Annotated in this window: 39 protein-coding genes and 1 pseudogene; 27 read left to right on the top strand and 13 right to left on the bottom strand. The window is 59.5% G+C overall.

What is annotated here, in order from left to right; genetic code table 11:
* The coding region (locus tag H145_RS24280) for a helix-turn-helix domain-containing protein (protein ID WP_240471711.1) at window positions 1–253 on the bottom strand (253 nt) is incomplete at its 3' end.
* Window positions 254–752: 499 nt separating this feature from the next.
* Here H145_RS24280 and H145_RS0116375 point away from each other — a divergent pair.
* A complete protein-coding gene (locus H145_RS0116375; RefSeq protein ID WP_019949241.1) occupies window positions 753–1580 on the top strand; it encodes an alpha/beta hydrolase in 828 nt (275 codons plus the stop codon).
* Between the two features lie 76 nt (window positions 1581–1656).
* Here the strand turns inward: H145_RS0116375 and H145_RS0116370 are convergent, their stop codons facing one another.
* Window positions 1657–2229 carry a recombinase family protein gene (locus H145_RS0116370; RefSeq protein ID WP_019949240.1) on the bottom strand — a complete coding sequence of 191 codons (573 nt, stop codon included), beginning with the start codon at window positions 2227–2229 and terminating at the stop codon, window positions 1657–1659.
* 250 nt (window positions 2230–2479) lie between these two features.
* Between H145_RS0116370 and H145_RS0116365 the strand changes: the two genes are divergently transcribed.
* The 8 genes from H145_RS0116365 to H145_RS0116330 all read left to right on the top strand — a co-directional run bounded on the left by H145_RS0116365 (window position 2480) and on the right by H145_RS0116330 (window position 16613).
* Entirely contained in the window at window positions 2480–4084 is a 1605-nt protein-coding gene (locus H145_RS0116365; RefSeq protein WP_019949239.1) for a hypothetical protein, read from the top strand.
* Between the two features lie 12 nt (window positions 4085–4096).
* Window positions 4097–6790 (top strand): phospholipase D-like domain-containing protein, encoded by a 2694-nt coding sequence (locus H145_RS23010; protein WP_019949238.1) that lies wholly within the window; start codon window positions 4097–4099, stop codon window positions 6788–6790.
* A gap of 121 nt (window positions 6791–6911) precedes the next feature.
* Window positions 6912–8531: a type I restriction-modification system subunit M gene (locus tag H145_RS0116355; RefSeq protein ID WP_157541706.1), complete on the top strand. Its 1620-nt coding sequence runs from the start codon at window positions 6912–6914 to the stop codon at window positions 8529–8531.
* 14 nt (window positions 8532–8545) lie between these two features.
* On the top strand, window positions 8546–9781 hold the full coding sequence (locus H145_RS23005) for a restriction endonuclease subunit S (protein ID WP_169513206.1): 1236 nt from the start codon (window positions 8546–8548) through the stop codon (window positions 9779–9781).
* A 32-nt stretch (window positions 9782–9813) separates the two neighbouring features.
* Window positions 9814–11694, top strand: a complete 1881-nt coding sequence (locus H145_RS0116345; RefSeq protein WP_019949235.1) for a DUF262 domain-containing protein — start codon at window positions 9814–9816, stop codon at window positions 11692–11694.
* Between the two features lie 22 nt (window positions 11695–11716).
* A complete protein-coding gene (locus tag H145_RS0116340) occupies window positions 11717–14965 on the top strand; it encodes a type I restriction endonuclease subunit R (RefSeq protein ID WP_019949234.1) in 3249 nt (1082 codons plus the stop codon).
* A complete protein-coding gene (locus H145_RS0116335; protein WP_019949233.1) occupies window positions 14958–15653 on the top strand; it encodes a M48 family metallopeptidase in 696 nt (231 codons plus the stop codon). The genes H145_RS0116340 and H145_RS0116335 overlap by 8 nt, the downstream gene beginning before the upstream one ends.
* Before the next feature lie 165 nt (window positions 15654–15818).
* Complete coding sequence (locus H145_RS0116330) at window positions 15819–16613, top strand: DUF2971 domain-containing protein (protein WP_083937818.1); 795 nt, start codon at window positions 15819–15821, stop codon at window positions 16611–16613.
* Between the two features lie 242 nt (window positions 16614–16855).
* On the opposite strand, the gene H145_RS0116325 is transcribed toward H145_RS0116330, so the two are convergent.
* The 3 genes from H145_RS0116325 to H145_RS0116315 all read right to left on the bottom strand — a co-directional run bounded on the left by H145_RS0116325 (window position 16856) and on the right by H145_RS0116315 (window position 23251).
* Window positions 16856–20653 (bottom strand): hypothetical protein, encoded by a 3798-nt coding sequence (locus H145_RS0116325; RefSeq protein ID WP_033426366.1) that lies wholly within the window; start codon window positions 20651–20653, stop codon window positions 16856–16858.
* 2 nt (window positions 20654–20655) lie between these two features.
* Complete coding sequence (locus tag H145_RS0116320) at window positions 20656–21840, bottom strand: CBS domain-containing protein (RefSeq protein WP_019949230.1); 1185 nt, start codon at window positions 21838–21840, stop codon at window positions 20656–20658.
* A 346-nt stretch (window positions 21841–22186) separates the two neighbouring features.
* A complete protein-coding gene (locus H145_RS0116315; RefSeq protein ID WP_026351576.1) occupies window positions 22187–23251 on the bottom strand; it encodes a tyrosine-type recombinase/integrase in 1065 nt (354 codons plus the stop codon).
* 229 nt (window positions 23252–23480) lie between these two features.
* Here H145_RS0116315 and H145_RS0116310 point away from each other — a divergent pair, with 229 nt between their 5' ends.
* Both H145_RS0116310 and H145_RS0116305 read left to right on the top strand, forming a co-directional pair.
* Window positions 23481–23801: a helix-turn-helix domain-containing protein gene (locus tag H145_RS0116310; RefSeq protein ID WP_157541697.1), complete on the top strand. Its 321-nt coding sequence runs from the start codon at window positions 23481–23483 to the stop codon at window positions 23799–23801.
* Window positions 23802–23841: 40 nt separating this feature from the next.
* Entirely contained in the window at window positions 23842–24087 is a 246-nt protein-coding gene (locus tag H145_RS0116305) for a hypothetical protein (RefSeq protein ID WP_019949227.1), read from the top strand.
* 191 nt (window positions 24088–24278) lie between these two features.
* Here H145_RS0116305 and H145_RS25075 read toward each other — a convergent pair.
* Window positions 24279–24614: pseudogene (locus H145_RS25075) on the bottom strand (recombinase family protein).
* Window positions 24615–24718: 104 nt separating this feature from the next.
* Here H145_RS25075 and H145_RS0116295 point away from each other — a divergent pair.
* The 13 genes from H145_RS0116295 to H145_RS21750 all read left to right on the top strand — a co-directional run bounded on the left by H145_RS0116295 (window position 24719) and on the right by H145_RS21750 (window position 34025).
* Window positions 24719–25630, top strand: a complete 912-nt coding sequence (locus H145_RS0116295) for a LysR substrate-binding domain-containing protein (RefSeq protein WP_019949225.1) — start codon at window positions 24719–24721, stop codon at window positions 25628–25630.
* 126 nt (window positions 25631–25756) lie between these two features.
* Window positions 25757–26158 (top strand): hypothetical protein, encoded by a 402-nt coding sequence (locus tag H145_RS0116290; RefSeq protein WP_019949224.1) that lies wholly within the window; start codon window positions 25757–25759, stop codon window positions 26156–26158.
* Window positions 26159–26385: 227 nt separating this feature from the next.
* The gene (locus tag H145_RS0116285; protein ID WP_019949223.1) at window positions 26386–27456 is read left to right on the top strand and encodes a YeiH family protein; all 1071 of its coding nucleotides are present in this window, start codon (window positions 26386–26388) and stop codon (window positions 27454–27456) included.
* Between the two features lie 140 nt (window positions 27457–27596).
* Complete coding sequence (locus H145_RS21755; RefSeq protein ID WP_019949222.1) at window positions 27597–28727, top strand: c-type cytochrome; 1131 nt, start codon at window positions 27597–27599, stop codon at window positions 28725–28727.
* Between the two features lie 74 nt (window positions 28728–28801).
* Window positions 28802–29296: a DsrE family protein gene (locus H145_RS0116275; RefSeq protein ID WP_019949221.1), complete on the top strand. Its 495-nt coding sequence runs from the start codon at window positions 28802–28804 to the stop codon at window positions 29294–29296.
* Between the two features lie 53 nt (window positions 29297–29349).
* Window positions 29350–30306 (top strand): molybdate ABC transporter substrate-binding protein, encoded by a 957-nt coding sequence (locus H145_RS0116270; RefSeq protein ID WP_019949220.1) that lies wholly within the window; start codon window positions 29350–29352, stop codon window positions 30304–30306.
* Between the two features lie 61 nt (window positions 30307–30367).
* Window positions 30368–31084 (top strand): substrate-binding domain-containing protein, encoded by a 717-nt coding sequence (locus tag H145_RS0116265; RefSeq protein WP_019949219.1) that lies wholly within the window; start codon window positions 30368–30370, stop codon window positions 31082–31084.
* A 116-nt stretch (window positions 31085–31200) separates the two neighbouring features.
* Window positions 31201–31407, top strand: coding sequence for a hypothetical protein (locus H145_RS0116260; RefSeq protein ID WP_073112413.1), 207 nt, complete (start codon window positions 31201–31203; stop codon window positions 31405–31407).
* A 65-nt stretch (window positions 31408–31472) separates the two neighbouring features.
* Window positions 31473–31760: a hypothetical protein gene (locus tag H145_RS0116255; protein WP_019949217.1), complete on the top strand. Its 288-nt coding sequence runs from the start codon at window positions 31473–31475 to the stop codon at window positions 31758–31760.
* A gap of 3 nt (window positions 31761–31763) precedes the next feature.
* Complete coding sequence (locus H145_RS0116250; RefSeq protein WP_019949216.1) at window positions 31764–32414, top strand: TMEM175 family protein; 651 nt, start codon at window positions 31764–31766, stop codon at window positions 32412–32414.
* An 83-nt stretch (window positions 32415–32497) separates the two neighbouring features.
* Window positions 32498–32983 carry a hypothetical protein gene (locus H145_RS0116245; protein WP_019949215.1) on the top strand — a complete coding sequence of 162 codons (486 nt, stop codon included), beginning with the start codon at window positions 32498–32500 and terminating at the stop codon, window positions 32981–32983.
* Window positions 32984–33071: 88 nt separating this feature from the next.
* Window positions 33072–33734: an MBL fold metallo-hydrolase gene (locus tag H145_RS0116240; protein ID WP_019949214.1), complete on the top strand. Its 663-nt coding sequence runs from the start codon at window positions 33072–33074 to the stop codon at window positions 33732–33734.
* 9 nt (window positions 33735–33743) lie between these two features.
* Window positions 33744–34025, top strand: a complete 282-nt coding sequence (locus tag H145_RS21750; protein WP_019949213.1) for a YidH family protein — start codon at window positions 33744–33746, stop codon at window positions 34023–34025.
* Window positions 34026–34130: 105 nt separating this feature from the next.
* On the opposite strand, the gene H145_RS0116230 is transcribed toward H145_RS21750, so the two are convergent.
* From H145_RS0116230 to H145_RS22995, 6 genes are all read right to left on the bottom strand, one after another.
* Entirely contained in the window at window positions 34131–35603 is a 1473-nt protein-coding gene (locus tag H145_RS0116230; protein ID WP_019949212.1) for a YVTN family beta-propeller repeat protein, read from the bottom strand.
* A gap of 107 nt (window positions 35604–35710) precedes the next feature.
* Complete coding sequence (locus H145_RS0116225) at window positions 35711–36940, bottom strand: hypothetical protein (protein WP_019949211.1); 1230 nt, start codon at window positions 36938–36940, stop codon at window positions 35711–35713.
* Between the two features lie 111 nt (window positions 36941–37051).
* Window positions 37052–38458 carry a YncE family protein gene (locus H145_RS0116220; protein WP_019949210.1) on the bottom strand — a complete coding sequence of 469 codons (1407 nt, stop codon included), beginning with the start codon at window positions 38456–38458 and terminating at the stop codon, window positions 37052–37054.
* A 96-nt stretch (window positions 38459–38554) separates the two neighbouring features.
* Window positions 38555–38989 (bottom strand): DUF305 domain-containing protein, encoded by a 435-nt coding sequence (locus H145_RS23000; protein ID WP_019949209.1) that lies wholly within the window; start codon window positions 38987–38989, stop codon window positions 38555–38557.
* Between the two features lie 129 nt (window positions 38990–39118).
* A complete protein-coding gene (locus H145_RS0116210; RefSeq protein ID WP_019949208.1) occupies window positions 39119–39898 on the bottom strand; it encodes a LytR/AlgR family response regulator transcription factor in 780 nt (259 codons plus the stop codon).
* The gene (locus tag H145_RS22995) at window positions 39895–41007 is read right to left on the bottom strand and encodes a sensor histidine kinase (RefSeq protein ID WP_019949207.1); all 1113 of its coding nucleotides are present in this window, start codon (window positions 41005–41007) and stop codon (window positions 39895–39897) included. The genes H145_RS0116210 and H145_RS22995 overlap by 4 nt, the downstream gene beginning before the upstream one ends.
* A gap of 212 nt (window positions 41008–41219) precedes the next feature.
* On the opposite strand from H145_RS22995, the gene H145_RS21735 reads away from it, so the two are divergent.
* The 3 genes from H145_RS21735 to H145_RS0116190 all read left to right on the top strand — a co-directional run bounded on the left by H145_RS21735 (window position 41220) and on the right by H145_RS0116190 (window position 43174).
* Window positions 41220–41762, top strand: a complete 543-nt coding sequence (locus H145_RS21735) for a hypothetical protein (protein WP_157541695.1) — start codon at window positions 41220–41222, stop codon at window positions 41760–41762.
* Window positions 41763–42126: 364 nt separating this feature from the next.
* On the top strand, window positions 42127–42783 hold the full coding sequence (locus tag H145_RS0116195) for an AAA family ATPase (RefSeq protein ID WP_019949205.1): 657 nt from the start codon (window positions 42127–42129) through the stop codon (window positions 42781–42783).
* Between the two features lie 79 nt (window positions 42784–42862).
* Window positions 42863–43174 (top strand): hypothetical protein, encoded by a 312-nt coding sequence (locus H145_RS0116190; RefSeq protein WP_157541693.1) that lies wholly within the window; start codon window positions 42863–42865, stop codon window positions 43172–43174.
* A gap of 306 nt (window positions 43175–43480) precedes the next feature.
* On the opposite strand, the gene H145_RS21730 is transcribed toward H145_RS0116190, so the two are convergent.
* Window positions 43481–43751, bottom strand: a 271-nt coding sequence (locus tag H145_RS21730; protein WP_019949202.1) for a transposase, incomplete at its 5' end; no start/stop codon positions are given.

The following is a 43751-nucleotide window of genomic DNA, read 5'->3' as shown; positions in this document are numbered from 1 at the left end:
CTTCGCTATCCTGCGGCGCCGGACGAGTTGTGCGTTTCCTGGCTCCAGGTGGGCATGGTGGGGGAGCCGGGGGCAAGCCGTTGGCCTCCGCTTCTGCTTCGACCAGGTCGATCCAGTGCCGAACGGTTTTACGTGTGAGCTCAAATTTGGCGGCGGCCTGGGCAATGTTGAGCTTGCCCAGATGAATTTCAGCCACCATTTGGCGCATGGAAAGCGCGTGCTTTTGCATACGCAAGTCAGACAGTGATGCCATAAGTTAACCAAGTTTTTGGTCAACTTTTTCTAGGACGAGACATAAAGGCCGGGTGAACGGCGGCCTGTTGCTGCCAGAGAAGAGTTGATGTTGGCAAACACGTCGTTGGTTTAATAATCTTCTTGGTCTGTTTCGAAACAGGTAGGTTTGACTACTTAAGCAGGTGAAGGGTAAGCAACGCACGCTCTTCTACGGCTTTCGGATGGCCTTCTTACGGCCACTTCAACAAGCCCTTTATGGTCACCTCTTTTACTGTCCGATGAATTCCACTTATTCAAAAAGGGGCAGTACGTATATATTCGTTTTCTATCGCGGAATCGTTACTTAACGTAATGCACCTTCTCAGAATCACCTCGGAGTAAGTACGGTTTTGGGGCGCTGCGCGGTGTGCGGCCGGCCTGGTGCTTTTCCGGTTCAGGGTCTGCTGCAACCACCTTCAACAACGAGTATCCATCAAAGGCTGGAGCGTATTGCCCTGCTCTTACTTCAACCTCATTCTATGATTCGGTTCTGCTTACTCGCCTTTCTGCTTTTTCAGACCATTACTGCTTGGGCAAGCAAGCCGCTGGCCGCTTGGTGGGCCAAGCCGGACACACTGGGAATGAAATACCAACAACTAACACTCACGACACCCGACCACGTGCACCTCGCCGCGTGGCTGGTTGAGCCTATTGCGGGCGCTCCCGACCAACATACGACGATGGTGCTTGCGGGGTCTGATTACGGCAACATGTCGTATCAGCTCGGCCAGGCCCAAGTAATGGCAGCCGCTGGTTATCAGGTCATGCTGTTTGATTACCGGGGCTTTGGACACAGCGAGGCCTTCGCCATTGATCCAAACCGCTTGTATTACCCAGAGTTCGCTACGGACTTACGCACCGCCTTCGCAGAGGTTCGGCGGCGCCTCCCGCACCAACGAGTCGGCATTTTAGGCTACTCAATGGGTGCGATTCTGGGAGCCAAAGTTGCGGCGACAACTAAGTGTGACTTTTTAATAACAGACAGCTATATAGCAAATCCACAAGGGCTTGTGGTCTATTATGCCACTAAACAAAAGACTGTTACTTTGCCCCTAGATGCCTCCACTTATCAATCGATACCGCCAAAGGTGAAATGCCCTTGGCTGCTAATTACTCCTACGCAAGACCCGCGGTCTTCAGTAGCGGACGCTCTGGCCATTGCCCAAGCGACTCGCCGTCGGCAGCGGCGGGACGTATTAGCCGTTAAGTGCGACCACCTGGGGGCAATGGATGCGCTAACGAGTGATGTTTATACGCAAAAAATAAGCAACTTTTTAGCTGGTAAGTCAATAGCGGAAAAGAGTTGATTTGAAGTGGTCTAGTTTGGCTGGACAGAATTGGGTGGTATCTAGTGTGTGACGCGACACACGGAATTGCCGTGCCTCATTCCGCGGGCGGATTGCGCTGCTCTACCTGACGGCGGTAACGTTTGACGCTGGACTCGCTCACGCCCGAGGCAGCCACGGTCTGGTGCACGGACATTCCCGCCGCCAGGCAGGCCTGCACCTTGGCCAGCTTACTCTCATCCACACCCGGACGGCGGCCCAGGTGCTTGCCCTGCGCTTTGGCCAGGGCAATACCTGCCGTGGCCCGCTCGCGGATGCTCTCGCGGTCGTACTCGGCCAGCGCGGCGAAGATGCCCAGCACCAGCCGGCCGGCGGGCGTGGCCGTGTCGATGCCCAAATCCAGGGCGACGAAGCGCACTTGGCGCTCGTGCAGCTCGGCCACCAGCTGCATGATGTGGGCGCTGTTGCGGCCCAGCCGGTTCAAGCGGGCCACGGTCACCGTATCACTGGCCCGCAAGGTGGCCAGCAGCTCGGTGAGCATAGGCCGTTGGATGGTGGCGCCGCTGATCTTTTCCTGAAACACCCGGTCAACGCCGGCAGCCTGGAGTTGGGCGAGTTGGGTATCGAGGTGCTGGTCTTTGGCCGAGACGCGGGCGTAACCGAAATTCATGGTAAATGGGTCAGGAAAGTGGGGCCATGAAGATACGCAGCTGGCCCCACTTTCTGGCCCCGCCTTTCCGGGATAAGTCGCTACTGATTGGCAGGGGCCAGAAAGGTGTACCTTAATGGACCCAAGCACCGCTGCCTATCAGGGAATTGTACTCAGTTGCATCAACCAATGGATATTGCCCAATGATCTGCTTAACTTCCGGCCCTAGCTTTTAACCAAAGCCATTAATTATCTTCCATCTATATCCTGAATGCCTACTCCTGTCCTTACCAAAAGCAAAGCCCAAGTTCCGTTCCTGGGTGACAAGCTATCCAATGTTCGAGGCCTGGATATGTTAGGACTCCAGGCAACTTCAGAAGTAACGTACGGACTGTTGCTGCCCGGTCTTACGAACGTAACCCACCGCATCCGGTACTATGGATTCTACTGCTGGCTGCTCGACCAATATGCTAGCCAAGTGGGCGAAGTTGACCCCAAGCGTCAGCAAAATTTCATCCGCCGTGCAGATCTGTTAGTCGCTCTATTGATCCGGTTAGGAGGAAAAAGCCCCTTGCACATTCCTGGCAGCGCTTATGCTGAGCTGATGTTGGTAGACAAAGAGGCAAATGGTTACAGGCTGGATGAAGGAGCAGACCTGCCTTCAAAAGGAAATGCAAAAACTTACTGGAAAGCCCGGATGGGTGCGTTCGGTCAGTATTATGCAGGCTCTCTTCGGGCGGTGGGGCTCATGAGTACAAGCGTCCACGACGAACAATTATACGTGCGTACAAATCACCAGACAGGATGGCTGACTGGCCAAGAGCTGGCAGCAGCTTTTGCTGAGCAAATTCCGCTTGAAGTTCAGGAGTGTTTTATTGCTTGTGTCGAAAACGGCCTTCTCCGCCCGAAAAATGCCCAAGCCTTGTTCGACCACTTCGACCTATCCCGGTTTGCTCAAGAAGGTGTTGAGCCGGCAGCTTATTTAAGAATGCTAACATCCTCCGACTATCCCTCCCTGGAATCGGACATGCCTACTTACCATCGGGCAACAACCTTAAGACTACTTCTCACGCATCTGCAACAAGCTGAGCAGCACACATGGGAAAGCTTTTTGATCGATAACTACCTAAAGCAAGGCCGTGGCAACGAAGAACCGACGCGCCGGGGTTGGTATTTCTATCAGCTCAATGAGTACTGGCAGATGGCCAGTGGATCTGTTTTAGCAGCGGTGCTCCGAATGCTGGAAGCAGAGCCTGGCAGCTACGCTTTTATCCCTGCATTTCTCACGGATTTCACGGAACAGATTATCGCCCAGCTGCACCAGCTTGTGCCCAACCTGCCCAACCTGCCCGACCAGCCCACGCTAGCCACTCTCCTGGTGGCCATTGAGGAAGCAAAGCTAGACGAGGAGGATTTCGTCAGGGAATGCCTAATTGAACAATCCAACAAAGAACCGGTGGGCCAGGCGGCAGCTGCTTTTTGCCTGCTTAGTAAAATCTATCAGCGCAACTACTCTCACCTACCCGAATTGCGGGAGTATGCCCAGCCCTTGGGCTTGCTGCGCGAGGGCAACTTTCTGGGTTATGCCGAGCGGCTAACAGAAAAGCTCACTTGGCCCCTTGATCAGTTCGTGCGGCATTTTACCAACCAAGATGTAATCGTGCGCCACCAATACGTTGCCATGCGCAAAATGGGTAGTGGCCAGCAGTCAACGCTCAAATTCGAGGTGGAAGGCGAATGGTTTCGCTGCCTTGAATCCATTCAAGTTAGGTTCTCTGGCCCCCGCTTGAATGTGTTGCTAGAAATGGCCCTTGATCTGAAATTGCTCGACAAAGACAACACGCTAACGGCGCGTGGTAAGGCTCTACTTGTATAACCCTATCCTTCTATGGCTTTCGCTCGGCAAAACTATCTGGAGGCCCTTGGCAAAGGACACTACCACTCCTGTCTGCTTACCTGCTACAGCTTCGACTTTCAGTTTTTTGAGTTGCGCGTGATGCGTCAGCTGCGCGCGGCCGGCATCCAGAATATCCTCGTCCTGACCGACGGCCCGCTATTGGAGTACCTGTCGGCCAGTGCCTCCGGCCGCGAGTTTCAGGAGTCTTCGGGATTTAGCATCTACCCCATCTACAGCCCCCGCGGGGTTTTTCATCCGAAACTCTCCCTGTTCTTTGGGGCCAAGGAAGGCATGCTGGCCATCGGCTCGGGCAACCTGACTGCCTCGGGCCTGGGCGGCAACGATGAGGCCTGGGGCTGTTTCCACATAGCTACCCCCTCCGCTGCTAATGCTGCCCTATTCGCCGATGCGTGGCAGTATGCCCAGCAGCTCACCACTGGCGTCCACGGTATGGCCGCCACCAAACTGGCTTGGATAAAACAGTTCGCCCCGTGGCTGGCGCAGCTCCCCGCTTCTGACCCTGGCGCGCTCCACTCCCTGGACCATGGCCTCTCGGTGGCCTTCCTCACCAATACTCGCTCGTCCATCCTCTCCCAAACGCTCGATCATCTGGCCGGAGCTACCGCAAAACGTATTGTCACGGTATCCCCCTACTACGACCAGAAGGGCCGCGTCTTAACGCATTTGCTCAAGCAATTTCCGAAGGCCAACTTGCAGTGCGTGGTCGAAGACCGCCTGGGCCTACTCCCGACTGACTTCCCGGCCGACCAGACTGACCGCGTCAGTTTCCACCTTTGGAGTGAATGTGGACCATCAAACGACGGCACGCCCAGCCGCCTGCATGCCAAGCTCATCCACTTCGCTACCGACCAGGGCGAGTTCTTGCTCTTGGGTAGCGCCAACGTCACCGCCGCGGGCATGGGCGCCGGCAAGCAGGCGGCTATCAATGAAGAAGCCAGTATCCTGCTGTACCAAGATAAGGCCAACTACCTAACCGGCCTCGGCATCAGGCCCAACGCCAACAACGCCCATAAGCTCCGAACCATCCAGCTCAAACGGCGCCCGGCGGGCCTGACGGAGGAAGGCGGATCCGAGCAGTTTACAACCCTGCCCGTCAGCATCGTGTTGGCCGAAATGGAGCCCCTACTGCTCACCCTCCACCTGGCGCACCTACCCGCGCCAGCTATCGGGGCGGTAACCGTCCACTTATTCAGTCCTCGAGGCCCAGTTCACGAGTCCTCTCCCCGAGTGCTAACCAATCCGCTGGCCGTTGATTTGCCCGAGCAGCTCCCCGTGTCAATAAACCGCGTGGAGCTGGTAGCCGCCGATGGCACGGTGGTCGGCCGCCAGTTCGTGCAGCACCCGGCCAGCCAGCAGCAGTACTGCCCTGACCCTAGCCGACAGAAGCTTCAGGCCGGTTTCGACGCCCTGCTTCAATCCGGCTTCGAAGGCTTTGCCAACCTAGTGCTTGACCTGGTGGACATCGACGACCCCGACGCTGGCGCCACGAGCAAAGGCAATGCCGCCGCACAGAAGCCCAGCCAGTCGGCCACCACCGTCCAGCACCTAACCGCCGAAGAGTTCAACCAGCAAAAGGCCGACGACCACCTCCGCCAGCAAGACCTGCTCAGCTCCGCGGGCGTACAAATCGGCACTTTCCTCAACGAGGTAAGCAAACGGCTATACACTCCTGGCCCGGTAGATAACTACCGTGATAGTGGCGAGGAAAGCTTCGACGATTCTGCCGACGGTGAGGACGCGGGGTTGAACATCGATGTGGAGTTGGAGCTCCAACGAATGAAGACCAAGCAATTTATCCAGGAACGGAAAAGCTTGTATCGGTTTCTGACCCGACTGTGGCATCATCAGCTTGGTTCTCTGGAATCAATCGGCGCCGCCACAATACCCCAGATGATTAGCCTACCGCAGCTTACGGTACGCGACTTGGCTATCTTCAATATTTGCCTACATGCTGCGCTGTATTACATCGGTCGCGGGTATGCTGAGGAAACGGAAGGAAAGAAGGAAATGCAGTGGTTCTTGTATAAGGGCGGCGAAATCGACCAAGGATATTACCACAAGGGCTTTTGCGTCGAATATATTGGCAATTTCCTCCTGCAGTACACCGCTGGCCTGCAGGAGTACGACAATCCCCTGCCTCAGCTCGAAGCTCGGGTAGCGGAGCTCCGGCAAAGCTGCTTTGAAAACGCTATACTCCTGGTTCTGACCGTTCCGTGGCGCAAGAGTGAATCCCTGCTGCGCGACCTGCTGCTGGCCAACCTGATTCACTACCTCCGGCCTAGCGCTTGGCCCCTGGCCGAACTCCCCCAGCGCCTGGAAGGCCACTTCGCGGAACTGTCCGGCAAGGTGCAGTTTCCTACCGCAGCGGCCTTGCCCCTGCTCCGGCAACTCCTGCCTGCCCTTGCCCCGCGCCTTCAAGCCCTACAGAAAAATCTGCGCCGCCCCCCTGCCAAGCGCATTTTCGATTTCCCAGAAGAGGTAAAAATCGGCGGCTGGCTGTTTCTCAGCAAGCTCGGTATCTGTGCCGTTGTCCACCAACATAATACGTCCCAGGGCCTCACTTTCACCCTGCACCGCCCCGGTCTGCCCGAACTCAGCGAGGAGTACGGCTCCTGCTTCCGCTACCAGCAACTCCAACCCCATTCGGCCCTGCTCACTGTGTAGCATCCCATCCGGTGGCTTACCGCCTTTTGGGCCCCAGTCCGACCCGCTGGACTTCCATTCCAGCTGGGTAGGCCCTACATTTGGTAACATGCCCCCGTGGGCGCCCCGCTAGACTACCTGCATGTCCCAATTACCGCTTTTCGGCGGCGCTCCTACACCGCCGCCCACCCAGCCCACTCCCTCCGTGCCCCAACTCGACCTCCAAACCCTCGAATCCTGGCTCTGGGATTCGGCCAACATCCTACGCGGTAGCATCGACAGCTCCGACTTCAAAAACTACATCTTCGGCCTGCTCTTCCTCAAACGCGCCAACGACGTGTTTGAGGAGGAAGTGGAGGCTATCATGGCCCGCGACGGCGTGAGCCGCGACGATGCCGAGGAGGAAACCTACTTCAAGGTGCCCGCTGAAGCCCGCTGGGCCGAGGTGAAGAAGGCCACCGAAAACGTGGGCGTGGTGCTCGACAAGGCCTTCGCCGCCATCGAGCGCGAGAACACCCAGCTCGAGGGCGTAATGACGGCCACCAAGTTCGGCGACAAGGAGAAGCTCTCCGACGACACCCTGCAACGGCTGTTGCGCCACTTCAACCGCTACTCGCTGCGCAACACCGACCTCTACACCCCCGACCTGCTGGGCGACGCCTACGAGTACCTCATCAAGCAATTCGCCGACGATGCCGGCAAAAAGGGCGGCGAATTCTATACCCCGCGCGGAGTGGTGCAGCTGGTGGTGGGCCTCATCAAGCCCGAGGCTCGCAATAAGGTCTACGACCCTACCTGTGGCTCGGGCGGCATGCTCATCGAAAGTGCGCGCTACATTGCACAGCAGCCGAGCGGCAAGGTGGGCAACAACATCAACGTTTCGCTCTACGGGCAGGAGAAGAACCTGGGCACCTGGGCCATTGCCAAGCTCAACATGCTGCTCCACAATTTCGACAGCGCCGACCTGCGCAAGGGCGACACCCTAGTAGAGCCCCAGCACAAGAACGGCGACAACGAGCTCATGCTCTTCGACCGGGTAATTGCCAACCCGCCCTTCTCCCAGGACCGCTGGTGGACGCCGGCCGAGGTAAACCAAGAAAAGAAGCTCGACAAAAAGGGCAAGGAAAAGGACGTAACCCCCAACTACGCCAAGGTGGTGGTCGATAAGTTCGGGCGGCTGCACTACGGTATTCCGCCGCGCGGCTACGCCGACCTGGCCTTCATGCAGCACATGCTGGCCGTGCTCAAGCAGGACGGCCGCATGGGCGTGGTGCTGCCCCACGGCACTCTGTTCCGGGGCGGGGCCGAAGGTAGCATCCGTGAGAAGCTGCTCGAAGCCGACTTGGTGGAAGGCATCGTGGGCCTGCCCTCGGCCCTGTTCTACAACACCGGCATTCCGGCCGCCATCTGGGTGCTGGCCAAAACCAAGCCCGCCGCCCGCCGCGGCAACGTGCTGCTGATCGATGCCAGCCAGGAATTTAACCCCGGCAAAAACCAAAATGAGTTAGCAGAGAATCATGTCGAGCGCATTTTGACGGCCTACGAGGCGGGCCAGGACGAAGATAAGTTCATGCGCGTGGTGCCGCTGGCCGAGCTAAAGGCCAACGACTATAACCTGAACATCTCTCGCTACATCGACCGCAGCGAAGCCGCCGCCGCCATCGACCTGCCCACCGTGCACGCCGCCCTGCGCAAACTGGAAGCCAAGGAAGCCGAGATTGACGACAAACTGGAGCGCTTGCTGGATGAGATTGGGATATGATAAAGTCTAATAAAATGTCCGCCTCAAGTCAGCTCCCCGAAGGATGGGCTTCCGTCACGTTGGGGGAAATAACGAAAAACATCAGTATCAAAAATACGGACAAGAAGGTTGAACAGGTTGTTTCGGTTACGAAGCATCGTGGTATTGTCAACTCTCTGGACTTCTTTAAAAAACAGGTTTTCAGCAAAGAGTTGTCAACTTATAAGGTAATAAAGCGAGAGCAATTTGCTTATGCGACAATACACCTTGATGAAGGTTCCATAGGTTTTTTGGCAGAGCATGATGTAGCTGTTCTTAGCCCGATGTACACCGTTTTTGAAGCTAAAAAAACGAAAGTTGATACAGGATTTTTATTCACCGTTCTTAAGTCTGACCGGCTTTTGAATATCTATAACAATGTAGGTTTAGGCAGTATAAATAGGCGGAAGTCAATTCCATATTCTGTCTTTGCAAAAATTGAAATTCCGCTTCCCTCGCTTCCCGAGCAGCAGCAGATAGCCGAAATCCTGTCCACGGTGGATGAGAAGCTGGCCGTGATGGACGAACAGTTGGCGCAAACCCAGGAGCTGAAAAAGGGCCTGATGGAACGCCTAATGACAAAAGGCATCGGTCATAGTGTGTTCCATGATTCACCCATTGGAAGAACCCCATCAAGCTGGTCAATTGTATCGATTGGAAAGGTTATGGAACTCATAAATGGAAAGGCTTTCAAGCCTTCCGAATGGGAGAATGAAGGCTTACCTATTATCCGAATACAGAATCTCAACAAGCTGGATGCACCATTCAATTATTACAGTGGCATCATCGAAAGCAAGTATTTAGTCAGCAAGAATGACCTGCTGTTTGCTTGGTCTGGTACGAAGGGAGTCTCATTCGGAGCCAGAGTTTGGAAAGGAGATAAAGCCGTTCTAAATCAGCATATATTCAGGGTAGTGCCTGATAGCGAAAAACTCGATTCCGCATTCGCTTACATTATTTTAAAGCAGGCTCAAGCAGAAATTGAAACGAAGGCACACGGTTTCAAATCATCTTTTGTCCACGTTAAAAAGTCGGACATCACGAAGATGACTATAGCATTGCCGCCTCTTCCCGAGCAGCGCCAAATAGCCGAAATCCTTACAACCGTCGACGACAAGCTGCAAGTCCTCACCGACAAGAAAGCCCAGTACCAGGAGCTCAAGCGCGGGCTAATGCAGCAGCTGCTCACCGGCCAGCGGCGGGTACGGGTGGCGGAGCCGGTTATGGCCTGAACATAACTCCCCCGTTCCTTTTACACCCCACTATGAGTGAAGTGAAATTTGCTATTGAGGCCTATTCCGCCACGTTGTTGCAAGCTAACGGGAGGCCGGGACTACTGGACGGCCGGAGCTTTGTTATTCCCATCTACCAGCGCCCCTATTCCTGGGGCCAGCCGGAAGTGAGTCGGTTGTTCAAAACTATCATCGCGGCATACCAGAGCGGGGGTGAGCCTTCGTTTCTGGGCACTGCTCAGCTCATGCCCCGGCCCAGTCAGCCCGAGCCCGCTACGCACTTTGATATTATCGATGGTCAGCAGCGCCTCACCACCCTGGCCCTGTTCTTCAAGGTGCTGGAGTTAGGCTTCCCGGCCGTGAAGGTGCGCGCTGACCTGCGCGACGGACAGTGGCTCCGCACCAACGTGAACAAGGGCGAGCAGCAATGTTGGTTCTCGGAGGCCCTGGCGCTAACCGAGTTGCCCATTGATGCCGCCCAGCACCCCAATCCTTACATCGCCAACGCAGCCCACATCCAGGCCACGCTGCTCACCGCTCAAGAAGCTGAGGAAGAAGGACGCCCGCCCTTCCGCGTCACGCCAGAGTTCCTTGATTACGTGCTGCACCAGCTGCACGTGGTCATTATCGAAACCCGCGCCGGCCTGGCCAAAACTCTCGATATCTTCAACACCATCAACACCGCCGGCATGGACCTCAACGGCGGCGACGTGTTCAAGATTCAGCTCTACGAATACCTGGCCCGCCGCGCCGACCCCACCGATGCGGAAGCCTCCGACCACATCTTCGGCGCGATTGATGACCTCTATGGTCGTCTCAACGCCATCAAAGACGAAGAAGGCCATCCCGTAACCAACATCGGCGAAGTGCTGTCAGTGTACAAGTACATCCTGATTGAGCAGTCGCAAGCCAACCGGGCTTTGCATGGTGGGGTTAGCACCGATACCTTCTTTGAGCAACTGTTTGCTTACCTGCTGCTAGGCGAAAAGCGCCCCGAGTACGTCAAGCTCAAAGATGCTCTGGGTTCCGACCCACTCCAACAGCTCAATGCTATTCTGGATGCCCGCTTAGCCTGGCAGAGCTATTTCAAAGGCAGTTATCATATCTGGTACACTTTGCAGTGGTGGTCGCGCTACGGGGAGTTCTGGCTGGTGGATGTGGTGTACCTGTATCAGTTTAGTAAGCGGCCCGACTACAGCGTTGCGCAATTCCAGGAGTGGAAGGAGCTGCTGGTGCGCTACTACCTCATCAAGTCACTCCGCTACTTCAAAAAGGTATCCGCCGGCCGCAATTTCACCTTCGACCATATCCGGCATATACTGTCCGGGGCCGCCACGCAAGCCAATACCAACGCCGTGCTCCGGGAGCAGATTGCCACCGAAGACCCCGAATGGCTGCGCGACCAGCTCGTGCGCGAAAACATCTTCGACAATGCCACGCGCTGCCAACTCATGGCGCGCCTGGGAGCCCTCCAGGAGCATCCCGATTGGGACGAGCCCGGGCTGCTGGGCAAATACTTCCACAACGACTACGATGTCGAGCACATCCACCCCTGCAACCCCGACCAGCCCGACGCCGCCGACGAGGACTGGGAAGCCGACCAGCACAAGCTGGGTAATCTGATATTGCTGGAGCGCGGCCTGAACCGCTCGGGCGCCGTCAGGAACTACGACTTTCATTTTAAATGCACTAATGGCTATTCCGTGAGCCAGGTAAATGGCATCGCCCGGCTGCTGGCTGAAACGGCCGAATCCGAGGAAGGCGCTACCCGTACCTGGACGCCCGCCAAAGCTCAGGCCCGCACCGCCGCCGAAGTCGAACGGCTCGTACGCTTCTTGTACGCTGACTGCATACCCACTTCCAACCTAGACGCCCTGTGGGCTGTGGAGGCGGAGCGGGAATTCGTGGGCTAATTCTTACTAGCTGATTATCTATATGCTGACTAATCCCGAATATCTTACCTCCGAACAACCCGCCCTGGCGCTGCTGGAAAAGCTGGGCTACGTTCACCTCGCCGGCAGCGCCCTGGCCTTGGAGCGCCCCGACATTACCCAGGTAGTGCTAACCCAGCGCCTGCAAGCTGCCATTGCGCGCCTGAACCCTTTGCTGGATACCCACAACCAGCAAAAGGCCTTCGACCGGGTAACGTCGGTGCCGGGCGCGTCGCTGATGGAGATAAACGAGGGCGTCTGGAAGCTCATCAAGGGTAACACCGGCCTCTCCCTCAATCAGGAAGTGGACGGCCAGACCACGCCCCTGCCCATCAGCTATATTGACTACCACACCCCCGCCAACAACGAGTTTCTGGTGGTCAGCCAGGTGAAGTACCACGGCAAAACCGGCAACTCCATCCCCGACCTAGTGGTGTATGCTAACGGCCTGCCGCTAGCCGTGCTGGAGTGCAAGGCCAGCGGGGCCAACAACGCCTGGGGCAGCGCCCACAGCGACCTGGAGTTCTACCAAAAAAACTCGGCGCGCCTGTTTCACTACAACCAGCTTTGCGTGGGCATCTGGGGAGTGGGCGGCAAGTACGGCGCCATCCTCACCCCGCCCGCCTTCTACTCCCAGTTCAAGGCCGACGACGAGCCCGAGCTGCTGGCCCTCCTGGAGGGGAGCAAGCCTACCGCCCAGGACAAGCTGCTCTTTAACCTGTTCCGCCCCGACCGCCTGCTGGACTTGGTGCGCCACTTCGTGCTCTTCGAGCTCGACGAGGGCAAGGTGGTGAAAAAGCTGCCCCGCTACCAGCAGGTGCGGGCCGTGAACAAAACCGTGGCCAAGCTCCGCGACCACCAGCAGGGCGGCGTGGTGTGGCACACCCAGGGCAGCGGCAAGTCGCTCACCATGGCCTACCTGGCCCGCAAGCTCCAGGCCCCCGAGTTCGGCTTCGACAACCCCACCGTCCTCATCCTCACCGACCGCAAGGACCTGGACCAGCAAATTACCACCACCTTCCAGAACGTGGGCTTCAAGGGCGTGCAGCAGGCCACCTCCGTGCGCCACCTAGATATGCTGCTGCGCAACGACTACGGCGGCATCATCACCACCACCCTCCAGAAGTTCCAGGAATCCGATAAGGACGCCACCGACGATACGGACACGACAGATGGCGCTGGCAACCCCACCGACCCCGACGATACGTTTGAGGCGCTGGCCGAGCCGCCACTACTTAACCCCGTGCTTACCTCCCAGGTGATTGAGGGCAATAACCTGGTGACGATAGAAAAGGAGCTGGTCGACGGCAAGTGGGTGGTCGTGCGCCGTACGGAACTGGAACTCGTGCCCCTCAGCAACAAGCAGAATCTGTATGTGCTAGTCGATGAGGCCCACCGCAGCCACTACGGCTTCCTGGCTGCCTTTATGCGCACGGTGTTGCCCCACGCCAAGTTCGTGGCCTTCACCGGCACGCCCATTTCCAAGGAAGACAAGTCGACGCTGGCCGAGTTCTACGGCGCTCAGTACCTCGACGTGTACACCATCCTGGAGTCGGTGGCCGACGGGGCCACCGTACCCCTGCTTTACGACGCCGGCATTGCCCGCCTCGATGTGAAGAAGGAGGAGCTGGACGCGGCCTTCGAGGCTCAGTTCGCCCAAGAGTCGGAGGAGAAGAAAAGCAAGCTCAAAGACGAGGCCCTGCGCAAGTACCAGCTCTCCACCGAGCGGGTCACCGAAATAGCCAAGCACCTGCTCACCCACTACCGCGAGAAGATTTACGCCGACAAGTTCAAGGCCATTCTGGTCTGCTCGGGCCGCCGCGCGGCCATCCAGTATCAGCAGGTAATCGAGCAGCTCCGGCAGAGTGGCTTCCACGACTTCACCACCAAGGTAGTCGTGAGCCTGGGCTCGCCGAAGTCGGACCCGCTGGCCGAGGAGCAGCAGGAGCGAGTGAACTGGAACAAGGCCAACCCCCACGCCCTGAAGCCCCTACTGGCCACCCCGTCCGAGGACATCAAGGCCGTAACGGAGGACTTTAAGCTGCCCTTCGGCGACGAAACCCTGCTCGACCAGTCGGGCACCCGCAAGAAGCACGACAACACCGCCATCCTGCTGGTGTCCGACATGCTGCTCACCGGCTACGATGCCCCCATTGCCGCCTGCCTCTACCTGGATAAGCCCCTCAAGGAGCACAACCTGCTCCAGGCCATTGCCCGCGTCAACCGCACCTACAAGAGCAAAGCCGCTGGCTTCATCATCGACTACAACGGCATCACCAAGCACCTGATTCAGGCCCTGGAAATCTTCAGCGGCGACATCCGGCCGGATGATATCCTCAAGAACCTGAACGACGAAATCCCTCAGCTCGAGCTCAACCACGGCAAGCTGCTGGCCTTCTGCAAGCCGCTCAAGGCCAACCGCCACTACAACCGGGATGGTTTCATCAACGAGTGCATCCAGCACATCGAGCCCACCCACCTGCGCGACGAGTTCAAGGAGCTGCTCAAGGCCTTCAACAAGTCGGTGAACGTGGTGTTGCCCAACGTAGCAGCCCTGAAGTACCAGGGAGATTTCAAGCTATTCAACGAAATCAAGGTGCGGGCCCGCAACGCCTACCCCGACGACGAGGAGCTAAAAGTGAGTAAGGAGGAAAGCCAGATGCTCCAGCAGCTCATCGACGAGCACCTGACCTCGGAAGGCGTCCGCAACCTGCTGGCCGAGCCCATCAGTATCATCGACCGGGAGAAATTCAAGCAGGAAATCCTGAATGCTTCGCCCGGCACCAAGATGCTCAAGATGCGCAACCAGCTCAAGCACGTCATCAAGCTGGGCATGGACCGCAACCCCGATTTCTACAAGCCCCTGGCCCAGCGCCTGGAGGAGTTGCTGAAGGAGTACGAAGCCCAGCGCCTCGACCAGGCCCAGCTGCTGCTGGCCTTCACCCAGCTCCAAGACGAAATCATCAACGAAAACCAGGAAGGCAGCGCCCATGGGTTCCTGAACCAACAGCAGATTGACGTGTTCAACTCCCTGAAGACGGTCCTCGATGGCGCGGCCGCCACCGTCACCGCCCAACTGTTCGTCGCCATCGACGGCGAACTGAGCATCGTCGGCTGGCACGACAAGGGCGAGGTCAAAAACGACATGCGCAACAAGATTCGCCGCCTACTCAAAGACCACCTGCCAACCACGGAAGCCAGCCAAAAGGCCAAGGACCTGGTGGACCTACTCAGTAAACACAAGAATGCCTAGCGTACAATACGGCGACCAAGTCATCCCCTACACGGTGCTGGAAAGTCCCGACCTGAAGGCCCACTACCTCAGCGTCGAGCGCGGGCACGGCGTCGTGCTGAAAGGCCGCCGCCTACCCCAACCGGAGGCCGACCAGCTGGTGCTCAAAAAAGCCCGCTGGGTGCTGGAGAAGCTGGAACTGGTGCGCTCCGTGCAGGAAGGAGACATCGTAACCGGCTCGCGCATCGGCTACCTGGGCCGCAAGTACTACACGGAGGTGGTGCTGGAAGAAGGGGTAGCCGAAGCCCGCATTGAGTTCAACCATTCCCGCTTTCGTATCCACGTGGCCCCCGGCCCCAACACCCAAGAAGCCATCCAGCAGGCGCTAAAAGCCTTCTTCCGGGCGAAAGCCCTGGAAAAAATCACCCCGCGCATCCGCAAGTGGTCGGCCCAAACCGGGCTGGTCTACGAGGCCTTTAAGCTGCGCACCATGGAAAAACGCTGGGGCAGCTGCACTGCGGGCAACACCATCTTGCTAAACCCCAACGTGATTCAACTTCCCTTTTCGCTCATCGACTACGTCATCGTACACGAACTCTGCCACACGAAGGTGAAAGACCACTCCAAGGAGTTCTGGGCAGAGCTGAGCAAGCACATGGCTAACTGGAAGGAGCTGGATGAGCGGGTTCAGGGATTTAAAGGGGCATGAGAATGCCTTATTATGTCATCTATTCTCTAATTATTTCAATTTAGACCTTAGCCACTGAGCGCCCAATTATTTTGAGATTCACCTGCAAAACATGCCCTAGTTCTGTCCAGCTTAGCTAAATCATCTCATTTCTCTGCTTTTACCAATCAGGCCATTTCTCTAATCATGCAAAAATCTCCGTCAGCTAAATTACCACACCGAATTTATAAGTACCGCGATTGGGACCGTTCCTTCAACCGCAATTTACTGACTCAGTGTGAGCTTTACTTTTCATCGCCAGCCGATTTCAATGACCCATTCGATTCGCGGTTGCGGGTACGTTATGACAAGCTTTCTGATGGAGAATTGGAGCAGCTATTGTACCAACGCTTTCAGGGTGGTAACCCTACCGCGGGGCATGAAGAGGGCGTAGCAGCAGCAAACCGCGCCTTTCAAAAGATTCGGGATAAGGAAGCGCTAGAAATTATACATCGGGGCGAGTACGAAGCCAACTGTGGCTTCCTGGGCGTATTTTCAGCCTCATTAGAGCGCGACAATATTCTGATGTGGTCCCACTACGCCCAATCGCATAGCGGCTTTGTGGTTGGGATGGATACTAGTCTGCTTTTCGAGGATGTTCCTTGTACCATTGCTGAGGTTTCTTACCAAGATGAATACCCCATACTGTTGCCTGAGCCGCAACCACAACTGGCTGTTATGGACCTAATGAGAGTGTTTAATACTAAGTCGAGCCTATGGGCTTACGAGCGCGAAATCCGGCTTTGCAAGGCTGCCGGTGCAAACAAAACGTTGTCGTTTCGGCCTGAGGTTATTAAGGAAGTTATTTTGGGATGTAAAATCTCTCCGCAGCACCGTAGTGAAGTATTGGCAGCGGCAGCCGGTTTGCCATCTGTTCAACTCTACGAAACGCGTGTGAACGATGAGGCATTCGCCTTAGATATCGTGCCGTTGCTGTTTTAAAAAAAACAGATTCATTCCTCATCTAACAGCCCTTATGAACTCGACGCTTAGTGTTAGTATCTTACTCAATAGTACTTTAGACACCAATAACTTATGTCGCTTGGTGTGCAAGCGCCGGCTCAAATTCATGATGATGGTCTGCTTTTGCAATGAATGCTCTCCCTTTAACTGTAAGATTGCTAATCTGATAGCAGATTATTTGATAACAGAGTAACTAAAAAAGAAGCATAATTTCGCCAATTTCATTGATACAAGTCTTGGTTTAAACTGGCCTCATTATCTTCTTGAACAGCCTCTCGCTCGTATTTCTGCGCCATTTTACGCAGTATTTCAGCGGTACGGTAAGAAGTTGTCTTTACTACTTCGGCATAGCTGAGATACTGTTTGACTAGTTCCCTTTCCTGCTCTCCACCTTCGTAGGGACTACGGGAAGTTGTACCTCTGCTGTTATAGTGGCCAATCATGAAGCCGCGCTCTATGTCGGGCGAAGCCACTTTTTCCAGTAAGGCCCGTACAGCTTCGTGCGGCCACGCCCCGTCAGCACCTATGGGCGAACCACTGAGTATTTGTCCAATCTGCTCGTCCCCAATTTTCTCCCGCCCATTAGCCAATAGGAGTTTACGGGCTAACGCTACCCAATCCGTTAAATGCTGCTGGTCGACACGACCTGTTTTATCTGTACCAGGTATTCCGCGCCAAGCATTTAATAAACGCCAACTGGCGATATTTAACCTGGATTCTTCCTCAGTGAGTACTCGGGGCTCCGTGTTCTTGGGCCGGTAAACGCGGGCTACTAAGTCCACGAATAAGCCAGGATTTGCATTCAATTCCTGAAAGATGAGCGGTGTTCGTTTACTCTGACGTAGGCTGAATGAGTCAGATAGTAATGCAAATTCCAGCTTAATTACACGCTCCCGGTCCGCGTCTGACGCTTCGGCTAGCTTCCCTAAAATGGTATCTACTTTATGCGAGGCTGGACGCTGCGCTGGACGCTCGCGTAATAGCATCTCTAACGCTTCTGTCGCCAAGTCAGTAGATACAACCTGCCCTTGGTACATGCGCTGCCCTAGCAGTTCGATTGCTTTAGTAATATGATTATGGGCTAAGAAGAGCTTGATTCCTTGTTCGGTATCCTCATCGCTCACAAAGAAGTAAGGCAGGAAATCCCAGTAGTATTGCTGGCCTTCTGAAGCCAGTCTACTTACTGCTTGCCAAGTGCGGGGGTTGGCGGGCAGTAAGCGTAGCCACTCAGCTTGCTTAATCGCCGGCCAGTCGGGCTCGTGAGCAGCCAGCACAGATTCTGCCCAGGTGTGCCGTTCAACTTCTGTGCGTAGGCTAATCAATGCGCCGCCTAATCCCAAGGCAAAAACTGCTTCGGACTCCGTATCACTTTTTAGGTACTCGCTAAGCATGTAAAGCGCCTGCGTTTCGGAAACTATATCCGTTTGCCCTAAAATCCGGCCGAGCGTTTGAGGGCTTATTACAAGCGGAATAAGTGAAACTAGCGCGTCGAGTCCTCCTTGTTCATAAATTATGTAGAGGGCCTGGCGCTGGCGCTCGCCAATTAGTATCTGATAAGCTTGGGTATCACCTTCCCGTCCTTCGGGCAGGAGGGGCCAATCGTTAAAAAGCCACAGATACTTCGCAGTAATGTCAGCCGGCTCGAACAGCTCCATGACCGCGGCCAACTCATCAACCCTAGCTGGTAGCATGGCCCAATCGGCATCCGCAAACGAGCGGTGCCGGGAGACTACTTCGCGGGTTTTATCGCGTAGGCGAATGCGGTCAGCATCAGCCGGCACTTCCTGGCTCAAGGCTCGTAGTTGTGCTATAACCTCAGCTTGTTGCTCATAAGGCACCTCAGGCAAATCTTCGATTATGGATTCCCAACGGTCAATATCCTGATGCGCGTTGCGGAGCAGTCGTTCCTGAATGGCAAGTGTTGCCTCATATACCTCGCGGCGGGTTACATTGCGTGAGGGTACCCAATCGCGCCACCGAGGCTTATTCGTGCCGGAGCTTACGCTGTGCGCTTTCGGGCTCAGGGTGCGCAGTAACTGGTCTCCCACCTCTGGTTCTCGCTGTTGCAGCACGTCCAGCACCTGCAGCCTCTGCTCAAGGGAAGCCGCCGTGTGTGGGTACCAAAGTAAAAAGACTTCGCGTAGGCTATTGATAGGCCGGTTAACCAACGGGGGCTCTGGTGCCCGGCGTGAGAGTTCACCCAGTAGTAGCGTAACGGGCAATAAGTAGTCTGGCGACCAGGCAAGCGTTTCCAGCGCCCAGAGCAGGCCTGGATAGTCTGTAGAGGGACCGAAAAAATTCTGACTAGTTTCGAACAGCTGCATAACCGGCGGTGACTCCCCACGCAGGCCATCCTGCACCGCCTGAAGGAATGCACCGGGGGCCGCTTCGGCTAGCCATTGTAGATTGTTAGCGAGCGCCGACCAGATGCGCCAGTCCGCATTAGCGGCGAGTAGCAGTTGGCTTACCAACTGGTCGGCTATATGGCTGGCCGGTTCACCAGCCACTGGGAGGAAGTCTTCCAAAGAACCGAGAAAGGCTAGCGTGGTCGCCAAGCTCTCCTGCAGCTTGCTAGAGTACGGCGGTTCCTTATCAAGCAGGCTGGCGCGATACCATTCTTCCCGCGGCAAATTATAGCGCGGAGGAATACTGCCCAGTACGTGTATGGTGGTCTGCGTGAAACGCCCGAGTTGTTCAGGTGTAATCTGAGCAGCCAGCAAGCTCCACACGTCCCCCTTATCCACGATAAACCAAGTACTTCCTACTAGGCGCACGGGTGGGTCGGGCACGGCTAGCCACTGCACTAACTGACTCTTTACCTGAGCATAATCTGCTGCTGCGGCTACATACACCACGACGGCCTTATCCTCTTCTTTTTGCTCGTCCCAAGTACCAACTAGTAGCGCGGCTATCAAGATATCCTGATGCGCAGTATGTACCCACTTAGGCTTGGCCCCGTGGGCATGCTCCGTCAAGGCCCGGCGGAAAGCGGCAAAGCTTCGGCGAGCGATACCGGCTAGGGCATCGGCGCGTTCCGGAGAGATGGCCAGCGTCCGCAGTAGCTCACTAGTTTCTAAGCGCGGCAGGCGTGGTAATTCGAGAGCTTCATTTTTCCAGTTGGTATCCGCTCGGTCGAGCGGCACCACCACACGGTGGCCTTGGCGCAGAGCGCTGCTGATAACGCTATGGTCATTGAAGAGTGGTACCAGCAGTAGCGTGGAATAACTGGCTACCAACTCACGCCATGCCTCAACTGTATGCACGACTATGCAGCGGGCGAAGAAGCCTAGCCGCTCATTCTCGGGTAGCTCCTGCAGGGCCGCCGCAAACATGGCAAGAGCCTCGGAGCGCGAATCAGCCTGTATGCCAAGGGATTTTTCGGGTCCCTTAAGCCATGTATGAATTTCTCGTACTATTCCCAGCCGGCCGAGCGTAAGCAAGGCAGCCGGGGTAGGGGGAGTTGTTTCAGCCGCCCAGTCGAGCCAGTAAGTTTCTAAGTCGGTGACGTTGGCCGGGCGCTTGCCGAGCAGGTGGGCAAACCAATAGTGGACGGCTGGGGCAGTAGTCAGCCAAGCTTCAAGGTCTTTGGCGTCGTATACCCTGACTTCCTTCCATATCTTCTCTGCCTGCCGGTCCGATACGAACTGCCGCTTGGCCGGGGCCGGCCAGTTCCGGGAAGTCACCAATACGAATGTGGTGGTGCCTGGCACCAACCCAAGCGACTTGGCTGTCCGCTTATCGTAGTCAGATTTTGCTTTCGCATAGGTGACGGGAGAGGTGCCGATTTCCCAGCCTGCAGTGCCCTCTGGTACGAATACCGTACCTGTGATATCTTGCGTGATACCGTCCCAGCCACCTTCATAAACACTGCTACCACCAGGGAAATCAACCAGGGACAGGCGGGGCGCAGTGGCTAATACGAGTCGCCGAATTACCTCAGGTAGCTGCGCTTTAGCTGCTGGCTGGTCAGACCAAAAGTCAATCTCCGAGGCCGAGGCGCTTAGTAATGTATTCATCATATTCATCGTTGTGCGTCCACCGCGAAAGTTATTTGCTGGCCGGGCAGGTCCACATCTACAACGGTCCAACCTTTTTGAGTCCACTGCATAGTGTAGCTGGAATCCGTCGTCCACCACCCTACTTCCGTATCAGCTTCAGGGGGGAGGCTGAGACTGATAGTACCCTTTATGGTATCGATAGAAAACATGGGACTGTCATTCGTTGGCTTACCGGCTTCGAGTGCTTGAATAAAATTGCTCAGGCCAACAGCAATTTCCTGCTCGGAATGAGGCAGTTCGACAAGTAACGCGGCGGGCTCGGCCCGCTCCGGAATTTTACATACTTCTTGCCAGTCCGCGTAGGTGTTCAATTCATCGATAAGGGGCTGGTCGATGCCTTTTCTAAAATGGAAAGCATCGTTGCGAGCACCTAGTACGGGTTGTACCCGCTTAGTCCAGCCCGGCATATCGTAAGGCTGAAACGCTTGTCCAATCTCCGCCCAGGCCGCTGGATTCTGAATTAGCTGCATCAGCTCGGAGAAAGTTAAGTCCTTCAGGGTTCTAGTATTAGGCTTGATTGGGAAGACTTTTCTTGCATAGCTTTCTAACTCATTGTCTGGCATTACAATACCCTTATCTGCGCAGAGCTTTTTAATCAATTTTAAGGCTTTGCCATTATTATCTTTTGTTGAGTTGCTCAGGTTGGCAATGGCCTCGTTCAGAGCATTGTCATCGTGGTAGGCGCGGCGAATAACCTTTTTTAATCCTTCTTCTATTTCTTTAGTAAGAATATAGGGTTTTCCCAGCGTTGCTAAATAGGCCATTAACTCTACCTTAGACACTTTACCAAGCGCCTTACGCTCTGTTCTATTGTTGATGATGTATAAACTGTGATGCGTTGATAAAATAAAATTGTCAATGTGGTCATACAGGTCATCGTCGATGGCTACTGGTTCGGGGCGCATCTTGTGCGTCTGCTCCATAGCCGTGCTGGCAATTAAGTTATTCAGTGGCATAGGGGAAGCCTTCCAAACTTGCATAATCCCGTAGACGGTGATAACCCCTTGCAGCGTTTCCGTTTCGTCTACTACCGGCAGAGCACTTATTCTGGAAGTAGACATGATTGCCAGAGTCGCGTCTAATGCGGTATTGGGCAACACCTTGATATTTTGGATAGAAGTTATCAGCTTGTCGATAGAAATTCGCATACTAACAATTGCACTTTCAAAAACTGGTTTAATCGACTGTCTTCACTAAGTAGTTGGCTAACAGTTGATTTTCGGTGCTCTACTTCTTGAATTTATATAAGTGCCATGAATAGTTTGCCCGTCGTTGCTATGGCTGAACATAGACTCAACTAACTAATTGCATCATACGACAGCGATAGGTAGCGCTTCTGACAGCCAAGAAACACACTGGTCTAAGGTGGTCCAGTGGGATAGTCAAGTGAAAGCGGGCAGTGAGCTAAGATAGGTTGTTTACGAAACTGTTGAGCGCTTCACTGGAAAATTCGCCTCGTAAAAGCGGTTGATTTACGACGTGGTGTTCTGCAAATTACAGTCCCAACGCCTGCGCGGCATTATAAGAAACCACGTTGTTGAGCTGCGTATAGCGCTCAATCATGGCATCTGTCTTCTGCTTGGTCTGGTTCTTAATAGCCTTATGGGACTGCCCGTTGAGCACAGCTACCGTTACAAAGGACACACGTAGAGAGTGGGCCGAGTAACCCAGCCCCAGCCGCTTTTGCACCAGTTTGTTGATGGAGATGTCGGAAAGCCGTTTCTCCGAAGCAGCAGCCATCTGACCCGCCGCGGCCCGCGGAATCTTGACAAATAGTGGCCCCGTAGTCCGGCCCAGCAGATTGAGCCAGGCCCGGAGGCAGCGTACCGGGCAGAAGTCCATCGTAGGGGCATAGAAAATGGCTTTATCCTCCACCGCGCCGTACTGGTTGGTCTTGCTTTTGGTTAGGTGAACCAGCAAGGCCCGCTCCGTGAATTCCAGTTGCTCAATGTTTAGTTCCACCAGTTCCGAGCGCCGAAAGGCTCCCGCAAAGCCCAACAACAGCAACGCCCGGTCCCGTAGCCCGGCCGATGTTTCCAGATCAATGCGGCGGATAGCCTGCTTTAGCTCCTCTACGGTAAACGCCTGGGCCTGATCCTGGCGCTTGCCCAGGGTGCGGGCAATGCCTTCCATCACAACGTTGAGCGCATCGAGCGTGGCCGGCAGCCGGTGGCCGGCGAGCTGGTGGGCTTTGCGGATGGCCGCCAAGTGCCGCTTAATAGTAGCCAGCGAATGGGGCCGGGTGAGGGGCTGCTGGCCTTTGCGCTTCTTCTTTTCCCCACGGCCCCCGGTGCCGGGTTCCGGGATTGGTTTTTCCGTCGCCAGGTAGGCCACGTACTCGGTCAGCGTTTCCACGTCGGCCGGCAGCGCCCGCAGCCCGTGCCGTTCGCAGAAGCCGACGTAGCTTTTCAAGTCCGAGGTATACGCGCGCTCCGTGTTGGCCGCGCCCTGCAGGCCGACCTCCAGGAAGCCGGCGACTTTGGCCGAGGCCCGGGCCAACTGGGTACTGACCGTGGGGGGAACAGTGGACGCCGGAACAATCGAAAGGTCTTCGCGCATAGAGTACGTGTAGGCTACTGAATTTGGGAGTTCAATTCGTCCGTTGGTGTACACCTTATATATAGGTGTCGGAACTGGGTCAAACGGCCACTCTTTTCATGGGTAAATATAAGTTATGATAAGTAAAGCTTATCATAACTTAAAAGTAGACATACAATAAGTTGTATTAGCTGCTCAGTTCAGACTTGTCTTGGTACACCACTAGCAGCAAGGGGCATTAGTCCCCTATGTGTCTAGCTTCCCTTCCCCCACTGCCCCGCCTGCCGCTTCGCCTCGGCGTTTTACGGATCTGCTACGCCACAGCCACTACCGTTTTACCGAGCGCGAACTGATGCACCATCTGGGCATGAGCTATCGCACCATCAAGCAGCGTGAGGCTAACCCCTCCACCCGCACGATTGGTGAGCTGCTGCGGGTCGCGGATTTGCTCAACGAGCGCGTGCAGGACATCATGGCCGTAGTTTTGGCGGAGGTGCAGGCCGGCAACTACCCCCCCGGCGGGAACGGACTAGGCTTAAATTATGTCAAGTTTTTACATGTAAAAACTTGACATAATTCGTATATTTGTCTTCTGCGTATTTCTGTTTGCTATGCCCCAATCCATCATGCAGCGAGTCCGCCGGCAAGTCGAGGCCTTTGCGCCGGGCGAGCTGCTGACCTATGCCGATCTGGTAACGGAGCCCACCGAGTTCGGGGCGGTGGCCGCGGCGCTGAGCCGGTTGAGCCGGCAAGGCCTGCTGGTTCGCTTTGCCAAGGGCCAGTACTACCGGCCCCAGACCAATCGGTTTGGTCCGCTGCAGCCTTGGCCTTGGTTAAAAGTTTGGTACAAAGGTTAAACGGGCGGGGCCGCAGGAAACTCCCAGTCGAAGGCAAAAAGGGCCTCCAAATCGAAGGGGAGTGAATCTTTTAGGGCGTCGTCCGAGAAATCGAACTCGCCGTTCAGATTGATGTGCTGCCAGCTCGCCCGTGAGCTGGCAGCACATCAATCTGCCACGGACTAGCGCTCGGCCGCCGGGGCATGAAGCAGCTACTGGTTGGGACAAAGGCAATTCCAACAGACGATTACGTTCTGCACCAGCCGTTTGCAAGGGCCTGCTTGCGTGGGTGGTCGCATGCCCGCCGTCGCCCGCTCATGGATACTCTCGCGGCCATACCCAGCCAGCGCGGCGAAGAGGCACAAGACCGACCGCCCGGCCGGGGTGGCCGTATCGATGACTAGGTCCAGAGCGACGAAGCGGACCTGCCGGGCGTGCAGAGCGGCCACCACCTACGTGATGTGGGCGCTGTTGCGGCCCAGCCGGTTCAGGCGGGCTAAAGTCACCGTGTCTCCGGCACGCAACGTGGCCAGCCGCTCGGTGAGCACCGGGCGCTGTGAGCGTGCCGCTGATTTTTTCCCAAATCAGGCGGTCTACGCCCGCGACCTTTAGTTGTCCATATCAAAATGTCACATCTGCGTACTTTGCCGCCATGTCCGATTTCCGTCTGCGCGTATTTGCTGCCGTGGCCCGGCACCTGAGCTTCACCAAAGCTGGGCAGGAGCTGTTCGTGAGCCAGCCGGCCGTCACCAAGCATATCCGGGAGCTGGAGGCGCAGTACGGCCAGCGCCTACTGGAGCGGCGCGGCAACCGCGTGACCCTCACCGAAGCCGGCCGCCTGCTGCACACGCACGCCGAGGCCGCCGCCGCCGCCCAGCAGCAGCTGGAAGACCAGCTGCTGGGCCTGCGCGACCCCGACGAGGCCGCCGGCCGCCTGCGCCTGGGGGCCAGCACCACGCTGGCCCAGTACGTGCTGCCGGGGCTGCTGCCCGCCTTCCAGGCCCGCTACCCGCAGGTGCAGCTCTCGTTTCTGAACGCCAACTCCGAGCGCATTGCCGAGGCCCTGCTGCGCGGCGAGCTGGACCTGGGCTTCGTGGAGGGCCGCACCAAGAGCCACGACCTGCACTACGAGCTGCTGCTGCCCGACGAGCTGGTGGCTGTGCGCCGCACCACGCCCGGCGGCCCGCCCGCCGCGCCGCTGCCCCTGGCCGAGGCGCTGGCCCACCCGCTGGTGCTGCGCGAGCGGGGCTCGGGCACGCTGGAAATCCTCGAATTTGCCCTGCGGGCGCAGCACATCAAGCTCAGCGCCCTGCCCGTGGCCATTTACCTGGACAATACGGAGGCCATCAAGCGCTACCTCGAAGCCGCGCCCACCGCCCTGGGCTTCGTGTCGCGCCGGGCCCTGGACCGCGAGCTGGTGGCCGGGCTGCTCGAAATCATGCCCATTGCCGGGCTGCACCTGGCCCGGCAGTTTGAGGCGGTATCGGTGCAGGGGCAGCCACTGGCCCGGCCGGCGCAGCGGTTCCTGAGCTTCGTGCAGGGGCAGCTGAAGGGGGGCAAATAAAAAATGGTGATGCCGGATAACTATTCTGTATCCGCTGAAAGCAACACTTTATGAGCAGCTTACGTACCATTGCAGCGTAGTGCGGACCGGGTGGTTCGCCCATCTTCACCCGACTTGCTTATACTCATGGAAAACACTCCGCAGCCCGCCCCAACCGATGCGCAACCCGCCGCCGAACCGGCCGCCCACGATGGCACCCCGCACTACGGCGACTTCGGCCACCCCGCCGACCCCACCGCGCCCCGCCACTACCAGGCCCCGACCAACGACGGCTCGAACGACAACCCCGACGAGTTCAGCGAATTTCGCGGCAAAAATGCCTCAGCCACCGAGCAATACTGCCTACCCGGTGCTATTGCTGACCCAAATTTGCAGCGCGGGCACGTCGAGCAAAACCAGCACCCCGAAGCCATTGCCGCAGCCGAGGGGGGCAGCGACGCCGAAGAGCGCGCCGCCTACGCCCTCGACGACCCGCGCTACGCTGGCGGCGACGTATTCGATTTGAAGGACGAGCAAACCGGCTTCTAAGCCCTCAGGCCAGTAGTTCATCCGTCCAGCGGCCGGCTCGTGGTGTACGAGCCGGCCGCTGGCGTTTCCAGCCCTCGCGGCGGCCGGCTTGGCCACGCAAAACGGACGCGCCACCCTGGCTCGGCCCGGGCAATCAATAACCTTTGGTTATGCAGGATAATACTATTGGATAATCCAATCGGTGGGCAACGCCGTATATTTGCCTCAGAAACAAACCCCTCCCGCTCATGGCCCTCCCAGTTCAGCCCACGCCGCTTCAAGCTTCCACCCCGCTGCCCGCCCCTGCCCCGGCCGGGGAAACCGCCGCCCCCGAATTCAACGAAACCACCGGCTTCTTCCGCCACCTGCACACGCCCCGGGTGGTGTTCGGGCAGGACTTCACCTTGAAGCAGGTGGTGTTCGTGCTGTTCTTCGTGTTCTGCCTCACGCCCTGGGCCTCGCCGCCCATTGCCCTGGCGCTGGGCCTGCTGCTGGCCCAAACCATCGGCAACCCCTTCACCACGCAAACCAAGCAGGCCACGGCCAAGCTGCTCCAGTTCTCGGTTATCGGGCTGGGCTTTGGCATGAATGCCCACGCGGCGGTGCAGGCCGGCAAGGAGGGCATCATTTTCACGGTGGTGTCCATCTTCGGCACGCTGCTGCTGGGCCTGGTGGTGGGCCGGTGGCTGGGGCTGGGCAAGCACGTGGTGCATTTGATTTCGTGCGGCACCGCTATTTGCGGCGGCTCGGCCATCGCGGCCATCGGACCGGTGCTGCGGGCCAAGGACGAGGAAATGTCGGTGGCGCTGGGCACGGTGTTCGTGCTCAATGCCGTGGCCCTATTCGCCTTCCCGCCCATCGGCCACGCCCTGGCCATGACGCAGAACCAGTTCGGCCTGTGGTGCGCCATTGCCATCCACGACACCTCTTCGGTGGTGGGGGCGGCGGCGGCCTACGGCAACCAGGCCCTGGAAGTGGCCACCACCGTGAAGCTGGCCCGCGCCCTCTGGATTATCCCAATTTCCATCGGCACGGCCATGCTATTCAAGCAGAAGGGCGTGAAGGTGAAAATTCCCTACTTCATCTTTGGTTTCATCGCCGCCATGCTGGTCAACACCTTTATTCCCGCCGCCAAGCCCCTGGGCCCGGTGATGGTGAATCTGGCCAAAATCGGCCTCACGGTGACGCTGTTCTTTATCGGCGCGGGCCTCTCGGCCAAGGTGGTGCGCTCGGTGGGAATAAAGCCCTACGTGCTGGGCATTCTGCTCTGGGTAGTGATTTCGACCGGCTCGCTCTACGTGATTCTGCACACGGTCTAGCCGCCTGAACGGGGCAGAGCGGCCGAATGGTAGCGCTTGCTTTGCCCGATTTAACTAATTGACTGTCTGCATTCCGCAAAACAAGTTGTTTTGCGCGCTGGCTGGCCATTGCCGCCTGTTTCACCTCTCTCCCTGGCCTCATGGAAACCACTCCCGACCCCTCGCCTCGGCTGCAGCCGGAAGACAAGCAGGCCTTCATCAAAATCGCTGGCCTGCTGACCTGGGTGATTGCCCTGATGGTGCTGGTAGTAGCCGTGACGGCCTACATCGTCGTCTTCAACCCCAAAACGCCCGACCTGCTGGCCGATGCCCCGGCCACGACGGCCGCCGCTGCGAGTGGGCCTGCGGCGGGCTTGCCTGACGTTGCCGGGGGGGCTGTGGGGAGCAAAACCAACTTCTTCCAGCCCGCCCGCTTCGTGCTCGACAGCGTGAAGCCCGACCCGGAGGGCCAGCTCATCCGCTACGGCCACGAGCTGATTGCCCACACCGCCCACTACCTCGGCCCGCAAGTGGCCAACCCGGCCCTGCGGCTGGCCGGCAGCAACCTGGCCTGCCAGAACTGCCACCTGCAGGCCGGCCAGAAGGCGTTTTCGGCCCCCTACGTGGGCATCTGGGGCATTTACCCCACCTACAAAGGGCGCGAGGATGCCATCAGCACCCTGGAGGACCGCATCAATGGGTGCATGACGCGCAGCCTCAACGGCCGGCCCCTGCCGGTGGACGGCAAGGAGATGAAGGCCATCATCACCTACATGAAATGGCTGGGCCGCCAGGTGCCAGTGGGGGAGAAGGTGAAGGGCCAGGGTTTTGTTAAGTTCACCATGCCCAACCGCGAGGCGAATCTCGGGCAGGGCAAAATCGTCTTCGCCCAGCAGTGCACCAGCTGCCACGGAGCCAATGGCCAGGGCCGCCTCAACGGCACGCTGGCCGCCGATGGCTACCAGTACCCGCCGCTGTGGGGGCCCGACAGCTACAACGACGGGGCCGGCATGCACCGCCTGCAAACGGCGGCCCGCTTTATCAAGGCCAACATGCCTTTCGGCGCCACGGCCGAGCACAGCATCCTCACCGATGACGCCGCCTACGACGTGGCGGCCTACATCAACTCGCTGCCCCGCCCGCGCATGGCCCACCTGGAAAAGGACTACCCCAACCTGAAAAAGAAGCCCGCCGACTGCCCTTACCCGCCTTACGCCGACCGGTTTACGCAGCACCAGCACCAGTTTGGTCCCTACGCGGCGATGGAAGCGGGCAAAAAGGGCGGCGAGTAGCCCCGCACCGATTTCCAGTTTCACCCCTTTCGTTTTCACCGCGCTGCTTCGGTGGTGCCCTTTCCCCAGTTGCCATGAAACACCTGCTGCTGACCGCCGCGCTGCTCGCCGGCCTCACCCTCTCGGCCCGCGCCCAGACGCCCGCCACCCGCAACGCCACCGCCATGCATGACCGCGAAGCTTTTCAAAAAGGTGCCTTCCAAGGGGCCACGGCCGACCAGGCCCAGTACCATGTCATCTACCAGCTCGACAGCGACGACCCCAAGCTCATCCAGCAGACGCTGCGTAACATCGGCAACGCGCTGGAGGACAGCCGGCTTAAAGGCAAGCTCACCGTGGAGCTGATTGCCTTCGGCGGGGGCACCACGCTCTACCGCAAGGACCAGCCCTACGAGGCCCAGCTCACGGCCCTCAAGCAGAAAGGCGTGATTCTGGCCCAGTGCCTGAACACGCTGAAGGAAAGGAAAATGAGCAAGGACGAGCTGCTGCCGCTGATTTCCTACGTGCCCAGCGGCAACGGCGAGCTTATTATCCGGCAGGCCCAGGGCTGGTCGCTGGTGCATCCGTAGCGCCGGGCTCTCCGCTGCTTTCGTGCTTTTCTCCGCTTTCCTTACCCAACCCCATGAAACCCCTTCCGCACCTGCTGCTGGCGCTGGCACTGGCCGCCCCGGCCGCCCTTTTCGCCCAGACCATGCCTATCCAAAAGCCCACGCCGCCCGAGCCGGCCCACCGCTTTGACCCGCCCTGGAACGCGCCGTTTCAGGCTGGAGTGCCCTTCACGGTGCCGGGCATCGACAACGCGCCCGACCTCTACGGCGACGTGGTGGACCCGCAGTTGGTGGTGTTTTTCGGGGGCAACCAGTTCATGGTGCTCGATGATTTGCTGAAGGAGTTCCGCAAGGCCCACCCCGAGTACGTGCGCATTTTCGTGGAAACGCTGCCGCCCGGCATCCTGGCTAAGCAGATTACGCAGGGCAGCCTGGTAGTAGGCAACCTGCGCATCGAGCTGAAGCCCGACGTGTACGCGGCCGGCAAAAACCGCATGGATATGACGCCGGAGTGGTTTGCCCGCACCACCAGCTACGCCCAGAACCGGCTGGCCATCCTCGTGCGCCAGGGCAACCCCAAGAAGGTGACCAGCCTGCGCGATTTGGGCCGGCCCGAGGTGCGCGTGAGCATGCCTAACCCCGAATGGGAAGGCATCGGCAAGCGCATCGAGGAATCGTACGAGAAGGCCGGGGGCGCGGCCTTGAAAACGGCCGTGATGACGACCAAAGTGAAAGCCGGCAGCACTTACCTGACCCAGATTCACCACCGCCAGTCGCCCCTGCGGGTGCTCTACGACCAGTCCGACGCGGCCCCGGTGTGGTACACGGAGGCCTTTTATCAGAAAATGCTGGGCCACCCGGTGGAAAGCGTGGCCATCCCGGCCAAGGAAAACATCATGGCCAACTACGTGGCCGGGGTGATGAAAGCCGCGCCCCACGCCAAGGCCGCCGAAGACTTTGTGGCCTTCCTTAACAGCCCAGACGGGCAGGCCGTGTACCAGAAATACGGCTTTTTGCCGCCCGTTAAGTAACGCGCTAATACCCATGAAAACATCCCCGCTTACCCGGCTCCGCCGCTTCGCTCTATTGCTCATGTCTCCTGCTCTGCTCGCGGCCGCGCCGGCCGCCGCCCAAACCCTGCACGTGTACGGCCCCGGCGGCCCGGCCACGGCCATGAAGGAATGCGCCGCCGCCTTCACCAAACAAACCGGCCTGGACGTGGCCGTCACGGCCGGCCCCGAGCCCAAGTGGCTGGCCCAGGCGCAGCAGGACGCCGACCTGGTGTACGGCGGGGCCGAGTACATGCTCACCCAAACGGCGCTGGCCCACCCCGGCTTTATCGACGAAGCCAGCCGCACCAGCCTCTACGCCCGGGAGTCGGCGGTGCTGGTGCGCCCCGGCAACCCGCTGCACATCAAGCGGCTCGAAGACCTGGCCCGGCCCGGCGTGCGCCTGCTCGACGTGAACGGGGCCGGCCAGATGGGCATGACCGAGGACATGGCCCGCAGCAGCGCCCTCATCAGCAACCTGCAGCACAACACCAAAACGTCGGTCAAAACCAGCGCCGAGGCCGTGGACCTCTGGCAGCAAAAGCCCCAGGACTACGACGCCTGGATAACCTATGCCTCCTGGCAGCCGCGCCTGCCCGGCTCGGCCCTCGTGCGCCTGCCCCGCGACCAGCGCGTGAGTCGGGGCACGCCCATTGCCCTCACCCAGCGCACCACGCAGGCCGCCGCGGCCCGGCAGTTCGTGGCCTTTCTGCAGTCGGCCGACGGGCACGCCATTTTCCGCCGCAACGGCTGGGAATAGGCCGGGCGTTGGCGGCCGGAAAGCAAACACGAAGAACGTCCTGCTTCGGCTGCGCTCAGCAGGACGGGCAAATGGCTCTTGGTTTTCACTATTCCACCTTGCTTTCCCGCATTCGCATGGCTATTCCTTCGCTTCCGATGCCGGTGCCTAGCACCCCGTTGCCCGCCGCCCCCCCGGCCGACCACGAAACGCCGCACTGGCTGTTTCGCTACGTATTCAGCCAGGACCCCAAGACCATTGCCAAACAGTACCTGCTTACGGGCATGGCCTGGGCTCTGGTGGCGGGCACGCTTTCCACGCTGTTTCGCTTGCAGCTGGGCTAACAAAGCAAGTTTGAAAATACGGGCCGCCGTACCTGCGGCAACCGCTTCTCCATCATCCAAACCCCATGACCCGTCTCGCTCAACTCCCCGGCCTGCTCGCCCTGACCGGCCTGCTGCTCACCGCCATCAACCCACCGGGTCACGGCCAGGAAGGCGGCAAAATGCTCAAAAAAGAAGGCAAAACCGACGACAAGTTGCTGCGCGAAAACCGCCGCATGATGCGCGACGGCCGCGTGAACCACGGCCAAAGCCTGAGCAAAGAGCCCAAGCTCGTTCGGGAGGAAGACCGGCTGGACCATCGCCAGGCCCCCGCCCCGCGCAAAACCCGGCGGGCGGGCGGTTCGCCGCGCTAGCCGATGGCCCAGTCTTCGTCCCACGCACCGCCCCTGGCCTACACTGAAGTAGCGGGCCAGAGCCTGCGCCGCATCGAGTCACTCAGCGACGGCGTGTTTTCCATCGCCATGACCCTGCTCGTGCTCAACCTGCGGGTGCCGGCCGCCGCCCTCGTGCGCACCGAGGCCGACGTGGGACCGGCCCTGCGGGCGCTGCTGCCCAGCATCGGGGGCTACGTGCTGGGGTTTCTCTCGCTGGGCATTTTCTGGGTGTGCCAGAGCACGCAGTTCACCTACCTGGCGCGCAGCGACCGCCGGCTGGCCTGGTGGCACATTGCCTTTCTGCTGGTGGTGGGGCTGCTGCCCTTTTCCACGGCGTTTCTCACCACCCATTTTCCCCTGCGCGGGGCCGTGCTGGTGTACTGGGCCAACCTGCTGCTGCTGGGCGGGGCGTTGCTGGGCAGCTACCGCTACGCCCAGCGCCACGGACTGCTGCGGCCCGAGCACGCGGCCGTGGGCCGGGCCCTGGTGCGCCGCCTGGGCCTGATGCAGGTGCAGTACGCGGCAGCGGCGGGCCTGTGCTTGCTCAGCGTGCCGGCCGGGGCGGGGCTGCTGCTGCTGGTGCAGCTTAACTACGCGTTGGGCCTGGTGGCCGACCGCTGGCTGGGCGACTGAAGAACCCATCGGGGCCAAATGGTGCCGCGTGGGTGGCCGTATACTCCCCCATTGCCTGTCCTATTTCCATTCTGCTCCCTCCCATGAAAAAACACCCCCGCCTGTACCTGGGCCTGCTGGCCGGCGTGGTCGCCATCACCGCTAATACGCTGGTGCTGAAAGCGGCCCCGCTGATGGCCGTCAACGCCGAAAGCGGTGGCCTGCTCAAGCTTGTGCTGCTGCATACCACGCCGGTGTTGCCGGCCGGGCTGCTGCCCGTGGTCAAAGCCGAGGGCTTCAAGCTGCTGTTTCATTACCTCACGGGGCTGGGCATGGTGGGGCTGTACGTGCTGGTGTTCGAACCCCGGCTGCCGGGCAATGGCTGGGTAAAAGGCGGCCTGTTTTCGCTGCTGCCCTGGGTCCTCAACGGCTTCGTGGTGCTGCCGCTGCTGGGGCAGGGCTTGGCGGGCGGGCACGTGCTGACGGCCGGCGGCATGGCGTACTTTTTTGTTGCCAACGCGGTGTTCGGGCTGGTGCTGGGCGGGCTGTATGCGTACCTGCGCCAGCAGCAGGAGGCGGCAGGGGTCTAGCAGCGCTGGTTTCCGTAAGCGTTTGCTAGTTAAATTTCCGCTCTTCTCGGCGCGCATTTCCGTCCTGCCCCACTATTTAAGTCTGGTCATGAAAATCACCAAGTACATCCATTCCTGCCTGCTGTTTGAGCTGGATGGCCAACAAATTCTCTTCGACCCCGGCAAGTTTTCCTTCAACGAAGGCCTGGTGCAGCCGGAGGTTTTTAAGGACGTCTCGGTCGTCCTCATTACCCACGACCACCCCGACCACCTTGATGTGGTGGCGCTAAAGAAAATCGTGGCCCTGCGCCAGGCCGTCATCATTTCCAATCGTGAAGTGGCGGCCGAATTGAAAAAGCACGGCCTGGCCGTGCAAATCCACGAGGAAGGCCCCCTGGAGTTGGGCGCGTTTCAGCTGCACGCCCTGCCGGTGCAGCACGAGGCCATTCTCGACAGCCCCTTGCCACAGATGACAGCCTGGCTGGTGAATGGCAAGGTGCTGAACCCGGCCGACTCTTTTGCCCATAATCTGCTCCCCTTCGCGGGCGTGGAGCTGCTCATTCTGCCCATCACCGCGCCTTTTCTCACGGAGCTCGTGGTGGCCGATTTCGCCCTGAAAATGCGACCGCAGCAGATTCTGCCAGTGCACGACGGCTACATCAAGCCCTTCTTCGTGCAGCAGCGATACGCGAACTACGGGCCGTACTTTGAGAAGCACGGCATCACGTTTCACCGGCTGGCCGAACCGGGCGCGGCCATTACCCTCACGTAGCCCACCCCCATGCCGCTTACCCCCACCAACCCCCTCACCCTGTCGGACCGGCTGGCCCTGCAACGGACCCGGCTGGCCAATGAGCGGACCTTGCTCACCTACGTGCGCACCAGCCTGGCACTGGTGGGCTTCGGGTTGGCGCTCCTTCAATTTCACCCCGAGCGGGGCGGCCGGTTGGGCTACTCCGCGCTGGCCGTGGCGGGATTGGTGCTGGCGGTAGGGCTGCTGCGCTTTCGGGCGCACCGCCGGGAGCTGGCGGCCTGCCAGCTCCCGGCTGGCGGCGGTAGGTGAGCGGCAAAGGCCCACCCGGCGCTACCCGAGGCGAAAGAGTTTACGCCCATAAAAAAAGGCCCCTGATGCCTCATGCACCAGGGGCCTTTTTGGTCGGCGGCCGGCTTACGGCTGCGTGAGCGTGACCGCGCCGGCCGGGTTCTTGTCGCCGAGCACCACCACGGCAAAGCGCCCCGCCAGCCGCAGCCGAATCTGGTAGTAGGCGTTGACTTCGACCGCGCCCTCGGCATCGGTTTTGAAAGAAATGACGGGCTCCGGGGCCACCAGCGTGGTTTTATTGTCCGATAAGTATAAGGTGTAGTTCGTGTTCGGGGCCAGCCGCTTGAGAGCCAGAATCAACTCGTCCACGTCTTCTACCGGCCGGATAACGGCCACGCCGCCTACCCCGGGTACCGGCTGCGTACCGACGGGTACCAGGCGCAGGTTAACGGGCGCGACTGGCACAAAGGCTTCCAGGTTGCCGGTGCCGGGACTGCCACCGCCGGCCTTCACCACGTAAATGATGGCGTTCGGGTCCTGGCCACTGGGAGTTTCGCTCAGCTTGGTATTGGTTTTGGTATCGATGCTCACCAGCGCGTCGCCGTATTCCAGGCCTACGTACACCTTGCTGCCGTCGCCATTGGGCCACACGCCGTGCGGATTGGGGCCCACCGGAATGGTGGCCACCAACTGGCGTTGGCGGGTGTATACCTTCACCGCGTTTTCGCCGCCCACGGTTACGTAGGCAAAGTCGCCGGCCGCCGCGCCGCTGAAGCGGGTGCCACCGCCGGGGCCGGCCAGGTTCACGTGGTTGGTGCCGGGGCCGGTGTCAATCACGCCCTCCACGGCGTAGGTCTGGGCATTCACCACCGTCACCTTGCCCACGTCCTTGTGCGTAAGCCATACCTGCTGGCCGTCGGCCGTTACGGCCAGGTTAGGGGAAAACTTGCTCACCACCGGTACGCGCGCTATTACTTCGCGGGTTTTCACATCCACCACATCCAGCTCGGCCGTGAAGGAGTGGTCCACAAAGGCCACCTTGCCGTCAGGCCGGAACACCACCATGCCGGGGCCCGGCGCAGTCTTGATGTTTTTCACGGCCTGCATTTTCTCCACGTCAATCACCGTTACGTAGTCGGCCCCGCGTACCGTCACCCAGAACTGCTTGCCGTCGGGCGTGAAAAAGCCCTCGTGGGGATTACGGTCCACATACACGGTGTTCTTAATGGCGTTGGTGGCCAGGTCGATGAACACCACCGCGTTGGTAAGGGTAGCAATGACGCCCAGCGTCTTGCCGTCGGGCGAGACGCCCATGCCGTGCACGTTGGTTTCCCGGTCGTAGAGCGGGCTCAGGAACTGGGGCCGCCCTTTACCCAGGCGAATCACGCCCAGCAGCTGGTTGGTGTTCGGGTCATGCACCGACACCGTGTTCGACGACTGGTCGGACGTGTACACCCGGTCGCTGGCGCTGGGCGCTTGAGGGCCGGGGTCGGCCGGCACTACCATGTCGGGCTGGGCGTCCTCATCGTTATTTTTCGAGCAGGCCCCGAGCAGCAGGGTGGCCGCGAGGGCGAAAGTGGAGAAGTTAGGAATGCGCATGGAAAAATAAAATGGAGTGGAAGGGATGCTAAAAAATGAAGGCTGGCTCGTCGTGAAACGGGCCAGCCTTCGGGCCGTTACGGGGCTACGGCCTAAAATTCAGGGCCTTAGCGCGGGGCCGGGGTCAGCAGCTGGCCGTTGGCCACGGGGCTGATTTGCACCACCTGGGTGGCGCTGCCGGTTTTGCCCGCCGCGTCGGTTACGGCGGCTTTGATGGTGACGCTGGTTTTGCCGCCCAGCTGCAGGGTGCCGCCCACGCTCCAGCCGAAGGTGGTGCGCACGAAGCCGCTCGGGTCCAGCTCGCTGCCGGCTGTGTTGAACACCGGGGCTAGGTTGCCGCCGGCCGGAATCACGTTGCCGTTGGGCTGGAGCAGGGGCACGTCGAAGGTGACTTTCAGGCCCGGCACGTAGCGGTTCACGCCGGCGTTGGATTGCGTCTTGTCTTCAATCGTGCCGCGGTCAGCGGCGGGCTTGCCGAAGGCACCGTCCCCGTTTTCGGCCACGTTGATGCCGTTGCGCGACTTATCGAGCGCCGACACCTGGATGAAAAACAGCGCGCCGCTGGTGGGCGGGGCCGGCAGCACACCCGCCGTCTGGATGCCGGGGCTGATGCTGGAGGGGGTGCGCGGGGCAATCATGGTCACCGTGGGGCCGTCGGGGTTGTCCACCGTGCCGTAAGTGATGGGTTTGGGGGCGGGCGTCAGGGCCTCACCGCTGAGGGCCCCGTTGGGTCCGGGGCCTACCTTCAGCAAGCGGGTGGCCGTGACCTTGCGGCCGGCGCGGTCCGTTACGGAAGTAGTCAGCGTGCAGCTGGTAGTACCGGCCGCCACCGACTCCAGCACGTGCCAGCTCACCCAGGTGGTCACGCCGGGGCCGGGCGTGTCGTCGGTGCCCGCAATGTTGAAGAGCGAGGCCAGGTTGGTTCCCTTGGGGATGGTGCCGCCGTCGGGCTTAATCAGGTCCACGTCGAGGCTGGCCGTGAAGCCGGGCAGGTTCACGTTGGGCTGGCCTAGGGCGGCGGTGTTGCGGATGTTGAGGCTTTCCTTGGTGGGGATGGTGACGGTGTCCTTGGTCACGATTTCCAGGTTGATGGCGAAGCCCGTGCCGTTGTAGTCGGCCGTGGTGGCGTTGCCCAGCCGCCCGCCGGGCATGATGGTCGCGCCCTCCACCGGCGAGACGATGTTGAGCACCGGCGGCGCGCTGGTGTCGGCGATGGCCTCGTTGTCTTTCTTGCAGCCGCCGAGCAGCAGCGCACACGCCGCCACCGGCAGCAGAAACCGTTTGAGCGACTGCGCCCGCGAGCTGATGCCAGTGTGTTGATTGAAAATGGATTGCATGTTGTAGGGTTGTGGTTACAAGTGAATTCAGTTTAGATTAGCTCGGCATTGCAGCAGGAATGGTTGTCCCGGCGGCCATTAATGGCCTTTGGGTGGGCGTCCAAAGGCGGACTATTCGGCCACCAAAACGGGTTCGCTGTCAGCGGCTTTGGGCGCCACGATTACCCGCGAAAACGTTTTGCCGGATGTATTCAAATCCCCGCCCGCGATGCGCTGCACCGGCCCTAGCGCCTGGCCCATGGCCCCGCCTTTGGCGTCGGTGCGCACGGTGGTCAGGGCGTAGTCACGGGGGTAGGGTGCCTTGGTGCCGCTGGTCAGGAAGATGTCGTAGTCGGTGTTGGGCGTCAGGCCGCGCAGGGCGAAAGTGGCCAAATCCACCAGCCCTTCCGAGCGCAGGGTCATGGTGCCGGTGGCGGGGCCGGGCGTAGGTGGCTTCAAGGTGCGGACGATGGCGGGCTGGTCCACCAGCTGCCGGCCCAGGCCGGTGGCGCCGGCCGCGCCGGCCGGCACGGCGTTGGGCACGTACATCAGGGCCATCGGGGCCTGCCCGACTTTTATTTTGGCCAGCACTTTATTGCTCGCGGTGCTGATGGCCACGGCCGAGTCGCCGTTTTCCAGACCCACGTACACCCGGCTGCCATCGCCCGAGGGCCAGATGCCGTGCGGCAGCGCCCCCACCGGAATGGTGGCCAGCTGCTTAAAACCCGGGGCGCGGCTGTACACCTTCACCACGTCCTCGCCGCCCACCGTCACGTAGGCCAGCTTGCCGGCGGCCACGTCCACCGTGGCCACGTGGTTGGAGATGGGGCCGGTCGTCAGCACGCCGCTGATGGTGAGCGTCTTGGTATCCAGCACCGACACCTTGCCCACGTCCTTGTGCGTGAACCAGATTTGCTGGCCGTCCCGGGTAGGGAAGATATTGGGCGAGAAGGGGCTCACCACGGGGACTTTTTTGATGACTTTGTAGGTGGCCACGTCCACCACCGCCAGCTCGGGCGAAAAGCTGGAGCACACGAAGGCGCGCTGGCCGTCGGGGCTGAAGGCAATCTGGCCGGGGCCGTTGGGCACGGGCACGCGGCGGGTTTCGCGCAGCGTGGCCACGTCGATGACGGAGAGGTAGTCCTCGCCGCGCACCGTTATCCAGGCCTCCTTGCCGTCGGGCCGGAACGTAGCCTCGTGCGGGGCGCGGCCCACGTACACGCTGCCCCGGATGGCATTGGTAGCCGTTTCGATGAACGTGACGTTATTGGAGCCCACCGACACCACGGCCAGCAATTTGTGGTCGGGCGAAGCGCCCAGGCCGTGCACCAGCGCCTGCCCTTTGTAGAGCGCCGAGAGCAAATCGGGCTGCGGCTTGCCCAGCACAATCTGGCCCAGCAGCTTGTTGTCGACGGGGTCGATGACCGAAACGGTGTTGGAAATCTGGTCGGCGGTGTACACCCGGTCGCGGTGGCTCACGGCCTGGGCCGCGGCGGCGCTGGTAATGAGCAACAGACCGGGGAGAAGGGAAAATTTCATTTGGGATTGGGGAAAAGAACGTCATGCTAAGCATGTGGCGCATCAAGCCAGGAGCGCAGCCGTAGTCGAAGCATGACGGTTCTGATTGATTGGGCGCTATTTGCCAGAACTCTGGCTCGCCACCGGATGCTGCTTCAGCCAGGCGGCCATCTGCTGAATCTCGACCTGCTGCTCGGCGATGATGCTTTGGGCGAGGCGGCGCAGGGCCGGGTCTTTGCCGTAGAGCAGCTGCAGGCGGGCCATGTCCACGGCACCCTGGTGGTGGGGCAGCATCATGGCCGCGAAGCTGGCGTCGATGTCGTTGGGGTTGGCGCCGGTCATGCGGCGCATGCCCTCGTCCATCACCACCATCACCGAATCCATGCCGTGCTGGAAGGCGGCGACCGGGGTGCCCGGGGCGGCCATGCCGTGGTTCATGTGCATGCCGGCCATGCCCGGCATCGGGGGGGCGCTGGCCGGGTGGTGTTGGGCGCGGGCCGCAACGGCTCCGCCGAAGGTGAGCGCCAGCAAAAAGAGGAGGGATTTGGTCATGTCGTGCACCGGGGCCGCCCCGTTAGCGGGGGGCTGGTGCGCTAACGGGCAACTCCAGAAGATGAACGCCCGACACGGGCCAACTGGACCTATCCCGGGGTGAACCGGCCTTTTGCTGCCCGGCCCGGCTCAGGCGAAGCGCTTGAGCAGCTGCTGCACCCCGGCGCTGTAGCTGCGCGAGGAGGTGACGTGCTGCCCGTTGGCCATGCGAAACAGGTACTCGCCGTGCGACCAATGCTTGAAGTCGACGATGTGGGCCGGGTTGATGATGCACGAGCGGTGGATGCGTAGGAACACGGCCGGGTCGAGCCGCTCGGCCAGCTGGCCCAGGGCCGTGCGCAGCGGGTAGTGCCCGCCGGCCGCGTGCAGCAGCACGCCGTTGCCGGTGGCTTCGAAGTAGCACACCTCGGCGGCCGGCACGAAGAAGCTGCGCGCCGGCAGTTTCACCAGAAACTGGTCCTGGTAGTCGGCCGCCGGGGCGGTCCAGCTGTGCAGCAGGGCCTCCAGCTCGGGGACGCGGGCCTGGTCCTGGCGCAGCGCCAGCTGCTGCTGCACCCGGCCCACGCAGTCGGCAAACCGGTCGGGGTCCAGCGGTTTGAGCAGGTAATCGACGGCGTGCAGGGCGAAGGCCTGCACCGCGTACTGGTCGTAGGCCGTCACGAACACCACCAGCGGGAGCGGCTGGCCGGCCGCCTGCAGCCGCCGCAGCACCTGCACGCCATCAAGGTCGGGCATCTGCACATCAAGGAAAACGACGTCGTATGCGCCGGTGTGCAGGGCGGCGAGGGCCTCGGTGCCGTTGGCGGCTTCGCCCGTTACGGCCAGCGCCGGAAAATCGGCCAACAGCTCGCGCAGCAGGCTGCGTGCCAGGGGCTCGTCGTCGACCAGCAGCGTGCGGATGGGCCTCATGCGGGCTCTGGGGTAACGCCGGCCGCCGCCCGCCGGAACGGGATGGACAGGCGCAGGCAGTAGCCGCACGCCGGGGCCGACTCCACCGCCAGGGCATAGTCCGGGCCGTAGAGCGTGGCCAGCCGGCTTTCCAGGTTGCGCAGACCGATGCCCCGCGCGGCGGTGTCGGCCGCGCCCCGGCCGTTGTCCTGCACTTGCAGCAGCAGCCGGTCGCCCTGTTTTTCGGCCCGCACGGCCAGCTCACCGGCCCCGGCGCGGGGCGCCAGGCCGTGGCGCACGGCGTTTTCCACCACTGGCTGCAGTAGCAGGGCGGGCAGCAGCGCCCCTTCGGTATCGGGGGCAATGTCGTAGCGCACGGCCAGCCGGTCGGGGAAGCGGGTTTGCTCAATTTCGAGGTAGAGTCGGGTGAGGCGCAGCTCCTGTTCCAGGGTCACTTCCTGCTCGTCGGTGCCTTCCAGCACCAGCCGCAGAAACTGGCTGAGCTGGGCCAGCATGCGCCGGGCAGCTTTCACGTCCTGGCTCATCAGGGCCGACACGGCGTTCATGGAATTGAAGAGAAAGTGCGGCTGGAGCTGCATTTTCAGGGCCTGCAGCTGGGCCTGCACCAGCTGGGTTTCGAGCTGGGCGGCCCGCACCCGGCCTTCGCGGTACCGCTCGCGGTACTGCACGGCGTAGGCGATGCAGAGCAGCATCCAGTAAATGGGCACCCAGTTGTTGGCGTTGGCCACGACCTCGGCAAGGGAAACCCGGCCCGGCACGGCCCCGCTGCCGTGCATCACGGCGGCGTACACGAGGCGGTAAGCAAGCGTGAGGACGTAGCTGGCCGCCGCGTGGGCCAGCAGGTGCCGCAGCCGGTGGCGGCTCTCGAGGAGGTTGAAGCGGGCCGCCAGGGCAAACACCACCGGCGTGAGCAGCCCCCAAATCAGGCCGTGCAGCAGGCGCCCGCCCAAGGCCTCGCGCCAGTCGGTGGGCGTGCCGGCCGAGAGGTTCTGCACGAAAATCAGCAGCACCATGAACCCGCTGAACAGCAGCCACGCCAGGGCAATGGTGGAGCCGCTCACCAGAGGCGGGGTCTTCTGCGGTTCTGGGGGCCGGGCGGTCGTGCTCATAGGCTTTAAAGGTAGCGAAACCCGCCGCTGCCGCGCTGGCCCGGCCTCCAGGCTGGCCTTTTTGGCGGGCCAATGGGCCTTCGGGCCGGTGTTGGGCGAGCTCGATTACCCCGCCGGGGCTAAGCGCACGGGAAGTTTGTGAAAAAGGTTAGCCGTAGCAGGCGCGGGCCTCCCGCCGAGAGTCAGACAATTCTCACTAGCCTGTTTAACCTTTGTACCAAACTTTTAACCAAGGCCAGCCTTCTGAGGGAGCCGTATTGCGTACGCTCACGGCTGCCGGCGGCGCACCGCTGGCCTACCGGGCGGGCGTGAGCCTCTACAACCAGTTGGGCCTGACCACCCAGGTACCAGCCGAAATGACTGTGACCACTCCCCGACCGCGGCGCACCCCACCCCGGCGCGTGGGGTTCGTGGTGCGTCCGGCCCCGGAACGGGCCAGCGACGTGCCCCTGCTACAATGGCTGGAAGTGCTGCGGGACATGCGCCGCATTCCCGACACCAGCTCCGATGAGGTACTGGCCCGGGTGCAGCGCGAAATCACCCGCCTTTCCCCGGCCGCCCGGCGCCGCCTCACGGAGCTGGCCGCGGCCCAGGGGCCGCCCCGGGCCCGCGCCGTACTGGGCGCATTGCTGGAGCGGCTAACCGACTGCAAAGGTGCGGCCACATTACGTGCCACCCTCAATCCCTTGACTACCTACCGCCTAGGCCTGAGTGCCGGGGCCCTACCCAACCGCGTCTCGTGGAACATCCAATGACTTTGCATCAGAACCCGGAGTTTGGCCTTGGTTAAAAGTTTAGTCCAAAAGTCGCATTTGCCAGATGGCCACGCTGGCGTTAGTACTGAAAAGCCGTGTTTAAGGCATTAGTGGTATTTTGATTGCGTAAACCTGTTTCGGATACCATTTCCCCATTGCTGAGGGGGCAAACAAGGCGTTGCTGCAATTGAACCCGAAAAGGGCCGTTTTAGTGCTACACTATCCATTTTCCACGTTCCATTATGCTCCAAATGCGACTTTTAGACCGAACTTTTAACCAAGGCCAATATTATATTGCTTGTTCAGTCAAAACAACTAGTTTTACAACTAGAATCACAACCTGCACCAGTTCAAATACGACAACATGATCTACACGGTAGGTGGCATTAAGGGCGGAAGTGGTAAAACCACGATAGCAACGAATCTGACGATCTACCTGCTACAACAGGGACGAGACGTTATTCTCATTGATGCCGACGACCAGGAGTCGGCCACGGACTTTACATCCTTCCGTCATCAGTCGCTCGATGGAGACCTGGGCTACACAGCTGTCAAGGTTACCGGCCGGGAACTCAATGCTCAGGTGCAGCGCCTTGCCACCAAGTGCGACGACATCGTGATCGACACCGGTGGTCGGGATACCGTCAGCCAGCGCTCGGCCCTCACTATCTCGAACGTGTACCTGGTTCCCTTCGCTCCCCGCTCCCTCGATATCTGGACTCTGCGCAAAGTAGAAAACCTGATAGCTGAAGTGGTACCTTTTAATCCAGGCCTGCGCTCGCTCACTTTCATCAACAAGGCTGATGCGCGCGGCACCTATAAGGAAGAAGCAGCCGAACTACTGCGGGGCTCTGAGTACCTGCAATTCTTAGAGACATCGGTAGGCAACCGCATCTGCTTCGCCAATGCCGCAGCCGCTGGGCTGGGCGTATTGGAAGTCAAGCCGATCGATGATAAAGCCATTACTGAGGTTAATGAACTGTGTGCGAGCATCCAGTCCGTACTTTCAGCAACCAAATAATAATCTGAAAACACAACCTGTTTTACAACTAAATAAGCTTGTATAAACAGATGTTGCATCACAACACTACACGCAACTTATGGCCACCAAAAAACCGAAGCTCGGCCTCCCTCCTACGCCACCTGCTTCGCTATCGAATGCGGCGATGCAGGAAATGATCAGCAAAGGCGGTTCCGTTCTGGAGCCATCGGTAGTGACTACTGCTAAGCATACACCCGAGGAGGATAAACTCAAGTCCTTTACGTTCAAAATCTACGAAAGCGAACTGGCCCAGATACGGGCCATTCAGGACAGCTTGCCGAAGCGGGACCGTATTTCCATTCACGACTTTGTCTTAGACGCCGTGAAGGAGAAGATCAAGAAGATGGCCAAGAAAAGCAACTTAAAGTAGTTGTAAGCACAGTTGCGAATCTAATTGTATACTCCGTGCTGTTTCTTGCACCAATCATTCAGTTGATAGTTTTGCTGGGTCTTGGAATGTTATTCAATCTCAACAGGACCCGGTACTGGTTGGCCATAAAAGTATGGGCAGTCTCTTTCAGCTTGTTGTTGACTTTATGTATGATGCAGGGTACAGAATACCAGGCATGGAAAAATTCTAATTACGGGTACGAATTGATGCCTTCCATAATACCTAGCATCGTATTTCCTGGGCTGACGCTCGAAAATTGGGTTTGGAACTCCCTATTGAAGCTGTTTAGGAAGTAGAAGATGGGGCAATTTTGCGCAGCAACAATACGGTGAAGGCCAACCAGTGCATGGCCAGCCAGTTTTGCAAGCTGGTTTCGTAGCGCACGAGCAGGGTCTTGAAGCCGTCAAGCCAGGCGTTGAGGCGCTCAATGACCAGGCGTCGGCGGTAGAGTTCGGGGTCGAGCGGCGTGTCATCGTCGGTCTGCCAGTCGGCCGAGCGCCGCTTGCGCGGGATGTTGGCCTCGATACCGCGGCCCGCGCAGGCCTGCCGTAAACTG

Source organism: Hymenobacter aerophilus DSM 13606 (genome assembly GCF_000382225.1).
GTDB lineage: Bacteria > Bacteroidota > Bacteroidia > Cytophagales > Hymenobacteraceae > Hymenobacter > Hymenobacter aerophilus.
The sequence above is the reverse complement of the archived record's forward strand: the minus strand, read 5'-3'. Positions and strand labels throughout refer to the sequence as shown.

Coding starts and splice junctions, on each gene's coding strand:
- H145_RS0116335 (WP_019949233.1), top strand. CDS start 14,958: ATGCCTAGCGTACAATACGGCGACCAAGTCATCCCCTACACGGTGCTG.
- H145_RS0116250 (WP_019949216.1), top strand. CDS start 31,764: ATGGCCCAGTCTTCGTCCCACGCACCGCCCCTGGCCTACACTGAAGTA.
- H145_RS0116315 (WP_026351576.1), bottom strand. CDS start 23,251: ATGCGCGAAGACCTTTCGATTGTTCCGGCGTCCACTGTTCCCCCCACG.
- H145_RS0116290 (WP_019949224.1), top strand. CDS start 25,757: ATGGAAAACACTCCGCAGCCCGCCCCAACCGATGCGCAACCCGCCGCC.
- H145_RS0116355 (WP_157541706.1), top strand. CDS start 6,912: ATGTCCCAATTACCGCTTTTCGGCGGCGCTCCTACACCGCCGCCCACC.
- H145_RS21750 (WP_019949213.1), top strand. CDS start 33,744: ATGCCGCTTACCCCCACCAACCCCCTCACCCTGTCGGACCGGCTGGCC.
- H145_RS0116240 (WP_019949214.1), top strand. CDS start 33,072: ATGAAAATCACCAAGTACATCCATTCCTGCCTGCTGTTTGAGCTGGAT.
- H145_RS0116220 (WP_019949210.1), bottom strand. CDS start 38,458: ATGAAATTTTCCCTTCTCCCCGGTCTGTTGCTCATTACCAGCGCCGCC.
- H145_RS0116225 (WP_019949211.1), bottom strand. CDS start 36,940: ATGCAATCCATTTTCAATCAACACACTGGCATCAGCTCGCGGGCGCAG.
- H145_RS0116265 (WP_019949219.1), top strand. CDS start 30,368: ATGTCTCCTGCTCTGCTCGCGGCCGCGCCGGCCGCCGCCCAAACCCTG.
- H145_RS0116275 (WP_019949221.1), top strand. CDS start 28,802: ATGAAACACCTGCTGCTGACCGCCGCGCTGCTCGCCGGCCTCACCCTC.
- H145_RS23010 (WP_019949238.1), top strand. CDS start 4,097: ATGGCTTTCGCTCGGCAAAACTATCTGGAGGCCCTTGGCAAAGGACAC.
- H145_RS0116340 (WP_019949234.1), top strand. CDS start 11,717: ATGCTGACTAATCCCGAATATCTTACCTCCGAACAACCCGCCCTGGCG.
- H145_RS0116285 (WP_019949223.1), top strand. CDS start 26,386: ATGGCCCTCCCAGTTCAGCCCACGCCGCTTCAAGCTTCCACCCCGCTG.
- H145_RS0116255 (WP_019949217.1), top strand. CDS start 31,473: ATGACCCGTCTCGCTCAACTCCCCGGCCTGCTCGCCCTGACCGGCCTG.
- H145_RS0116295 (WP_019949225.1), top strand. CDS start 24,719: ATGTCCGATTTCCGTCTGCGCGTATTTGCTGCCGTGGCCCGGCACCTG.
- H145_RS0116325 (WP_033426366.1), bottom strand. CDS start 20,653: ATGATGAATACATTACTAAGCGCCTCGGCCTCGGAGATTGACTTTTGG.
- H145_RS0116375 (WP_019949241.1), top strand. CDS start 753: ATGATTCGGTTCTGCTTACTCGCCTTTCTGCTTTTTCAGACCATTACT.
- H145_RS0116195 (WP_019949205.1), top strand. CDS start 42,127: ATGATCTACACGGTAGGTGGCATTAAGGGCGGAAGTGGTAAAACCACG.
- H145_RS0116305 (WP_019949227.1), top strand. CDS start 23,842: ATGCCCCAATCCATCATGCAGCGAGTCCGCCGGCAAGTCGAGGCCTTT.
- H145_RS0116365 (WP_019949239.1), top strand. CDS start 2,480: ATGCCTACTCCTGTCCTTACCAAAAGCAAAGCCCAAGTTCCGTTCCTG.
- H145_RS21755 (WP_019949222.1), top strand. CDS start 27,597: ATGGAAACCACTCCCGACCCCTCGCCTCGGCTGCAGCCGGAAGACAAG.
- H145_RS22995 (WP_019949207.1), bottom strand. CDS start 41,007: ATGAGCACGACCGCCCGGCCCCCAGAACCGCAGAAGACCCCGCCTCTG.
- H145_RS0116210 (WP_019949208.1), bottom strand. CDS start 39,898: ATGAGGCCCATCCGCACGCTGCTGGTCGACGACGAGCCCCTGGCACGC.
- H145_RS0116190 (WP_157541693.1), top strand. CDS start 42,863: ATGGCCACCAAAAAACCGAAGCTCGGCCTCCCTCCTACGCCACCTGCT.
- H145_RS23000 (WP_019949209.1), bottom strand. CDS start 38,989: ATGACCAAATCCCTCCTCTTTTTGCTGGCGCTCACCTTCGGCGGAGCC.
- H145_RS0116345 (WP_019949235.1), top strand. CDS start 9,814: ATGAGTGAAGTGAAATTTGCTATTGAGGCCTATTCCGCCACGTTGTTG.
- H145_RS0116270 (WP_019949220.1), top strand. CDS start 29,350: ATGAAACCCCTTCCGCACCTGCTGCTGGCGCTGGCACTGGCCGCCCCG.
- H145_RS0116320 (WP_019949230.1), bottom strand. CDS start 21,840: ATGCGAATTTCTATCGACAAGCTGATAACTTCTATCCAAAATATCAAG.
- H145_RS0116330 (WP_083937818.1), top strand. CDS start 15,819: ATGCAAAAATCTCCGTCAGCTAAATTACCACACCGAATTTATAAGTAC.
- H145_RS0116260 (WP_073112413.1), top strand. CDS start 31,201: ATGGCTATTCCTTCGCTTCCGATGCCGGTGCCTAGCACCCCGTTGCCC.
- H145_RS0116230 (WP_019949212.1), bottom strand. CDS start 35,603: ATGCGCATTCCTAACTTCTCCACTTTCGCCCTCGCGGCCACCCTGCTG.
- H145_RS0116370 (WP_019949240.1), bottom strand. CDS start 2,229: ATGAATTTCGGTTACGCCCGCGTCTCGGCCAAAGACCAGCACCTCGAT.
- H145_RS0116245 (WP_019949215.1), top strand. CDS start 32,498: ATGAAAAAACACCCCCGCCTGTACCTGGGCCTGCTGGCCGGCGTGGTC.
- H145_RS23005 (WP_169513206.1), top strand. CDS start 8,546: ATGTCCGCCTCAAGTCAGCTCCCCGAAGGATGGGCTTCCGTCACGTTG.